The sequence below is a fragment of the Pseudomonas sp. B7(2017) genome (genome assembly GCF_002112745.1).
GTDB lineage: Bacteria > Pseudomonadota > Gammaproteobacteria > Pseudomonadales > Pseudomonadaceae > Aquipseudomonas > Aquipseudomonas ekonensis.
This window is the reverse complement of sequence record NZ_NEIP01000004.1, coordinates 224,219-278,518: the sequence shown is the minus strand read 5'-3', so window position 1 is coordinate 278,518 and position 54,300 is coordinate 224,219. Positions and strand designations below refer to the sequence as shown.

Here is a 54,300-nt window from a genome sequence, read left to right as displayed (position 1 = left end):
GCGAGATGCAGCCGATCCCCAACCCCGACTCCACCGCGCGCTTGATCGCCTCGGTGTGCTCCAGCTCCAGCCGGATGTTCAGCGCGCTGCGGTGATGACGCATGGCCTGATCGAAGGTCAGGCGCGTGCCGGAGCCTTGTTCGCGCAGGATCCACGCTTCCTGGGTCAGTTCGTCCATGGTCACGCTGCCGCGCTGGGCCAGCGGATGCTGCGGGGCGCAGAACACCACCAGCTCATCCTCGACCCAGCTCTGCACTTCGATGTCCGGGTGGCTGCAATCGCCTTCGATTAGACCCAGATCAATTTCGTAGTGGGCGACCTGTTGCACGATGTTGGCGGTGTTCTGCACATGCAGCTTCACTTGGCTTTCCGGGTGGCGCTGCATGAAGCCGCCGATCAGCAGGGTCGCCAGGTAATTGCCGATGGTGAGCGTCGCGCCCACCGACAGCGAGCCGAAACCGGACTTGCCGTTGAGCAGGTCCTCGATTTCCTTGGCCTGGTCGAGCATCGCCACCGCCTGCGGCAGCAGTTGCTTGCCCAGGGCGTTGAGGCTCAGGCGCTTGCCGGCGCGGTCGAACAGCTGGCAGCTGGACTGACGCTCCAGTTCAGTGATCGAGGTGCTCGCCGCCGATTGCGACAGGTTGAGCAGCCCGGCAGCCCGGGAAACGCTTTCCTGCTGGGCCACGGCGACGAAGACTTGCAGTTGACGGAGTGTAAATCGCATATCGATATAACCGATAACCGTTATCTTGATAATCCAGTTAACAGATATTGTCGGCGCTATTAGAATGCGATGCAATTGCGCACCGTCGGCGCTCTTCGAGAGCAGTGCAGAGCAAGGCGCAGATCAATCTCCAGGAGTCCCCCGTACATGAGCAACATGAACCACGAGCGTGTCCTCAGTGTTCACCACTGGAACGACACTCTGTTCAGCTTCAAGTGCACCCGCGATCCGGGCCTGCGCTTCGAGAACGGTCAGTTCGTGATGATCGGCCTGCAACAGCCCAACGGCCGCCCGCTTATGCGCGCCTACTCGATCGCCAGCCCGAACTGGGAAGAGCATCTGGAGTTCTTCAGCATCAAGGTGCCGGATGGCCCGTTGACCTCCCAGCTGCAGCACCTGAAGGAAGGCGACGAGATCATCATCAGCAAGAAGCCGACCGGCACCCTGGTGCTGGACGACCTGAACCCGGGCAAGCACCTGTACCTGCTGAGCACCGGCACCGGCCTCGCCCCGTTCATGAGCGTGATCCAGGATCCGGAAACCTACGAGCGCTTCGAGAAAGTGATCCTGGTTCACGGCGTTCGCTACGTCAACGAAGTCGCCTACCGTGAGTTCATCACCGAGCACCTGCCGCAGAACGAGTTCTTCGGCGAAGCGCTGCGCGACAAGCTGATCTACTACCCGACCGTGACCCGCGAGCCGTTCGAGAACCAGGGCCGCCTGACTGACCTGATGCGCAGCGGCAAACTGTTCAGCGACATCGGCCTGCCGCCGATCAACCCGCAGGACGACCGCGCGATGATCTGCGGCAGCCCGAGCATGCTCGACGAGACCAGCGAAGTGCTCGACAGCTTCGGCCTGAAGATCTCGGCCCGCATGCGCGAGCCTGGCGACTACCTGATCGAGCGCGCGTTCGTCGAGAAGTAAGCCTACCCCCTGCAGGAGCGAGCACGCTCTCGCAGACATGAAAAAGCCCGCGTTGCCTTCACCGGCAGCGCGGGCTTTTTCGTTTCCGGGCTCAGGCGCCGGCGGGAACCACTTCCAGGACGCGGATCCGCTCCGGCGTCGGGTAATGCCAACGCACGTCCAGGTCCCAGAACTGCGCACCGTACTCGCGCTCAGGCTGGGGCGTCTGGTAGGCCGGGCGCGGATCCTGGGCCAGGCATTGCCCGATCAGCTCGACCAGCGGTTCGCCGAGGCGCTGGGCATGCCCGTGGGCCTGTTGCAGCGCCGCCTCTGCCCATTCCACGTCAATCAGCACCGGCGCGGCGCTGGCGATGCCGTTGCAGGCTTCGGGGACGATGTCGGCGTAGGGCACGTAAGGCTTGATGTCGAGTACCGGCGTGCCGTCCAGCAAGTCGATGCCGGAGATGAACAACCTGCCGGCCTCGACCTTGTCCAGTTTCACCACGGACTGGCCGATGCCGTTGGGCCGATGGGTGGCGCGGGTGGCGAACACCCCCATGGACTTGTTGCCGCCCAGGCGAGGCGGGCGCACCTTCAGCCGTGGCGTGTCCTCCAGCGCCTGATGGAACAGGAACAGCAGCCACACGTGGCTGACCTGCTCAAGGCCCTGCACCGCATCGCCCTGGTCGAATGGCGCCACCAGTTCCAGCACGCCGCGGGCGGCCGGGGCCAGTTGCGGCTGACGGGGAATGGCGAACTTCTCCTTGAAGCAGGAGCGCACGAAGCCGATGGGGGAGACGCTGTAGGCCATGGCTCAGCCGCGCACGCGCAGGGTCAGGCCCTTGAGGAAGTTGCGCAGCAACTGGTCGCCGCACGGGCGGTAGTTGTTGTGGCCGACCTTGCGGAACAGGGCGCTCAGCTCAGGCTTGGACACCGGGAAGTCGACGGACTTGAGGATCACGTGCAGGTCGTCTTCCTTCAGCTCGAAGGCCACGCGCAGTTTCTTCAGGATGATGTTGTTGGTCACCGGCAGTTCGACCGGCAGCGGCGGGCGGCTGTCGTCCTTGCCGCGTTTGAGGATCACCAGGCCGTCGAGGAAGTGGGCCATGACGTCGTCCGGGCAGCGCACGAAGCCTTCTTCGTCCTCTTCCTTCTTGTCGAGGTAGGCCACCACGTCTTTCAGCGCCACGTCCATGCCGCCCATCTTGGTGATCTCGACGACCTTCTTGTCGCTGATGTCGAGCATGTAGCGCACGCTGCGCAGTACGTCGTTGTGAATCATGTGTGCAATCCTGAGGGTTCGTTGTGGGCACCGCGCAGGCGATGCCGGATGTCGGGAGGCGGCCGGGCGTCAGAACTTCTCTTTGCCGGACAGGTAGCGCCACTGGCCCGCCGGCACCTTGCCGATGGACACGCCGCCGATGCGGATGCGACGGATGCCCAGCACCTTCAGCCCGACCGCTTCGCACAGCCGAGCGAGGAGCCCGGGCTGCGGGTTCTTCATGGCGAAGCGCAGGCGGTTTTCGCTCTGCCAGCTGGCCTTGACCGGCGGCAGTTCGGTGCCCTTGACGCGCAGGCCGTGCTGCATGCGGTTCAGGCCGTGCTCGGTCATTTCGCCCTCGACCTCGACCACGTACTCCTGCTCGATCTTCGCGGCGTCGGCGGTGAGTTTGCGCAGCACTTTCCAGTCCTGGGTGAACACCATCAGGCCGCTGGCGCCCGGCTGCAGGTCGGCGCCGGCGGTCAGGCGCAGGAAGTGCCCGCGCAGCGGCCGTTTGCCGAACCGGTGCTCTTCGCTGAGGGTGTCGGCGCCGAGCGAGCGCATGGCGGTCTCGGTGTCCATGCCGGCCGGTACGTTGAGCAGCAGGGTCACCGGCTCCGGCGCGGTGGCCTTGGCGTCCTTGTCGAGCTCGACTTTCTGGTCGCCGACCTTGAACTGCGGTTCGTCGACGACTTCGCCGTCCACGGTGACCCAGCCGCCCTCGATGAACAGTTCGGCCTCACGGCGGGAGCAGCCGACCAGTTCGATGAGGCGTTTGGAAAGGCGGATCGGGTCAGTCATGGCAGGGTCGCAATAAAAAAGGGGTCGGCATTGTACCTCCATGGGGGCGCCAAGGCCCGGATCCATTTCGGTTCGCTGCGTTTCCTGTGCGGATTTGACGCGGGAGCGAGCCTGCTCCCGCCTGGGTCTTGCGGTGCAGCCAAACCTGTGGGAGCCAGCCTGCTGGCGATGGCGTCATTGACGGCGCCGCAAAGCCTGAGCAAGGCAGCCGCTCCTCTAGCCAGTGCTCGAACGCTGGCGGTTCTGGCGCAGCCGCATGTGCAGCAACGGGTAGGGCTGGCCCATGCCGTCGACGTCCGAACGGCCGATCACCTCGAAACCTTGCTTGAAATAGAAGCCCAGGGCCTGAGGGTTCTGCTCGTTGACGTCCAGTTCGTCGGCGTTCAGGTGTTCCAGGGCGTAGCGCAGCAATTGCTTGCCCAGGCCTTGCCCGCGATGGTCCGGATCAATGAACAGCATTTCCACCTTGCCCGCCGCCACGCCCGCGAAGCCGGTGATGCGCTGGCGGTGGTCCTTGGTGCAGATCAGCATCACGGCATCCAGGTAGCGGGTCAGCACCAGATCCTTGAGCAACAGGATGTAGCTGTCCGGCAGAAAGTCATGGGTGGCGCGCACCGAGGCTTCCCAGACCCGGGTCAGTTCCGGGTAGTCGCTCAGTTTCGGCGTGTGGATGACCGAAGGATGACGCATGTCCGTTTGCCTCCTCATCAGTGGATTCACCAACGATAGCCGTAAAAAAGCCCCGCATCTCGGCAAAGAGAGCAGGGCTTGGCTTTCAGCGGGCAATTCCCTGCGGGAACAGGGTTTGCCGAATCAGATCTGTTCGGCCCAGAGGTCGTACTCGTCGGCGTCGGTCACCTTGCACCAGACCTTGTCGCCCGGCTTGAGGTTGCTGCCGTTGTCGATGAACACGTTGCCGTCGATTTCCGGGGCATCGAAGAAGCAGCGGCCGACCGCGCCTTGCTCGTCGACTTCGTCCACCAGCACTTCGATCTCGCGGCCGATGCGCAGTTGCAGGCGCGCCGAGCTGATGGCCTGCTGGTGCGCCATGAAGCGCTCCCAGCGGTCTTGCTTGACGTCGTCCGGCACGATGTCCAGGCCCAGGTCGTTGGCCGGGGCGCCTTCGACCGGCGAGTACTGGAAGCAGCCGACGCGGTCGAGCTGGGCTTCGGTCAGCCAGTCCAGCAGGTACTGGAAGTCTTCTTCGGTTTCGCCGGGGAAGCCGACGATGAAGGTCGAGCGGATGATCAGGTCCGGGCAGATCTCGCGCCAGTTCTTGATCCGCGCCAGGGTCTTGTCTTCGAACGCCGGGCGTTTCATCGACTTGAGGACCTTGGGGCTGGCGTGCTGGAACGGGATGTCCAGGTACGGCAGGATCTTGCCGGCGGCCATCAGCGGGATCAGCTCGTCGACGTGCGGGTACGGGTAGACGTAGTGCAGGCGCACCCAGACGCCGAGGGTGCTGAGGGCTTCGCACAGCTCGGTCATGCGGGTCTTCACCGGCGCGCCGTTCCAGAAGCCGGTGCGGTACTTCACGTCGACGCCGTAGGCGCTGGTGTCCTGGGAGATCACCAGCAGTTCCTTGACGCCGGACTTGACCAGGCGCTGGGCCTCGTCGAGCACATCGCCCACCGGACGGCTGACCAGCTTGCCGCGCATCGACGGGATGATGCAGAAGCTGCAGCTGTGGTTGCAGCCTTCGGAAATCTTCAGGTAGGCGTAGTGGCGCGGGGTCAGCTTGACGCCTTGCGGCGGCACCAAGTCGATCAGCGGGTTGTGGTCCTGCTTGGGCGGCACGACTTCGTGCACGGCGCTGACCACTTGCTCGTACTGCTGCGGGCCGGTCACGGCCAGCACGCTCGGGTGCACGTCGCGGATGTTGCCTTCTTCCACGCCCATGCAGCCGGTGACGATCACCTTGCCGTTTTCCTTGATCGCTTCGCCGATGACTTCCAGCGACTCGGCCTTGGCGGAGTCGATGAAGCCGCAGGTGTTGACCACCACGACATCGGCGTCCTGATAGGTGGACACCACGTCATAGCCTTCCATGCGCAGCTGGGTCAGGATGCGCTCGGAGTCGACCAGTGCTTTGGGGCAACCCAGGGATACGAAGCCAACCTTGGGATTGGCCGGCGCAGGAGTGGTGGACATGTCTAACCTCGGTGTCTGTGACGTCGCTTGCCTGATGCATGAGCCGACGGACGGGCGCTTGAACTGCGCCTCTGATCAAAAAGTGCGCAATTCTAGCGACGAGCAGCGCACTTGACCAGCTTTATACGGGGAAATGCGACGAGTGCTGCGCTATGCTTCGCGCCAATGCGCTTTACCGCTTTTTTATAGTCAACCAATCGACTGTAACAACAGGTAATAAGGGCGCAGGCTGCATCAAAAAGCAAAGTGCTTCGTTCAGAGGCCGGTCTGGGAATCAGGAGTGTTGGATGGGTCACGCAAGTAGTCATGCGGCGGGCGCCGAAGGTTCGGCAACCAAGCCGCTGAGCATGCTGGTCGCGGCGGTCGGGGTGGTTTACGGCGACATTGGCACAAGTCCGTTGTACACCCTGAAAGAAGTGTTTTCCGGCGCCTATGGCGTGCCCGTCAATCACGACGGGGTGCTGGGCATCCTGTCGCTGATTTTCTGGTCGCTGATCTGGGTCGTGTCGATCAAGTACATGATGTTCGTGCTGCGCGCCGACAACCAGGGCGAAGGCGGGATCATGGCCCTCACCGCGCTGGCGCGGCGGGCGGCGGGGCAGCGGGCCAGGCTGCGCACGCTGCTGGTGGTCTGCGGGCTGATCGGGGCGGCGCTGTTCTACGGCGACAGCATGATCACCCCGGCGATTTCCGTGCTCTCGGCCATCGAAGGCCTGGGGCTGGCGTTCGAGGGCATCGACCACTGGGTGGTGCCGCTGTCGCTGGTGGTGCTGGTGGGCCTGTTCCTGATCCAGAAGCACGGCACGGCGCGGATCGGCATTCTCTTCGGGCCGATCATGGTCACCTGGTTCCTGGTGCTCGGCGCCCTCGGGATCTACGGCATCAGCCACTACCCGGAAGTGCTGCACGCGCTCAACCCGGTCTGGGCCGTGCGTTTCTTCATGGTGCATGCCGGCATGGGCGTGGCGATCCTCGGCGCGGTGGTGCTGGCGCTGACCGGCGCCGAAGCGCTGTACGCCGACATGGGCCACTTCGGCCGCAAGCCGATCGCCCGCGCCTGGTTCCTGCTGGTGCTGCCGGCCCTGGTGCTCAACTACTTCGGCCAGGGCGCACTGCTGCTGGAGAACCCGGACGCCGCGCGCAACCCGTTCTACCTGCTGGCGCCTAGTTGGGCCCTGATCCCGCTGGTGGGCCTGTCGACCCTGGCCACGGTGATCGCGTCCCAGGCGGTGATTTCCGGCGCGTTCTCCCTGACCCGTCAGGCGATCCAGCTCGGCTACATCCCGCGCATGTACATCCAGCACACCTCCAGCGACGAGCAAGGGCAGATCTACATCGGTGCGGTGAACTGGTCGCTGATGGTCGGCGTGGTGCTGCTGGTGATCGGCTTCGAGTCCTCCGGCGCCCTGGCCTCGGCCTACGGCGTGGCCGTGACCGGCACCATGCTGATGACCACCATCCTGGTGTCGGCGGTGATGCTGCTGCTGTGGAAGTGGCCGCCGGTGCTCGCCGTGCCGGTCCTGCTCGGCTTCCTGCTGGTGGACGGCCTGTACTTCGCCGCCAACGTGCCGAAGATCGTCCAGGGCGGCGCATTCCCGGTGATCGCCGGCCTGGCGCTGTTCATCCTGATGACCACCTGGAAGCGTGGCAAGCAACTGCTGGTCGAGCGTCTGGACGAAGGCGCGTTGCCGCTGCCGATCTTCATCAGCAGCATCCGCGTGCAGCCGCCGCACCGAGTGCAGGGCACCGCCGTGTTCCTGACCGCCCGCTCCGACGCCGTGCCCCACGCCCTGTTGCACAACCTGCTGCACAACCAGGTGCTGCATGAGCAAGTGGTGCTGCTGACGGTGGTCTACGAAGACATCCCGCGCGTGCCGCCGTCCCGGCGCTTCGAGGTCGAGGCCCACGGCGAAGGCTTCTTCCGGGTGATCCTGCACTTCGGCTTCACCGACGAGCCGGATGTGCCCCAGGCGCTGAAACTGTGCCATCTGGACGACCTGGACTTCAGCCCGATGCGCACCACCTACTTCCTCAGCCGCGAAACGGTCATCGCCTCCAAGCTCGAAGGCATGGCCCGTTGGCGCGAGGCGCTGTTCGCCTTCATGCTGAAGAACGCCAACGGCAACCTGCGCTTCTTCAACCTGCCGCTGAACCGGGTGATCGAGCTGGGGACGCAGGTGGAGATGTAATCCCGCCGTAAAGCGAAAGCCCCCGTCGGCCTTGCGGCTGGCGGGGGCTTTTTTGTGGGCGGCGGGAGCGTTCGGTTGCGGGGTGCACGACGGAAGCATCAAGTTGCACTGTGTTTAATACAACGCAATACTCTGTGCATTATCGTGCGCAACAGCAACTGAGCAAGAGGTGAATATGACGGCATTACTAGAGCGTGCTGAACAGGCTATCTCCGTGACTGCCATGATCCGGGGCTTCAGCGCGAGGCTCAAGGAGATTTCCAGTCGTGCCACCGAACGTCTGGTCATCTTCAAGGACAACCAGCCGGCAGCGGTCATCATCAATGTGCAGGCCTATCAGGAAATGCTGGACGAGCTTGAGAACCTGCGCATCGAAGCGGCAGCCCGTGAGCGTCTGGGCAGCTTTGATCAGACCCGCGCAGTCAGTCATGAGGATATGCGGGCAAGGTACGCCCGGAAGGATTAAGGGAGCGCTGGATGGTTTGGGGAGTGGTTTATCATCCGGAAGTCCAGGGCGATCTGGATCAGCTGGGAGCGGCAGCGGCCAACCGGATTCTCGATGTCATTGAAGAGCGGATCATCCATGGCGAGCCGGACAAGATCGGCAAACCGTTGAGGGCCAGCCTTGCCGGCTGCAGGCGGATCCGAACCGGCGACACGCGGATTGTCTATCGGGTCGACGGTAAGGCCATCCAGGTTCTGATCGTCGCCGTCGGCGCGCGACGCGACGAAGAGGTCTACGACGCCGCAGAGCGTCGCCTTTAAACGAAAGCCCCCGGAGCCTTGCGGCTGCGGGGGCTTTTCATTGAGGCCGCTCAGGTTACTCGGCGGCGGTCTGCTCGCTCGCCTGACGCTTCTCGATCAGATCCACCAAGCGCTTGGCCAGCGCCGGGTAGTTCTCGTCGAAGTGGTGGCCGCCGGGCAGCTTCACCGCTTCGCCCACGGCGGTCTTGTCGGTGCAGCCGCTTTCGTCGGTCTCTTCCTCGCCGTAGATGCACACCACCTTGGCGGCCGGCAGCTTGGCCATTTCCGGACCGGTGGCGGCTTCCTTGCCGGCGTTGCCGAGCCAGCCCTCGACTTCGATCTCGAAGCTGCCGGTGCGGGCGAAGGCCAGCAGGATGATGGCGTCGACCCGTTGCTGCTCGGTTTCCGGCAGACGGTTGTAGATCGCCGGCAGCACGTCGGCGCCGAACGAGTAGCCGGTGAGGATGAAGCGCTTGGTGCCCCATTTCTGCCGGTAGTGCTGCATCAGTTCGGTCAGGTCCAGCGCACTCTGCTCGGGGCTCTTGTGCTGCCAGTAGTAGCGCAGGGTGTCGATGCCCACCACCGGGTAGCCGATCTTGGCCATTTCCCCGGCCACGTCGCGGTCCAGGTCACGCCAGCCGCCGTCGCCGGAGAGGAACAGGGTGACGGTGTCCCGGGCCTGGCCGGCCGGGACTTCCACCACCGGAATCTGCAGGCCGCCGTTGGCCTTGTCGCCGCCGACGAGGAGCTTGCGCAGTTCGTTGTTCAGCACCTGCGGCAGGTTGATGTCGTAGTCGCTGATGCTGGTTTCGGCGTTCGGCTGGTCGCGCACGAAGCCGGCGCTGGTGTCGTCCGGGTTGTCGTTCCACGCCACCAGCCAGTGGCCGTGGGCGGCGGATTTCGGCAGCAGGTGAGTGCAGCCGCCCTTTTCCAGGGCCAGGTCGACGGACACGGCCTGGGCCTTGTCGTCCTTCTGCTCGGACAGCCAGCGCCAGGCCAGCACCGCGCCCGGGCCGATGCCGCTGACCAGGGTGGCCGGCCCGTTCAGTTGGCGCAGGCCGGTCTGCAGGGCACGGCTTTGCTGCAGGCAGTCCTTGGGCAGGATCACCTGAACGATCTGCGCCGAAGCGCTGCGGCTCAGGGTGCTCAGTTGCTTGTCGCTGAGCTTCTGGTCGTCGTTGACCGCCACCAGCACCTGGGCCTTGGGCTTGGTGCCGGGAATGACCCGGGTCATGGCCGGGCCGTCGGCGGGCGTCAGTTGTTCGAGGGTCGGTTCCGGTGCCGGGCGTTTGAGGTACCAGAATCCGCCGCCGGCAATCACGGCCAGCACGATCAGCGTGGCCAGGATGTACTTCAGGGAGCGTTGAATCATCAGCGTTTCACCAATCCAGTCAAGCCGCCCGCGATCAGGGCGGCAGTGTCGGCCAGCGCCACCAGGGGATCGAGTCCGGCGGGCACGGCCATGTAACGGGGTTCCCAATCAGGCTGGAACTTGTCTTTGAAACGGCGCAAGCCTTGGAAGTTGTACAGCTGCTCACCACGGCGGAATACCATCGAGCCCAGGCGCTGGGTCAGCGGTGCCCCGCGCCGGGGCTGCAACCCCGACAGCGGCACCATGCCCAGGCTGAAGCGCGCGTATCCGTGACTCTTATAGTGTTGAATCAGGCCGACCATCAGAAACTCCATGGTCAGCTTCGGCGCATCCGGGTGCGAGCGCATCAGGTCGAGGCTGGCCAGGTCATGGCTGTAGGTCTCGAGCAGGTTGGCGAACGCCACCGGACGGCCTTCGAAGCGGATCACCGCAATGCGGAAATGCTTCAGGTAGTCGTCGCTGAAACGGCCCAGGGAGAAGCCTTTCTCGCGCACGTTCTTGCCGGTCAGCCAGGCATCGGAGATGACCTTGAGCTCGTCCATCGGCGCCTGGCCCGGCTCATGGATCTCCAGCGACAGGCCGTCGCGGGTGCCGCGGTTCCAGGTGTAGCGCAGGTCCTTCATCTCCTTGCCCTTGGCATCCAGGTCAAAGCGATGCAGATCGACCCGGGCCTCTTCGCCGAGCTTGATCGCGGTCAGGCCGATGTCCATGTAGTACGGCAGGTTCTCGGCGCGCACCTGGTAGAACACCGGGCGGGCGTGATGGATGTCGCACAGGTCGCGGAACTGCCAGATCATTTCCGCCCGCTGCTGGCCGGGGCCGATCGGGTCGTACAGGGCCACCAGACTGCGGCCGCGGCGGGCGTACATCAGGAACGCTTCATCGTTGGGGTGGAACAGCAGCGCCTTGTCGCCGGTCAGGGCCAGGCCGCCGTCGGGCTGCGACGAGGCCATGAGGATTTTCGCGGCGCGGTCGAGTTCGTCGGCGGTCGGCAGGTGGATCACCGGGCGCGCGGTGCGCAGCAGCCAGGTCAGGGCGATCACCAGCAGCAGGACGGCGGCGCCGAGCAGCGAGCGCAGGCCGCGCGGGGCATCGGCGTCGAGGGTGAACTGCCACCACAACTGATGGCTGTACGGCACGTCCTGGTAGGCGAACAGCAGCAGCCAGGTCGATGCGCCCAGCACGCACAGGCTGGCCACCAGGTACAGCGGCGAGAACGGCAGCTCGGTCAGGCGGCTCGGACGATAGAAGGAACGGCGGAACACCCCCAGCAGCGCGGCGGTGAGGGTCATCAGGGTGGCTTCTTCCCAGTCGAACCCCTTGAGCAAGGAGAGCAGGGCGCCCACCAGCAACAGGATGGTGGTCAGCATCCACGCCGCCGACAGCCGGCGGCGCAGGCCCTGGGCGAGCATCAGGCACAGCACGCCGATCAGGCTGGCGCCGAAGTGCGAGGCATCGACCAGGCGGTGGGGAATCAGGAAACCGATGTGTTCCAGGCGCGTGTCGATCTCCGGGGTCGCGCCGGAAAACAGCAGCACCACGCCGGACAGGAACACCAGCACCGCCAGGATCGGCGCCGCCAGGCCGGAGGCCGCACGCAGGGTCTGGGACTGGAACAGGCGCTGGCCTTCGTTGATCAGCAGCAGCACGCACGCCACCAGCATCGGCAGCACCACGTAGATCAGGCGGTACAGCAGCAGCGCGGCGGCCAGCGGCGCGGCGCCGAGCTTGTCGGCGAAGGCGGCCAGCAGGATGGCTTCGAACACGCCGACGCCGCCGGGCACATGGCTGAGCACGCCGGCGGCCAGGGCCAGCAGGTACACCAGCAGGAAGGCGCCGAACGGCGGGGCTTCCGGTAGCAGCAGGTACAGCACGGTGGCGGCGGCGGCGACGTCGAGGGCGGTGATGACCAGTTGCAGGACGGTCAGGCGCCGGCCCGGCAGGCGCAGGGTGCGGCGGCCGGCCTTGACCAGCAGGTTGTCCGGGTAGGGCTGCTCCGGCAGGCGCCGGCGGTAGATGCCGATGACCAGGATCGAGCCCAGCAGCAGCACGGCGCCGGCGATCGTCCCCAGCAGGCCTTCGGACAGGCCCAGGGCCTGCGAGGCGGCGGGCAGGTCGCTCAGGGTGGCGAGGGCGGCCAGCGGCGGCAGGGCGCAACCCAGCGACAGGCTGGCGAACAGGGTCATATGCGCGACTTCCGTCGCGCCCAGCCCGTGGCGCGCATACAGACGGTAGCGCACCGAGCCGCCGGACAGCAGCGACAGGCCGATGGCGTTGCCGATGGCGAACGCGGTGAAGCCGCCGAGGGCGAGGGTGCGCGGCGCGAGCGTCACGCCGGCGTAGCGGCTGGCGGACCACTCGTAGCCCAGCAGGATGATGAAGCCGGCGACCGTCGCGCCGAAGGCGCCGAGCAGGGCCGGTTTCGGTACGTCCAGGATCGAGTCGTGCAGGGCGTCGAGATCGAGCTCGCTCAACAGGTGGCGGCACGCGATCAGCGCGATGGCGAACAGCAGCAGCGTAACCGCCAGGCCGATCGGCTGGCGGTACTTGCTCAGGCGATCCAGCAAGCGCAGGCGCTCGGTCTTGATCGGTTGGGTCGCTGTGACGGTGTCTTGTGGATCAGACGAGTTGGCGCGCATCAATCACCTCGTGGATTGTGCGCGACAGGATGGGGGTATCCAGCCAAGTTACCAATCCCTGTAGAAAAAAATAATCACAAAATACTACGCCTCCCGCCGGATGGCGGCGAGGGCGGTTTCCGGATCGCAGGCACCGGCCCGCGACTCAAGCATAGTCGCTGTGCGGCGGGTCTGAGGATCCTGAAGGGTTCACTGCACGATGACAGATCATTGTTGCGAAAGGACTTTTTCCACAGATACAAAAAAGGCCACTCTTTCGAGTAGCCTTCTTTGATGTTTGGTTGCGGGAGCCGGATTTGAACCGACGACCTTCGGGTTATGAGCCCGACGAGCTACCAGGCTGCTCCATCCCGCGTCTGTGAGGCGGCATTCTACAGACCGGCGGCGCAGTGTCAACCGCTAATGCGGATAAGGGTCAAATTAGTGTGCATTTCGGCCGGACGGCCTGCGGGGGAGCGCTAAGTGGTTCAGTCGCAAGGGTTTGTGTCGCGCCTGCAATACACGCGCGCACAAAAAAGGCCACTTTTTCAAGTGGCCTTTTCTGATGTTTGGTTGCGGGAGCCGGATTTGAACCGACGACCTTCGGGTTATGAGCCCGACGAGCTACCAGGCTGCTCCATCCCGCGTCTGATGTGGCGGCATTCTACAGAGGATTGCCGGGGTGTCAACCGGCAATGTGGAAAAAATCTGTTGAGCTTCAACCGCTTAGCGGAATTTCACGGTGGCCTGGAAGGCTGCGGGGCAGGCAGGGCAAGGGTTTCAGCTCTATTGCCCGGCTAATCTCGATTGAAGAAATAAATTCGGTTCGGATTTCCTACGGGTGAAAAAGAACCTTCTGAGTACTGGTGCTATATACAGGTGTCAGTGAGATACTGCCGATCCGGCTTGCCATGTTTTCCTTTCTGTCATGACCCAGCGAAAAATCATCCACATCGACTGTGACTGTTTCTACGCCGCCATCGAGATGCGTGACGACCCGAGCCTGGCCGGCAAGCCTCTGGCCGTTGGCGGCTCGCCGGAGCGTCGCGGGGTGATCGCTACATGCAACTACGAGGCGCGTGCGTACGGCGTGCGTTCGGCCATGTCTTCCGGCCATGCACTGAAGCTGTGCCCGGATCTGACCATCGTCAAGCCCCGGATGGACGCCTATCGCGAGGCGTCGAAGGAAATTCACACGATCTTTCGCGACTACACCGACCTGATCGAACCGCTGTCGCTGGACGAGGCTTACCTCGATGTGTCGGACAGCGCTCATTTTGGCGGCAGCGCCACACGGATCGCCCAGGACATCCGCCGACGGGTGTCCAATCAGCTGCACATCACGGTGTCCGCCGGGGTGGCGCCGAACAAGTTTCTGGCCAAGATTGCCAGCGACTGGAAAAAGCCCAATGGTCTGTTCGTGGTCACGCCGGACCAGGTCGAGGACTTCGTCGCCGGCTTGCCGGTCGGCAAGCTGCACGGCGTGGGCAAGGTCACCGCCGACAAGCTGCACAAGCTGGGCATCGACGACTGCCGGCAGTTGCGCGAATGGGACAAGTTGACGCTGGTGCGCGAGTTCGGCAGTTTCGGCGAGCGTCTGTGGAGCTTGGCCCGCGGGATCGATGAGCGGCAGGTGCACAACGACAGCCGCCGGCAGTCGATCAGCGTCGAAAACACCTACGACGTCGATCTCCCGGATCTGCGTAGTTGCCTGGACAAGCTTCCGGAACTGCTGGAGACCCTCAAGACCCGCATGGCGCGGATCGACAGCAGCTACCGGCCGGGCAAGCCGTTCGTCAAGGTGAAGTTCCATGACTTCACCCAGACCACATTGGAGCAGGCCGGGGCAGGGCGGGATCTGGGCAGTTATCAGTTGATGCTGACCCAGGCGTTCAACCGGGGCGGCAAGCCGGTGCGGTTGCTGGGCGTGGGGGTGAGGCTGGAGGATCTGCGGGGCGGGTTCGAGCAGATGGAGCTGTTTGAGCGCTGATCCGGTGGTGGAGCCTGGCTAAGGCGGCCCGTCAGGCAGACCGCCATGGCCCCCATTGCTTTGTTCTCAGTTCGGCCCCGGATCCGCCACCAGGCGCCCGGCATCCCTGGTCAGGGACTTGAGGAATTCGGTCTGCAGTTCCGGATCGTTGCGGGTCAGCTCGATCAGGCTCTGTTCCAGCTCGCTGGCTTCCTCTTCCAGGCCCAGCTCCGACAGGCGCTTGACCCGGTGCACCCACTGGCTCACTTCGTCGTCTTCCAGATCGTCGTAGATCAGCGCGTGGGCCTCCAGCAGCTTGCCGCGCAGGTGGCCGCTGATCGCCAGCGACGAGTCGGTGTGCACGTCGTCCTTGGCGTCTTCCACGCTGATCTGCAGTTTGCCCAGGTGATTGAGGTCATGCTCGGCGAACGGGCTGTCCAGCAGGTTCAGGCGCAGCACGCCGTTGCGGTCGGTGGTCATGTCGAAGGTCTGCTTGCCGGCCTTGACCTGAACCGGGCGCTCGCTCCACGGCAGGCTTGAGTATTCCGTGCGCTTGTCGCGCTGGACTTCGTCGATGCCGGCCAGGTTCTGTTGCGCACGGCCGTGGGACTGTACGTTCATGAACGGGTTGAGCCCGGCGAAGCCGTAGCTCAGCCAGTCCTTGGTCACGCTGTCCGGCAGGTTGCCCAGGGCGAACACGTTGACCACGTTGGCGCCGACGCCGGCCACCACCGCCACCGCACCCAGCGGGATCTCGTAGATTTCCCGCCAGGGTTGGTAAGGCGTGTAGCGGTCGTAGTGACGGGTGACCTCGAACTCGGTGACCTCGAAGGTCTTCTGCTCGTGGATCTTCACGCGCCGCTGCGGCAGCTCAAGCACCTTGGGCTCGCCGACATCGATCTGCAGGCTGTGATCGAGCAGTTTGCGCTCGACCCGTTCCTCGTGCTCGCTGCGTTGCGACATGTGGTTGGCACAGCCGCTGACCAGCAGGGCGCCGCACAGGGCGGCGCCACCGAGGCCTAAGGTGTTTCGCTTGAACATGACGTCTCTATCTGGTGTCAGCGGCGGATGCGGGCCTGCAGGAAGGACAGCGCGTCAGCGACCGGCAGCGCTTGCGCCTCGGCCTCGGAACGGCTCTTGTATTCCAGGTTGCCGTCGGCGAGGCCACGGTCGCTGACCACGATCCGGTGAGGGATGCCGATCAGTTCCATGTCCGCGAACTTGATGCCCGGGCTGGTCTTCTTGTCGCGGTCGTCCAGCAGCACTTCGAAGCCGGCGGCGGTCAGTTCCGCGTACAGCTTGTCGGTGGCTTCGCGCACCAGGTCAGTCTCGTAGCGCAGCGGCACCAGGGCGATCTGGAACGGTGCCAGGGCGTCGCTCCAGATGATGCCGTTCTCGTCGTTGTTCTGCTCGATGGCCGCAGCCACCACGCGGGACACGCCGATGCCGTAGCAACCCATTTCCAGGGTGACCGGCTTGCCGTTCTCGCCCAGCACTTCGCACTTCATCGCCTTGCTGTACTTGTTGCCCAGCTGGAAGATGTGCCCGACTTCGATGCCGCGCTTGATCTCCAGGGTGCCCTTGCCGTCCGGGCTCGGATCGCCGGACACGACGTTGCGCAGGTCGGCCACGGTCGGAACCGGCAGGTCGCGTTCCCAGTTCAGGCCGAAGTAGTGCTTGTCGTCGATGTTGGCGCCGACGCCGAAGTCGCTCATCAGTTCGACCGAGCGGTCGATGATGATCGGCAGCGGCAGGTTCAGCGGGCCGAGGGAGCCGGCGCCGGCGCCGATGGCGTCACGCAGCTCCGCGTCGCTGGCCATGACCAGAGGGCTGGCCACGCCAGGCTGGTTGGCGGCCTTGATTTCGTTGAGTTCGTGGTCGCCGCGGATGATCAGGGCAATCAGCTTGCCTTTCTCTTCGGCGTGCACGATCAGGGTCTTGACGGTCTTTTCGATCGGCAGGCCGAATTTTTCCACCAGGGCCGCGATGGTCTTGGTGTCCGGGGTGTCGACCAGGCGCAGCTCTTCGGTCGGTGCAGGACGCGAGGTTTCGCGCGGCACGGCTTCGGCCTTCTCGATGTTGGCCGCGTAGTCGGAGCCGTTGCTGAAGACGATGTCGTCTTCGCCGGACTCGGCCAGCACGTGGAACTCATGGGAGCCGGCGCCGCCGATGGAACCGTTGTCGGCCTCCACAGGGCGGAACTTCAGGCCCAGGCGGGTGAACACGTTGCAGTACGCCTGGTGCATGCGGTCGTAGGTGACCTGCAGCGAGGCCAGGTCGGCGTGGAACGAGTAGGCGTCCTTCATGATGAATTCGCGGCCGCGCATCAGGCCGAAGCGTGGGCGGATCTCGTCACGGAACTTGGTCTGGATCTGGTACAGGTTGATCGGCAGCTGCTTGTAGCTGCTCAACTCGTTGCGCATCAGGTCGGTGATGACCTCTTCGTGGGTCGGGCCTGCGCAGAAGTCGCGGCCGTGGCGGTCTTTGATGCGCAGCAGTTCAGGGCCGTATTCTTCCCAGCGTCCCGACTCCTGCCACAGTTCGGCCGGCTGGGTGCCCGGCATCAACACTTCCAGAGAGCCGGCGGCGTCCATTTCTTCGCGGACGATGGCTTCCACCTTGCGCATTACCCGCAGGCCCATCGGCAGCCAGGTGTACAGGCCCGAAGCGAGTTTGCGGATCATGCCGGCGCGCAGCATCAGCTGATGGCTGATCACGACCGCGTCGGAAGGCGTTTCTTTCTGTGTGGCGAGCAAAAATTGACTGGTGCGCATGATTGGCCGTTGTCGGTTGCTGAGACTGGAAATAGACGGAGCATTGTACGGGCGAGATTTGCTGACGTACAGGCGTGCGGCCGGCGGCGGGGCAGAACGGCGGGATTCGTCCCGCCTTTGGCGAAATGCCCTACGACTCTTCCGCGACCGGCGCCTGCACGGGCTCGGGCGTCGGCGTCGGGCCTTCGCGGCGGCTTTCCTGGAACCAGTGCAGGGCGATCAGCACCAGGGTCGGCACACCGAGCATCGCGGTGATCAGGAAGAAGTTGTGGTAGCCGAACTTCTCGACCATCACCCCGGAATAGCCGCCGATCAGCCGCGGCAGCAGGAGCATGATCGAGCTGAGCAGGGCGTACTGGGTGGCGGAGAACTTGAGGTTGGTCAGGCTCGACAGGTACGCGACGAACGCCGAGGTGGCCAGGCCGGAGCTGAAGTTGTCCAGGGAGATGGTCAGCACCAGCATCTTCAGGTTCGGGCCCATGTCGGCCAGCATCAGGAACAGCAGGTTGGTGGCCGCCGAGGCCGCGCCGCCGATGAACAGGATCGGCAGGATGCCGAAACGCACGATCAGCAGGCCGCCCATGCCGGCGCCGACGAGGGTCATGATCAGGCCGAAGATCTTGCTGACGCTGGCGATCTGGTCCTTGGTGAAGCCCTGGTCGATGTAGAACACGTTGGCCATCACGCCCATCACCGTGTCGGACATCCGGTAGGTGGCGATCAGCCCAAGCAGCAGCAGGGCCTGCCAGCGGTAGCGCAAAATGAAGTCGTTGACCGGCGTCAGCACCGGCGCCAGGCCCCGGCGGCCCATGGCCGACAGGCACAGGCAGGTGAGGGTGGTGTAGAGGATCGCCCGCAGGAACGCGCGGTCCTCCAGCAGCAGGTCGAGCAGGCTGACGCCTTCGAACAGCACGCTGGCGAAGTCGGTGTTGTAGAGCTGGGTGAACATCGCCGGCACGGACACCAGCAGGATGATCAGCACGAACACCGACATCAGCTGGTGCATGAACGTGTAGCGGCCGGCCTGCAGTTGGGTGCGCAGCGGCACGGGCGGCTCGCGCATCAGCAGGGAGGTCAGCAGCGCCGGCACCATCAGGACGCCGAACAGGACGTAGGTGCCGGTCCAGGCTGAATGCTGGTAGTTGAAGCCGGTGGAGCCGAAGCCTTCGGCGAAGAACAGTGCACCGGCGGTCGCCAGCAGGGCTGCGACCCGGTAGCCGGACATGTAGCTGGCGGCGAGCGCGGCCTGGCGGTTGTCGTCCGCGATCTCCAGGCGATAGGCGTCCACGGCGATGTCCTGGGTGGCGGAGGCGAACGCGACGAGGACGGCGATGGCGATCAGCCAGGACAGGTGCTTCTGCGGATCGCAGAAACCCATGCCGACCAGGCCGAGGATCACCAGCGACTGCGACAGCACCAGCCAGGAGCGGCGACGCCCCAGTTTGCCCAGCAGCGGCAGGCGCCATTGGTCGAGCAGCGGCGACCAGACCCACTTGAACGCATAGGCCAGGCCGATCAGGCTCGCGTAGCCGATGGTTTCGCGGGCCACGCCGGCTTCGCGCAGCCAGACCGACAGCGTTGAAAACACCAGCATGTACGGCAGGCCGGCGGCGAAACCCAGCAACAACAGCACGAGCGTCGAAGGACTGGCATAGGCGGCGAGCGCGGCGCGCCAGGTTTTACGGGGCATGGGCTGAAGTCTGCCTCAAGATTGCGAAAACAAAGCGCGCACTCTAACCGCTGTGCTCTACCGGACGCCAGCCATGGCGCCGAATATCCACACGATTGTTCAGGACGGTGACCCCTTCCATGCGCAACCGCGCCCGTTGTTCGTCCCCCGATGGGCTGCCGGCCGGGAGGCTGATGCGGCCGCCGGCGCCGAGCACGCGGTGCCACGGCAGCCGGGTGTCGCCGGGCAGTTGGCTCAGGGTGCGGCCGACCCAGCGGGCGGCGCGCCCCAACCCGGCCAGTTCGGCCAATTGACCATAGCTGACGACCTTGCCTTCGGGCACTTGGGCCAGGGTCGAGTAGAGCGCCGTGCGTCGGATTTGCGCCTGGCTTTCGTCGGTTGGGTTCGGGTCTGTCACGTCTGCGGTTCCTGCGCGGTTGTGCAAAACAATCGCCTCGATGCCTTTAAGCCTAATCGGTGCAGGGCCAATTGAGAAATGAACTCAACAGAAATAGTCATGTCAGTCGTTGTCAGGGACTTATTCCTACGGATAATGCCGACCTTTTTTCCCGCAAACTCGAGCCCCCGATTCGCTTATGTTGTCCAGAACCCTGCTGTGCCTCGCTGTCTTCAGCGCATCCACCCCCCTGCTTGCCGATACCGTCTGGTTGAACAACGGCGACAAGCTGAGCGGCAAGATCACGCTGTTCGACGGCGGCAAGCTGTTGATCCAGACCCCGTACGCCGGTGCCGTCACGATCGACTGGAAACAGGTCAAGACCCTGGAGAGCGATCAGGAACTGCTGGTCAAGCAGGATGCCTACAGCGGCGAGAAGGCCAAGTCGCTGAGCGCCGCCGGCGACGGCAAGGTCACCCTGGCCAACGGCGAGGCGCCGAAGACCGTCGAACTGGCGAGCATCCAGCAGATCCTCAAGCCCAAGCCTGTGGTCGAGGATCTGGTGTGGAAGGGCAACGTCGACCTGGCCCTGGATTACCAGCGGGCCGAAAAGGACACCGACGACTACGACATCGGCTTCAAGACCTCTGCGCGCCACGGCCGCTGGCGGCACACCGGTGAAGGCGAATACAACCGCGAGGTGCAGGATGACGTCACCACCACCGACAACTGGCGCGCCGAGTACTCCCTCGACCGCTTCCTCACCGATCAGTGGTTCTGGCGAGGCCGCCTGAGCTACAAGCGCGACCACATCGAAGAGCTGGCGCGCCAGCGGGTGGTCGGCACCGGTCCAGGCTACCAGTTCTGGGACGACGAGCTGGGGGCGTTCTCCCTGGGCTCGCTATTCAACCGCACCGACTATGAGTACCGCGACGGCAGCAAGGACAATTTCTACTCGGTGGCGGTGAAGTGGGACTACAACCGCTACCTGATCGGCAAGAAGGTGGAGTTCTTCACCAACGGCGAAGTCGGCAAGCCGTTGTCCGATGTCGCGAACTACGCCCTGGATGCGGAGATGGGCCTGCGCTACAAGGTCACCGACTGGGCCTCGCTGAACGTCAAGGCCGAGCGCGACATCATCAGCGGCACCAACGATGCGGATCTGAACAAGACCCGCTACACCGCCGGGTTCGGTGTGGCCTGGTAACGCCGCCCACAAAAAACGCAGCCGTCGGGCTGCGTTTTTTTTGCCTGCGCCATAAGCAGGCGCCCACAAAAAAGCCCCGCGTTGAGGGCGGGGCTCTTTTTTCGCTAAAGCGACAAGTTAGATAACTTGTACTTCTTCAGCTTGCATGCCTTTCTGACCGCGGGTAGCGATGAAAGAAACCTGCTGGCCTTCTTTCAGGGTTTTGAAACCGTCAGCCTGGATGGCTTTGAAGTGTACGAACAGATCGTCACCGGATTGTGGGGTGATGAAGCCGAAGCCTTTCTCATCGTTGAACCACTTAACGGTACCGGTTTGGCGATTGGACATGGTGAAACTCCTTGGACAAAGATTACTGCGACTCAGGAAGAACCCTGGCCGAGACTGAGTGCAAAGAGCAGGAAAAATTCTTGTAGACGGTTGGATCGAAATTCAACATATCGTGGAGAGATTCTCAGTGACACAAGCAGCACAGTGGCGCCACCTTAACCCTTTTTCATGAACGTGCCAATGCTTCTTGCGAAGGTTTCTCCGTTTTCGGGACCGGCGGTGTGACGGTTCGTCGCCAGGCCCCGTGAAACCTGGCGATGGGGGGATAATCGCGCCCCGGACTTTGAACCCGGCGACGCGCCCGGTAAGATGCCGGACAGATTTTTTCCACCTCGCTATTCAGGACACCCGCCATGAGCATCAAATCGGACAAGTGGATTCGCCGCATGGCGCAGGAACACGGCATGATCGAACCGTTCGTCGAGCGCCAGATGCGCGGCAGCGACGACAGCCGAGTGATTTCCTACGGTGTGTCGAGCTACGGCTACGACGTGCGTTGCACCAATCATTTCAAGGTGTTCACCAACATCAATTCGGCCATCGTCGACCCTAAGAACTTCGACGCCGGCAGCTTCGTCGACATTCACAGCGACGTGTGCATCATTCCGCCGAACTCCTTCGCCCTGGCCAGCACCGTCGAGTACTTCCGCATTCCGCGCAACGTGCTGACCATCTGCCTGGGCAAGAGCACCTATGCCCGCTGCGGCATCATCGTCAACGTCACGCCGCTGGAACCTGAGTGGGAAGGCCATGTGACCCTGGAATTCTCGAACACCACCAACCTGCCGGCGAAGATCTACGCCAACGAAGGCGTGGCGCAGATGCTGTTCCTGGAATCCGACGAGCAATGCGAAGTCTCCTACAAGGATCGCGGCGGCAAGTATCAGGGCCAGCGCGGCGTGACCCTGCCGCGCACCTGATCCGTCCGTCCGGCATTTGCCGGGAATTCTTCGGCGGGTGGACACTCTATGGGGTGTACCGCCCGTTTTGCCTTGCGCAGAGCGGGCCTTCGCCGAGGAGGGCCCCCATGAAGATCGATCCGCGAATCACCGCCGAACTGGCAAGGCTCGAGCCCAATCAGGTCGGGGTATTGGCCTGGTCGTTGCTGGCGCAACCGCCCGTCGGCATGGCCGGGGGCATTCCCGGTCAACCCGACCCCGATACGCCCAACGAACAGCCGACCGAACCCGGTGAGCCCACCTTGCCGGACGAACCGCCGCCGGCGCCTGTCGCTTGAACCGTCGCCCGAACGAACGGCCGGTCAACGGAAGCCGAAAAGGTTTCCGCTGACCGGCCGTTGCGTTTTCAGGGACGGTTCACTTGAGGTTGCCGCTGAGGAACTGCTTCAGCCGCTCGCTCCTGGGGTTGCCCAGCACGTCCTCCGGCGCGCCTTCTTCCTCCACCAACCCTTGGTGCAGGAACAGCACCTGGCTGGACACCTTGCGCGCGAAGCTCATTTCGTGGGTCACCATGATCATGGTGCGGCCCTCGTCGGCCAGGCCCTGGATCACCTTGAGCACCTCGCCGACCAGTTCCGGGTCGAGGGCCGAGGTCGGCTCGTCGAACAGCATCACCTCCGGCTCCATCGCCAGCGCCCGGGCGATGGCCACCCGTTGCTGCTGGCCGCCGGAAAGGAACGCCGGGTACTGGTCGGCCACCCGCGCCGGCAGGCCGACCTTGTCCAGGTAGCGGCGGGCGCGGTCTTCGGCCTCGGCCTTGGCGCAGCCCAGCACCCGGCGCGGGGCCATGGTGATGTTCTCCAGCACGGTCATGTGGCTCCACAGGTTGAAGTGCTGGAACACCATGGCCAGGCGGGTGCGCAGGCGCTGCAGTTCGTCCGGGTCGGCGACGTGCATGCCGTGGCGGTCGGTGGCCATGCGGATCGGCTGGCCGTCGAGGCTCATCGCGCCGCTGTTGGGCTGTTCGAGGAAATTGATGCAGCGCAGGAAGGTGCTCTTGCCCGAGCCGCTGGCGCCGATCAGGCTGATCACGTCGCCGGTCTTGGCCTTGAGCGAAACGCCTTTGAGCACCTGATGGTCGCCGTAGCTCTTGTGCAGGTCTTCAACAGTCAGTTTGTACATGGAACAGGCATCCTCAAGGCGAAAGCAGATAGCCGCTGCGGTAGGCTTCGGCGCCGGCCACATGGGCGACGACCATGCCGGCGGTGGCCATGCGGCGCAGCGAGCGCGCGTACAGCAGGCCGGCGACGGTGCAGTGGACGGGGGTCACGCGGTCGGTGATCGGGTCGATGATGTCGGCGATCTGTTGGCCGGCCTCCAGGTACTGGCCCGGCGTGGCGGTGAACACCAGCAGCCCGCCGACCGGCGTGGCGACCGGCTCGACCCCGGCCAGCGGCGTGGCCGGGAAGGGCAGCGGCGGCAGCGGCGCCGGTTCGCCGGCGATCGCGCCGAAGTGGGTCAGGTAATCGATCAGCGCCTGGCTGTCCTGTTCGGCCAGCGGATGGCTGACGTCGCCCTGGCCGCGCAGTTCGACGGTCACCGAAAAGCTGCCGGGCGGAATGTCGAAGCGTTCGCCGAAGCGCTCCTGCAACTGCCACCAGAGCAGCGTGAAGCATTCGTCGAACGACTGGCCGCCGGAGTCGGTGGCCAGCAGGCTGGCCTGGGAGCCGATGCAGCGCGCCAGCGGTTCGACCTGCGGCCAGGCCTCGGGCGTGGTGTAGAGGTGGGTGACGGACTCGAAGTCGCAGTGCAGGTCCAGCACCATGTCCGCATCGCAGGCCAGCCGCTGCAGGGTCAGGCGCTGGGATTGCAGCTGGGTGGCGGGGGTCTGGCGATCAAGGGCTGCACGCAGGCTGGCGCGGATCAGTTCGAGGTTGCGCCGGGGATCGTCGCCCAGCCGCTCGGCGATGTCGTTGCCGATCTCTTCGCTGAGGTCGACGAACCAGCGGTTGAAGTTCTGCCCGCTCTCCAGCTCGTAGCGGCCCAGCGGCACGTCCATCAGCACCTGTTCGAGGCCGACCGGGTTGGCCACCGGCACCAGCACGATTTCGCTGCGCAGGCGGTCGGCGGCCTCCAGCTCCGTCAGCCGTCGCTTGAGGTGCCAGGCCACCAGCATGCCGGGCAGTTCGTCGGCGTGCAGCGAGGACTGGATGTAGATCTTGCCTTGGCCCTTCTGCGGGCCGAAGTGGAAGCTGTGGATCTGGCGCGCGGTCCCCGGCAGCGGGGCCAGCAGCTCATGTATCTGATGGCGCATTGCAAAGGTGTCCTAGTGGGTCGGCCCGAGGAAGGCCAGCCATCGGCGTTCGGCGAGGCGGAACAGGCCGACCAGCGCAAAGGTGACGGTCAGGTAGATCAGGGCGGCGATGCCGAACGACTGGAAGGTCAGGAAGGTCGCCGAGTTGGCGTCCCGCGCGACTTTCAGGATGTCCGGGATGGTCGCGGTGAAGGCCACGGTGGTCGAGTGCAGCATCAGGATCACTTCGTTGCTGTAGTACGGCAGCGAACGGCGCAGGGCCGACGGCATGATCACGTAGGCGTACAGTTTCCAGCCGGTCAGACCGTAGGCCTTGGCCGCTTCGACTTCGCCGTGGTTCATGCTGCGGATCGCCCCGGCGAAGATCTCCGTGGTGTAGGCGCAGGTGTTCAGGGCGAAGGCCAGGATCGTGCAGTTCATCGCATCGCGGAAGAAACTGTCGAGCACCGGCTGGGCGCGCACGGCGGCCAGGCTGTAGATCCCGGTGTAGCAGATCAGCAGCTGGATGTAGAGCGGCGTGCCGCGGAACAGGTAGGTGTAGAACTGCACCGGCCAGCGGATGTAGAAGTGCGGCGAGACCCGGGCGATGGACAGCGGGATCGAGGTGATGAAGCCGATGAAGATCGAGGCGCTGAGCAGCCAGAGGGTCATGGCCAGCCCGGTGATGTTGTTGCCGTCGGTATAAAGGAAGGCTTTCCAGTAGTCCTGCAGGAGTTCGATCATCGGATGGCCTCCCGGGCCCCGGCGGCGTAGCGGCGTTCAAGCTTGCGCAGGATGAAGTTGGAGGCGCTGGTGATCAGCAGGTAAATCAAGGCGGCCAGCACCAGGAAGTAGAACAGCTGATAGGTGCTCTTGCCGGCGTCCTGGGCGGCCTTGACCAGGTCGGCCAGGCCGATGATGGACACCAGCGCGGTGGCCTTGAGCATCACCATCCAGTTGTTGCCGATGCCCGGCAGGGCGAAACGCATCATTTGCGGGAACACCACGAAGCGGAAACGCTGGCCGCGCTTGAGGCCGTAGGCGGTGGCGGCTTCGACCTGGCCCCGGGGCACCGCGAGGATCGCGCCGCGGAAGGTTTCGGTGAAATACGCGCCGTAGATGAAGCCCAGGGTCAGCACGCCGGCGCTGAACGGGTCGATCTCGATGTATTCCCATTCCATGTAATCGGTGAGGGAGGTCAGCCAGGTCTGCAGGCTGTAGAAGATCAGCAGCATCAGCACCAGGTCCGGCACCCCGCGGATCAGCGTGGTGTAGAGCTGGGCGGGCAGGCGCACCAGCTTGACCTTCGACAGTTTGGCGCTGGCGCCGATCAGGCCGAGCAGCACGGCCACCAGCAGCGACAGCGCCGACAATTTGATGGTCATCCAGGTGCCTTCCCACAGCAACGGGCCGAAGCCCTTGAGGCTGAAGGCGGAAAGCCCCAGATTCTGTAATAGGTTTTCGAACATGAATCAGCAACCTGAACGGATGAGAAAGGCGCCCATCCGGGATGGGCGCCGTGGCATTACTTGCCGCTGTACAGATTCAGATCACCGAAGTGTTTCTTTTGAATCTCTGCGTATTTGCCATCATCGTGTAACGCTTTGATACCTTTATCCAAAAGCGCTTTCAGCTCGGTGTTACCTTTCTTAATACCGACAGCGGTCTTGGACGGCAGCAGTTTGTCGTCCACCGGCTTGCTGACTTCATAGTCGGCGCCCTGCGGCGACTTCAGGAAACCCAGCTCGGCCTGCAGCATGTCCTGGATCGAGGCGTCCAGGCGACCGGAGACCAGGTCGGCGTACACCTGGTCCTGGTTGGCGTAGGCTTGGGTCTTCACGCCGGCCTTGTCCAGCACGGCCTTGGCGTAGGCTTCCTGGATGGTGCCTTGCTCGTAGCCGACGGTCTTGCCCTTGAGCGACGCGGTGTCGGTGGTGATGCCGGCGCCTTTCTTGTACACGAAGGAGGTCGGGCCGGAGAACAGCTCGTTGGAGAAGTCGATGACCTTCTCGCGGGCCTCGGTCACGGTCATCGACGAGATCACGCCGTCGAACTTGTTGGCCTTGAGGCCCGGGATCATGCCGTCGAAGTCGCTTTCGACCCACTTGCACTTGACCTTGAGCTCGGCGCAGATCGCGTTGCCCAGGTCGATGTCGAAGCCCACCAGGCTGCCGTCGGCCGCTTTCGACTCGAACGGCGCGTAGGAAGGGTCAACGCCAAACCGCAGCTCCTTGTACTCCTTGGCCAGCGTGGAACCGGCAGCCATGCACAACGCCAGTGCAGAAAGGGTCAGCAATGCTTTTTTCATTATTCAATCCCTAAGAACCAATAAGAGCGCTTGTGGGCGCAGAAGTATTGTTACTGGAACGCTTACGACTTATAGAAAGTAGCAATTTCCGAACCAGAGTCCCGAACAAGTGTTTTAAAAGGTGTAGGAAGGGATGGCGCGAGGGATCGGTGCACGGAATCGGGCAGGTGCGATGCGCCGCACCGTTTTGTGACAGCCGTGGTGAGTGACGCTCGTGCGGCGAGGGATCAGGTCAGCAGGTTCTGCAAGGTGGCCAGGTCGTCGGCCTCGTCCACGCTCTTGTCCTGGCGCCAGCGCAGCATGCGCGGGAAGCGCACGGCGATGCCGCTTTTGTGCCGGCGCGAGAGGGCGATGCCTTCGAAGCCCAGTTCGAACACCAGGCTGGGCGTGACGCTGCTGACCGGGCCGAACTTCTCCACGGTGGTCTTGCGCACGATGATGTCGACCTGGCGCATTTCCTCGTCGGTCAGCCCCGAGTAGGCCTTGGCGAACGGCACCAGCGAGCGCTGGCCGGCGCCGGACGGGCCGTCCCACACCGCGAAGGTGTAGTCGCTGTAGAGGCTCGCGCGCCGGCCCTGGCCGCGCTGGGCGTAGATCAGCACCGCATCGACGCTGAACGGATCGACCTTCCATTTCCACCACACACCCATGTCCTTGGTGCGGCCTACGCCGTACAGCGCATCACGGGCCTTGAGCATCATGCCTTCCACCCCCAGGCGCCGCGAAGCCTCGCGCTGGCGAGCCAGGCCTGCCCAGTCGTCGGCGGTGAGGATCGGCGAGAGCCGCAGAACCGGATCGGCGCAGCCTGCGATGACCTGCTCCAGCTGTTCGCGCCGTTGGCTTTGCGGCCGATTGCGCCAATCCTCGCCCTGCCACTCCAGCAGGTCATAGGCGATCATCGCCACCGGGGCGTCCTCGAGGATTTTCTTGTCCAGGCGCTTGCGGCCGATCCGTTGCTGGAGCAGGGCGAACGGCTGCACCGACGGCGACCCCGGGGTGTCTTTCCAGACCACGATTTCGCCGTCGATCACAGTGCCGTCGGGCAAGCCGCGGAGCAGGCCGCCCAGTTCCGGGAAGCGTTCGGTCACCAGTTCCTCACCCCGCGACCAGATCCACAGCCGGCCGTCGCGCCGCACCGCCTGGGCGCGGATGCCGTCCCACTTCCATTCCACCTGCCAACCGGCGGGCGGGCCCAGCAGCGCCTCGAACTGCTCCGGCGGCTGCGACAGGGCATGGGCAAGGAAGAACGGATAGGGCTGGCCGCCGCGCCGGGCGTGCTCTTCGCTGGATTCGGGGGCGATCAGTTGCAGGTAGCGCGCCGCGTCAGGCCGGTTGGCGAGGTCGGTGTAGCCCACCAGCCGCTGCGCCACGCGTTTGCTGTCGAGCCCGGCCATGGCGGCCAGGGCACGGGTCACCAGCAGCTTCGAGACGCCGACCCGGAAGCTGCCGGTGATCAGCTTGATGCACAGCATCAGGCCCGGCCGGTCCAGTTGTGCCCACAGCGCCGGCAGTTGCCGGGCCAGGTACTCCGGGGTTTCGCCGCGCAGCGGCAAGAGCTTGCGTTCGATCCACTCGGCCAGGCCCTCCTCGGAGATGTCCGGGTTCTGCGGCAGCACCAGCGAGAGGGTTTCCGCCAGGTCCCCGACCGCCTGATAGCACTCCTCGAACAGCCACGGCGCCAACCCCGACCGCTCCACCGCCAGATCCCGCAGGATCCGCACCGGCACCAGTTGCCGGGGACGTCCGCCGGCGAGGAAATACACGGCCCAAGCCGCATCCTGCGGCGCCGCCCGGGTGAAATACGCTTGCATGGCGGCGAGCTTGGCATTGCTGGAGGTGCTGGTGTCGAGCTCGGCATACAGGCGGGCGAAGTCTTTCATGGCTGCACCTGGGCGATGGCCGGGCTGTCGTCTTCGTCGTCGCCGTATTCCGTGCTGAAGGCTTGGGCGTCCAGCCCTTGTTCGCGCAGGTGCCGCACCAGTGTGCCGACCGCGCCGTGGGTGACCTTCACGCGTTCGGCGCCGGTCTGGCCGATGGCCCAGAGCAGGCCGGGCCAGTCGGCGTGGTCCGACAGCACGAAGCCCCGGTCCACGCCGCGCCGCCGCCGGGGGCCCCGCAGGCGCATCCAGCCGCTGGCGAAGCCGTCGCTGTAGTCGCCGAAACGGCGCATCCAACTGCTGCCGCCCGCCTGGGGCGGGGCAATGATCAGGGCCTGGCGCAGCAACGGGTCGTTCTTCTGCACGTCACCGGCGTAGCGCGTCGGCGGCAGATGAACGCCGGCCTCGCGGTAGACCCGGTTCAGCGGCTCGACCGCGCCGTGGCAGAGGATCGGCCCGAGCGACGGGTCGATGCCGTGCAGAATCCGCTGCGCCTTGCCGAACGCATAGCACAGCAGCACGCTGGCCTTGCCGGCGCAGGTGTTCGCCTGCCACCACCGGTTGATGTCGGCGAACACCTCGGCCTGCGGCTGCCAGCGGTAGATCGGCAGGCCGAAGGTCGATTCGGTGATGAAAGTGTGGCAGCGCACCGGTTCGAACGGGGCGCAGGTGCCGTCGGTCTCGATCTTGTAGTCGCCGGAGGCGACCCAGACTTCGCCGCCGTATTCCAGCCGGATCTGCGCCGATCCCAGCACATGGCCGGCGGGATGGAAGCTCAAGGTGACGCCGTGGTGGGTCAGGCGCTGGCCGTAGGGCAGGGTCTGCAGGTTGATGTCCGGGCCCAGGCGTGCGCGCAGGACTGCGGCGCTGGCGCTGCTGGCCAGGTAATGCCGGTTGCCGGTGCGGGCATGGTCGCCGTGGGCATGGGTGATCACCGAGCGTTCGACCGGCCGCCACGGGTCGATATAGAAATCCCCGGCAGGGCAGTACAAGCCTTCCGGACGCGCGATGACAAGCTCCATGTCGTTACCTCGATAGAGGGGCCTGTCAGCTATGAGGTGAGCGCGGGTCCGAAAGTTCTATCGATTTTGCGGGCGCCGAAAAAGCCGTTTCGGGAGCGTGGTGCGCGCAGGCTGCGGGCGTGACAGCGCGGCCCTGCGGCGTCTTGGCGGACGCCATCGCCAGCAGGCTGGCTCCCACAGTGAAGCGTGGGTGAATGCAGAATCTGTGGTCACGGCAGAACCCTGTGGGAGCAAGCTTGCTTGCGATGACGGCGGCACATCCGGCCTCGATGGACCAGACCGGCCGCCATCGCCAGCAGGCTGGCTCCTACAAGGGAATTTGGGTGGATGCAGAGTTTGTGATCACTGCAAATCCTGTGGGAGCAAGCTTGCTTGCGATGACGGCGGCACAGATGGCCTCGATGGACCAGGCTGTCCGCCATCGCCAGCAGGCTGGCGCCTACAGGGGCCGTGCCCGCCGCCGAGCGGATGCGGCGGCGGGGGGGGCGTTCATTTGCCTGGGGTGAGGGTCAGGCGGGTCTTGCCGTAGACCCGGTCGAAGTTCTGCGGCTGCATCGGCAGGCCGATGTACTGCCCCTTGAGCCACGGATCGATCCCGTTCAGGTAGTTCGGGCTGGCCGGGTTGCCGGACTGACCGGTGCCGTTCTGGGCCGACAGCGGTTCGCTTTGGCCGAAGTCGACGATGAAGCGCATCGACGGCGCGCGGCTGACGGCGGCGTCCTGGCCCCAGGCGAAGGCCGCCAGGTTGAGCGTGGTGTGGTCGCCGCCGGCGGCGAGCGGGCCGCGGATCGTCTGGCCGTTGGCGTTTTTCCACTCGTAGCGGTGCAGCTTGCCCCACTGCCAGGCTCTGCGGTCGCCGCCCAGCTGGCTGTCGCCGGCGCTGATGGCGGCGGCCAGGCTGCGGGCCAGGATCGCCGGTTTGCCTTCTTTCTGCGGGGTGCGGACATCGTCCCAGAACGGGCTGTCCTCGCGGCCCAGCAAGTGGTCGGCCTGGGCGGCGTAGGACAGGTCGCCGTTGGCGACGAAGGCTTTCCACGCCGGGCTGCTCTGCGGTCCGAGTTCGTCGAGGAAGATCTGCTTCATGCTTTCCTGCAGGAACAGCTCGTAGATCGCCGCATCGGCGGAGGTCGGGCTGAGCTTGCCGTCGAACGCCATCAGGCGCGTGTAGGCTTCGCGGGCCTTGGCGCGGTCGGCGTCCGGCAGGGCTTCGATCGCCCGCTTGAGCGGCTGGGCCATGCCCGGCGCTTCGAACATCTTCTTCAGTTTGGCGGCGAACAGGGTGGTCTGGTCGTACTGCATGGCAATCACGCTGCGGCTGTCGTGCTTGCCGCTGCCGGCCAGCTCGGCCAGGCGCTCGCCGCGCTCCGGCGCAGCCCAGGAGTTGGACAGCTGCATGCCGTAGCCATGGGGGATGACCCGCTGGTTGGCGGTGCCGAGCCAGCCCTGGGCCGGGGCCTGATCGTAGGGGTGCAGCATCGGGTCGGCGTAGCCGTCCCAATCGTAGCGGCCCTCCCAGCCCGGCGACGGCAACAGGCCTTCGCCCTCGCGGCGGTTCGGGAAGCGGCCGGTGACCTGCCAGCCGATGTCGCTGGCGTCGGCGAACACCAGGTTCAGCCCGATGGCGCGGATTTCCCGGCTGGCGTCCGAGGCGCGCTCGGCGTTCTGCGCGCGGCTCAGGTCGAACAGCGCATCGAGGGACTTGTCGTCGGTGAAGCTCGGCACTTGCAGCGCAAGCCCGAAACCCGAGCCCTGGGCCGCCGCCTGGGCACTGTTGAGCAGCGCACCGTGGCGGGTTTCGTACACCGCTTCGCGGATCGGCCGCTGGCCTTTGACGAAATAGGTTTCCTGGCGCACCGCCAACGGCTGCCATTTGCCGTTGACCTCGTAGGTCAGGCTGCTGCCCTGACGGCGGATCCTCTCCAGGAACAGGTCCTGGTTGTCGCCCTGCACGCTGCTGATGCTCCAGGCCACTTTGCCGTTGAAGCCGCCGAGCACCATCGGCAGGCCGGCCACGGTCACCCCGGCGGCCTGGTATTTGGGAGCGCGGATCTGCACGAAGCTCCACAGCGACGGAGCGGCGAGCGGGCCGTGGCTGTCGCTGGCCAGCAGGCTCTTGCCGCTGCGGCTGCGTTGCGGGGCGATGGCCCAGTTGCTCGACGACCCGGCGCCGAGCAGGTTCAGCGCCGCCAGTTGCTGAGTGGCGTTGCTCAGTTCGCTCAGGCCCGGCACCTGGCCGTTGAGCTTGATGCCTTGCAGCTTGTCGGCTTCGGCCAGCGGTAGGTTTTCGTCTGGCGCCGACGGGGTCAGCCAGGCCAGCTTGTCGGTGGTGACGGTCTGCGCGAGCACCAGCGAGGCGATCTCTTCCGGCAGGTTGGCCGATTGGCTGAAGTTCAGCAGGCAGAAGATCAGCGCCGAATCCTCAGGCTTCCAGTACTCCGGCTTGTAGCCGTTGGCGGCCAGATCCCCCGGCAGTTTGTCGGCGTAGCGGAACAGGTAAGCGTTGACGCCCCGCGCATAGACTTCGAAGAAGCGCTTGAGCCGCGGCGACGAGGCCTTGTACAGCTCGTCGGCGCTTTTCTTCAGGTTGACCGCGCGCATGTAGCGGTCTGCATCCAGCAGGGCCGGGCCGGACATCTCCGCCAGACGGCCCTGGGCCAGCAGGCGCAGGGTCACCATTTGGTTGATCCGGTCGCCGGCATGGACATAGCCCAACGCGAAGAGCGCATCGTGGAAGCTGTTGCTCTCGATCAGCGGCATGCCCATGGCGTTGCGCCGCACCGAGACGTTCTGCGCCAGGCCCTTGAGCGGTTGCACGCCGGAGACGGGCGGGAGCGAATCCTGAGCGTTCCAGGTCTGGCAACCGGCCAGGCTCAAGACGCCGGCCACTGCTGCGGCAACGCCGAACCGGGGAAGAAATTGTGTGAGGGCTGGCGAGGCCATGGCAAGGCTCCTGCGGGGGGTAGCGTCAGTAAAGGCGCTACGTTAGTGAGCGGGAAGGGGCCGCGCAAGCGGGTGACACAGTTATTTCCGGGGCGGGGCGCTGCGTGCGACGGAACGGGGTGCTTGCTCTGCAGCGAACGGAGATGTTGAAGTGGTCGATCAACTGACCTTTCGAGGGAAACACCGCCATGGAGCTTCAGGCCAACGCTGCCCTGATCATCATCGACCAGCAGAAAGGCATCCTGCATCCGCGCCTGGGGCGACGGAACAATCCGCAGGCCGAGGCGCGGATCCTCGACCTGCTGGGGACGTGGCGCCGCAGCGGCCGGCCGGTGATCCATGTCCAGCACTTGTCCCGTTCACCGGACTCGGTGTTCTGGCCCGGGCAATCGGGGGTGGAGTTTCAGGAACGCTTCGCGCCGCAGGACGGCGAGCGGCTGGTCCAGAAGCAGGTGCCGGATGCGTTCTGCGCGACCGGGCTTGAAGCGATGTTGCGCGGGGCGGGGATCGGGCAACTGGTCATCGTCGGCGTGGCGACCCACAACTCCGTGGAGGCCACGGCGCGCACGGCGGGCAATCTGGGGTTCGAGGCCTGGGTGGCGGAGGATGCGTGCTTCACCTTCGACAAGGCCGATTTCTTCGGTGCCTTGCGTTCGGCCGAGGATGTGCATGCGATGTCGCTGGGGAACCTGCACGGCGAGTATGCGACGGTGGTCGGCAGCCGCGAGATTCTGGCGGCGGTCTGAGGGCAGAGGCGGTGAATGGGCTGACGTCATCGCTGGCAAGCCAGCTCCCACAGGAGAGGTGCGCGACGCGGATTCCATCCGAGAACAACAGTCTTCTGCCAGCCTTGCGGCGCTCGGTCTGACGCCATCGCCAGCAGGCTGGCTCCCACAGAATCTCGGTTGAATGCAGTGTTTGCGGTCACTGCCGAACAAGGTGGGAGCCAGCCTGCTGGCGATGGCGGTCGGTCAGGCGAAGGCGGTCTTCGCCCCAGGCGTCACGCGCCGTGGCACTTCTTGAATTTCTTGCCGTTGCCGCACGGGCAAGGGTCGTTGCGGCCGACGTCCTTCAGGGCGTTGCGCACCGGCTCCTGGTGGGCGTGGCCGCAGTTCGGGCCGTGGACATGGCCATGGTCGTGGTGGTGATGGTCATGATCGTGGTTGCAGTCAGGGCCATGGACATGAGGTTGCTGGGTCATCGGGGTCACTCCGGAATCAATTCGGCGGGGATTATCACGCCATTGCGCTCCAGGTGCACGTAGTGCGCGATGAATAAACCGGTTTCCATCTCGCCCTGCAGCCGGTAGGGGATCTGCTGGTTCGGGTTCTTCAGCAGTTTCACCACCTCTTTCACCTGGGGCCACAGGTTGGTGCGCACCGGCACCTTATAGAAAGCGCTGCGTTTGGGCCCCACCGTGATCCAGTGTTCGTGCTCGCCCTCGGTCAGCAGCAGGCCGGCCAGGTGCACGCGGTATTCGAGGCCGCGCACGGTCAGGTCGCTGTCGTTGGGGTTGTCGATGCGAAAGTGCAGGATGAACTTCTGTTCCAGCAGCTTGGCCCGCACCACTTCCACCTTCACCAGATGCACCGCCGGATCCGGCAAGTCGTCGGCGAACCACGAGGCGCAGCCGCCCAGGGCCAGAAACAGCAGCAGGCTGAGGAATTGCAGGTTGCGCCATCGACCGGGCATGGAGTCACTCCTTTTCGGCCCAGTCTAGACGCCGCTCACCTCACGCGCCGAAATACCCCGCGCAGCACTTCTTGAACTTCTGCCCGCTGGCGCAGGGGCACGCGTCGTTGCGGCCGGTCTTCATCGCCACGGTCGGGTCGATGAAGTACCAGCGGCCGGCGTTCTGCACGAACGACGAGCGTTCGCGGTGGCTGTGTTCGCCCTGGCTGTCGTGCCAGCGGGCGGTGAAGGTGACGAAGGCGTGCTCCGGCTGGCCGCCGAGCACTTCCGAGCTTTCCACCTCAAGGCCGAGCCAGGTGCTCTGGGCGCTCCAGTCGCTGATCGAGTGGCGATCCAGCCCCGCTTGCTGGGCAGGCAGGGTGGTCGCCACCAGGTAGTCGACCAGGCCCAGCACATAGGCGCTGTAGCGAGAGCGCATCAGGGCTTCGGCGCAGGGGGCCGGATGACCGGCGTGATAATGGCCGCAGCAGGCTTCCAGCAGGTTGCCGCTGCCGCAGGGGCAAATGGCTGTACTCATTGCGTCACCACCAATATTTGCCGAAGTTTTCCGGGTTGGCCCAGAACTTCGAGTTGAGCCAGTCGGGGACTTGCTTGTAGTCAAGCAGATCGTAGGTGAACAGGGTCAGCACCTGCTCGTCGCGGGCAAAGCGCTCGCTGGCCTGCAGGGCCAGGGAGTAGAAGTCCGTCTCCTGCCAGCCGCTGGCCGCAAGGTCCGCCAGCACGGCGATGCGGCTGGCGTTGAGGTTGCGGATGCCGCCCAGCAGGTTCAGGCCGTCGCGCTTGGGCAGGTGCTCCAGGCAATCGACCACCAGCGCCAGGTCGAACCGCTGCGCGGCGAGCTCATCGGGCAAGGCGCCGGGAGCGGCGTGGGCGACGCGGGTGTCCGGGTGGGCCTCTTTGAAGGCGGCCAGGGCCGGGAACTCGCTGGCGCCGATCAGCAGCAGGCGGGCCGGCGCGTAGCGGTCGAGCAGGGCGGCCAGCGCCTGCTGCGGCGTACGGGGGGAAAGGGCGACGGTCATGGAAAATCCTCGGTCAGGCCGTCAAGACTAGCGTGCCGGGGCGCAGGAGCCTAGCGCCCTGTTTCGCGGGTTTGCGGCAAGTGCGGCGAAGTCCCGTGAACAGGCGTGCAAACAGCCATCACCTATTGCTGGCGGAGATTAAAACTCCGGTCTTTACTCCCTGAATCGGTTGCAAGCCGATCCCTCAGGAGAAAACTAGATGAGCATAGTTCGGACAGCATTGCCCTTGGTTCTGCTAACCAGTGTGTTGACTGGTTGTGCAGGTTTGCAGAAAACCGACTGGCCGACCTGTGCGGCAGTCGGCGGTGTCGTCGGCGCAGGTCTCGGGGCGACGGAAAGTTCGTCCTGGGCCGGTTACGGCGCGCTGTTGGTCGGCGGCACGGCAGCGGCCTACTGCTGGGTGCACGGTGACGGCGACGAGGACGGCGACGGTGTGCCGGACAGCCGCGACAAGTGCCCCCACACGCCTCGCGGCGTGAAGGTCGACGCCGACGGCTGCCCTCCACCGGCACCTGCGCCAGTGGTGGAAGAAGCGGTCGTGGTCAAGGAAGAAACCATCGTGATCCGCGATGTGCACTTCCAGTTCGACAAGGCCACGCTGACGCCATCCGATAAACAGGTCCTGGACAAGGTCGCCTCGCGCCTGAAACAGGAATCCTCCACCGCGCAGCTGACCGTGACCGGTCACACCGACAGCGTGGGCAGCGATGCCTACAACAAGAAACTGTCGGACCGCCGTGCGCACTCGGTGGTCGAGTACCTGATCCAGCAAGGCGTGCCTCGCGCAAGCTTCGTGTCGGTGACCGGTGCCGGTGAAAGCCAGCCGGTGGCGGACAACAAGACTGCGGACGGCCGCGCGCTGAACCGTCGCACGGAAATCAAAATCGTGCGTTGAGCCCCCTCGCATCCGCGGCTTGTGCAGTCGCGGATGCGGGTCTTTACTCCTGTGTAACCGGTATGGGCCGGTGACACAGGAGCTTTCACGATGAGTGTTCTCACAAGGTCCGTCTTGCCGGTTCTGCTGCTGGGCAGCCTGCTGACCGGTTGCGCCACCCACAGCGATGGCACCGCTCCCCTCAATCAACGCACGTGGCCGATCTGCAGCCTCATCGGCGGGCTGGTCGGCGGCGGTCTCGGCGCGCTCGAAAACGGCGGTTGGGCGGGCGGCGGCGCGGCGTTGGGGATACTCACCGGCGGACTGATCTGTTACGCCCAGGACGGCGATGAAGACGGCGACGGCGTGTTCGACCGCCGCGACCGTTGCCCCGACACACCGGCCAACACACCGGTCGACCACCGCGGCTGCCCGCTGCCGCAGTACCCGGCCACCGAGAAACCGGCCCCGGCCCCACAGACCGAAGTCATCACCCTGAGCGATGCCGGCAACGTGCTGTTCGATTTCGACAAGTCCGACCTGACCCCGGCGGCGAAAAGCCAACTGGATTCGTTGATGGACAAGCTGCGCAACGCCGACGTGGTAAGCATCAAGGTCATCGGCCACACCGACAGCAAAGGCACCGACGCCTACAACCAGGCCCTGTCGGAGCGGCGCGCCAGCAGCGTGGCGGCGTACCTGCTGAGCCAGGGGCTGGAGCCCGGCAAGCTCACCAGCGAAGGACGCGGCGAGCGCGAACCGGTGGCGGACAACAACACCGATGAGGGCCGTGCGCAGAACCGTCGCGTGGAACTGCACATCAATCGTTAGGAATTGTCTGTAGTCCGCAGGCTAGAGCTGTCGGCCGCCGAATCACGGCGTGCCGGCGGCCGTCCGGCGGGTGACGGATTTTTTTCATTTTCCCCTCTGGCTAATCCATCACCGAAGCCGTTACTGTGCGCCCAAAGAATAATTCCGACACGGGGGAGCGTATGAAGCTGTTATGGGGGCTGGGGCGGTTGTTGACCCTGCTGTTCGTTTGCGTGGTGCTGGCCAATCAGTTGGTGCCGTTTGTCCGTCCGCTGCACCTGCTGGTCAACCTGGCCGGCGGTCTCTGGCTGCTGATCCACGTCCTGGAGGCGCTGCTGTGCAACCGCAGCCTCAAGGGGCGCCCGCACCCTTGGCGCGACCGTGGCCGCATCCTGCTGTTCGGCGTTTTCCACCTGCAAACCATCCCGGCCCCGGCCGCCCCGGAGGCTTCCCATGCGTAAACTCTGCCTGCTCGCTGCATTCATCAGTCCACTGGCCTGCGCCCAGGTGGTCAGCGTCGAGACCAACTCCCTGATGCGCCTGCCCAACACCGCCAGCACACTGCAGCTGGAACGGCTGGAGGTCGCCGACTACGGCACCTTGCTGGTGCCGGCCAACGTCACCGAACTGACCGTCAAGGAATTGCGCCTGGGCCACGAAGCGCGGATCGCCATCGTGCCGGGCGAACAGGCGCTGGACATGAAGGTCAGCCGTGCGGACCTGGCCGAAGGCAGCCGGATCACCGCGCGCGGGGCGCCGGGCACTTACGAAAAAGCGGCCCGCGCCGGGCGCAACCTGAACCTGCAGTTCAAGGCGCTGAACGCGCCGCAGCTGTCGGTCGATGCCCGCGGCGGCACCGGTGCGCCCGGGTTCGTCGGGCTGGACGGCGCCAACGGCCAGGATCCGGGCTGCACCTGGGGTCAGGCCGGACGCGGTTTCGACGGCAGCAACGGCAGCGACGGCCAGCCGGGCGCGCCGGGCGGCCTGGTGCGTCTTGAAGTGCCGCGGGACTTCCCGGCGCAGTTGATCAAGGTCGATGTGGCCGGCGGCGCGGGCGGCCCGGCGGGGCCTGGCGGCAAGCCAGGGGCGGGCGGCAAGTCCAAGGGCTGCCTGGTGTACCGCGCCGACGGCGGCAAGAGCGGCCGCCCGGGCGCCGACGGCCAGCCCGGGCCTGTGGGCGCGGCTGGCTCCGTGACCGTGCAGCACCTGTAAGCCATTGCGCTCAGACCAGGGAGCAGGCTTCCTGGCCTGAGCGGTGTCGCGTGCGGCTCAGAACGTCGGCCGCGCCGCCGCCACCGCCACCAGGGCAATCCCGACCAGCAGGTTGATCCCCACCACCCGGCGGATCCGCCCCAGCACCGCCGCGCCCGCCGGCCAGTCCTTCGCCTCCACCGCCGTGCGCAGCTCCGGCAGCATCAAGGCCTGAATCCGGATGAACAGCGCCGTCATGACCACGAACAGCCCCATCATCACCTGCACGTACCGCGGCGCGTTGTCGAAGCCGATCTGCTGAAGGTGCAGCATGCCCACGCCAGTGACCGGCAGCAGGATCACCGCACCCCACACCCAGCGGAAAAAACCTTGAAACACTTCCACCCACAGGGTCAGCCGGCCGGGGCCGTCCAGCGCCTTGACCGCGGCGGGGCGCAGCACCATCCAGGCGAAGAACATGCCGCCGACCCAGACCAGGGCGGCGAGCACATGCACGGGGTAAACGAGGCTAAAAGGTGTCATTGGGGCACTCCGTTCTGCGCGGGACTGATTAGCGGGGTATGATAGCGGCCGATCCGAACCACTGAAAATTTATCCAGCGCTTTTTGCGCCCGACACCCCATGATCAGCACCGAACTCAAAACCACGATCCAGGGCGCCTACTCGCGTTTCCTCGAGGCCAAGAGCCTCAAGCCGCGCTACGGCCAGCGCCTGATGATCGCTGAAGTCGCCAAGGTCCTCGGCGACATCGACACCGACGACGAAGGCAAGCGCAGCGGCGACCCCGCGATCGTCGCGGTGGAGGCCGGCACCGGTACGGGCAAGACGGTGGCCTACAGCCTGGCGGCGATCCCCACTGCCAAGGCCGCCGGCAAGCGGCTGGTGATCGCCACCGCCACCGTGGCCCTGCAGGAGCAGATCGTCTACAAGGACCTGCCCGACCTGATGCGCAACAGCGGGCTGAACTTCAGCTTCGCCCTGGCCAAGGGCCGCGGCCGCTACCTGTGCCTGTCCAAGCTCGACATGCTGCTGCAGGAAGGCCACGCGCAGACCGCCACCGCGCAGCTGTTCGAAGAGGAAGGCTTCAAGATCGAGGTCGACGAGGCCAGCCAGAAGCTGTTCACCAGCATGATCGAGAAGCTCGCCGGCAATAAGTGGGACGGCGACCGCGACAGCTGGCCCAACGCCCTGGAGGACGCCGACTGGGCGCGCCTGACCACCGACCACAGCCAGTGCACCAACCGCCATTGCCCCAACTTCGGCCAGTGCGCCTTCTACAAGGCCCGCGAAGGCATGGGCAAGGTCGATGTGATCGTCACCAACCACGACATGGTGCTGGCCGACCTCGCGCTGGGCGGCGGCGCGGTGCTGCCGGATCCGCGCGACACGATCTACGTGTTCGACGAAGGCCATCACCTGCCCGACAAGGCCATCGGCCATTTCGCCCATTACACGCGCCTGCGCTCCACCGCCGACTGGCTGGAGACCACCGCCAAGAACCTCACCAAACTGCTGGCCCAGCATCCGTTGCCCGGCGACCTCGGCAAGCTGATCGAACAGGTGCCGGAGCTGGCGCGGGAGATCAAGGCCCAGCAGCAGTTCATGTTCAGCGCCTGCGAGCAGATCGCCGACTTCCGTCCAGGCGAAGACACCGAAGGCCGCGAGCGGCCGCGCCACCGCTTCGTCGGCGGGGTGATCCCCGAGCACATGCGCGAAATGGGCATCGAGCTGAAGAAGGGCTTCGCCCGGCTCAACGACCTGTTCACCCGCCTGACCGACCTGCTCAAGGAAGGCATGGACGGCGAGGTCAACATCGGCATCGCCAGCACCCAGGCCGAAGAGTGGTATCCGCTGTTCGGCAGCCTGCTGTCCCGGGCCTCCGGCAACTGGGAGCTGTGGACCGCGTTCACCGCCGAGGATCCGGAAGACAACCCGCCCATGGCGCGCTGGCTGACCCTGGCCGAAAGCGGTTCGCTGTTCGACATCGAGGTCAACGCCAGCCCGATCCTGGCGGCGGAGACCCTGCGCCGCAGCCTGTGGAACGTGGCGCACGGCTGCCTGGTGACCTCGGCGACCCTGACGGCGCTCGGCACGTTCGACCGTTTCCGCATGCGCGCCGGCCTGCCGAAGAAAGCCGTCACCGCCGTGGTGCCGAGCCCGTTCCACCATTCCGACGCCGGCGTGCTGCGGGTGCCGGACCTCAACGCCGATCCGCGGGACGCCGCCGGCCATACCGCCGCGATCATCCGCGACCTGCCGGATCTGGTCGAAGGCTCGCGGGGCAGCCTGGTGCTGTTCTCCTCGCGCAAGCAGATGCAGGACGTGTTCGACGGCCTCGACCGCGACTGGCGCAAGCAGGTGTTCATCCAGGGCAACCTGTCGAAGCAGGAAACCCTGAACAAGCACAAGGCGCGGGTCGACGGCGGCGATTCCAGCGTGCTGTTCGGCCTCGCCAGCTTCGCCGAGGGCGTGGACTTGCCGGGGGCCTACTGCGAGCACGTGGTGATCGCCAAGATCCCGTTCTCGGTGCCGGACGATCCGGTCGAGGCCGCGCTGTCGGAGTGGATCGAGGCCCGGGGCGGCAACCCGTTCATGGAGATCGCCGTGCCGGACGCCTCGCTCAAGCTGGTCCAGGCCTGCGGCCGCTTGCTGCGCACCGAAGAGGACCGCGGCATCATCACCTTGCTGGATCGGCGACTGGTCACCCAGCGCTACGGCAAGGCCATCCTCAATGCGTTGCCGCCGTTCCGGCGTGAAATTTCCTGAGGCACCGGTGGGCAGTTTTGCCCGCCGCGTTGTCTATCTCTCAGCCATCGCCTGTCCATTGGCCTTCACGGGTCGCTAGGGAGAATTCCGTTCTTATGATTCGCCGTTCGTTGCCTGCCGCTTTTGCCCTGATGTTCGCCGCCCCGTTGCTGGCGGCGCCAACCGGCCAGCAGACCCTGTTCAATTTCGTCCGTCCCGCCGACGTGGTGAAGGTGACCACCGAAAACGCCGACCTGCCCCAGGCCAACGCCGAGCAGACGCCCGAAGGCGAAGTGCTGCGCCGGGTGACGTTCAGCCCGGCCGCCCGTCCGACACTCCGTCTGGCCCCGCAGACAGGCGCCTGGGACTGGTCGCAGTCCGGCATGATGAGCCTGCGCCTGCAGAGCGCCATGGACTGGGCCGTCACTGTCTACGTGCAGATCCAGAGCAACGACGGCAAGACCCTGACCAGCCGCGTCGACCTGCCGGCGGGCCCCGCGCAGACCCTACTGGTGCCGTTGACCGCGAGCTCGCCCCTGAGCCAGGGTATGAAGGCCGCGCCGCCGATGCCGATGACCGTCGACGGCCAGCGGATCCTGCTGGCCGGCAGCAGCGGCGAGCTGGATCGCAGCCAGGTGGTGTCGGTCAGCCTGTCGCTGGACCGGCCCAAGGCTGCGCAAAGCCTGTTGCTGGAGCGCTTCGGCGTGCAGGACGGCGACGAGGCGGTCAAGGCCGCCTACGGCAACCTGGTGGATGCCTATGGCCAATCCACCCGGGGCAAGTGGCCGGAGAAGGTCGCCAATGACGAACAGCTCAAGGCCGCCGCCGCCAAGGAACAGCAGCAACTCAAAGGCTGGCTGGCGGAACGCGAGAAGGCGCCGCTGGACAAGTTCGGCGGCTGGACCGGTGGCCCGGCGTTCAAGGCCAGCGGTTTCTTCCACACCGAAAAACGTGACGGTCGCTGGTATCTGGTGACGCCGGAAGGCCATCCGTTCTACTCGCTGGGGGTGAACACTGTGAGCCCGGACGTGAACCCGACCTACGTCGCCGGGCGCGAATGGATGTTCGAATCCCTGCCCAAGCCCGACCAACCGCTGGCCAACCATTACGGCGAAGGCGACAACCGCGGCGGCAACGGCGCCGATCAGGGGCGCGGCTACAACGTCGGGCGCTGGTACGATTTCTATGGCGCCAACCTGCAACGCTTGAACGGCGATCCTTGCGCCACGCAGGTGCAGAGCCAACCCGATGCCGAGGCGGCCGCCGCCGTGCCGTGCAAGGCCACGATCGACGAGAAGCGCTGGACCGCCCACACCCTCGACCGCCTGCTGGCCTGGGGCTTCAACACCGTGGGCAACTGGAGCGCTTCTCCATTGGGCAACGCCCAGCGTATGCCTTACACGTTGCCGCTGTCCATCGTCGGCGACTACACCAGCATCAGCACCGGCAACGATTGGTGGGGCGGCATGCCCGACCCGTTCGACCCGCGTTTTGCCATGGCCACCGAGCGCGCCGTGGCCATCGCCGCCCGCGACCACCGCGACGATCCGTGGCTGATCGGCTACTACGCCGACAACGAACTGGCCTGGGCCGGCCCCGGCGACGACCCGAAGTCGCGCTACGCCCTGGCCTACGGCACCCTGAAAATGACCACCGACGTGCCGGCCAAGCGCGCCTTCCTCAAGCAGTTGCGGGACAAGTACCGCAACCAGGAAGGCCTGTCCAAGGCCTGGGGCATCGACCTGCCGGCCTGGGAACTGATGGAGGATCCGGGCTTCGTGCCGCCGCTGCCGAGCGCCGAGCACCCGGAGATCGAGGCCGACTTCAAGTACTTCCAGAAAGTGTTCGCCGACACCTACTTCAAGACCATTTCCGATTCGCTCAAATGGCATGCGCCGAACCAGATGCTGCTCGGCGGCCGCTTTGCCGTCAGCACCCCGGAAGCCGTGGCCTCCTGCGCGCAGTTCTGCGATGTGCTGAGCTTCAACCTGTACACCCTCAAGCCCCAGGACGGCTACGACTTCGCCGCGTTGCGTGAACTGGACAAACCGGTGCTGATCACCGAGTTCAACTTCGGCTCCACCGACCGCGGCCCGTTCTGGGGCGGTGTGACGCCGCTGGCCAAGGAAGAGGACCGCGGCCCGGCCTATGCCAACTTCCTCAAGCAGGCCCTGAGCGAGCCGGCGATCGTCGGCGTGCACTGGTTCCAGTACCTGGACCAACCGGTGACCGGACGCCTGCTGGACGGCGAGAACGGCCACTTCGGCCTGGTGGGCGTGACCGACCTGCCGTTCCAGGGCTTTGTCGAGGCGGTGCGCAAGAGCAACCTGGCGACCGTCGGGCAGATCGGCAAAGAGGCTGCGCGACCTGTGAGCGACGCCGGGCATGAAGCCGAAGGCGGGCGCAAGGGCGAGGCCGGCAAGGGGCCGGGCGCCGGCCATGCCGGGGGGCACTCGGGCAACGGCCACTGACGCCATCGCCAGCAGGCGGGCTCCCACAGGGATTGCGTTGCAGTCAACGGCTGTGGGAGCCGGCCTGCTGGCGGTGAGGCCGGCCGCAGCCGAAAACCTCCGATCCTCACTTCGGCCGCACAACCGCCCGGCCCGCAGCAGTTCCCAAAACCCTCAAGGGCTGGAACAATGCCGGCCACTTTGTAGAGCGTTTGGGCGGGGGAGTTGCGGGTGCAGATTCAGGGACATTACGAGCTTCAGTTCGAAGCGGTGCGCGACGCCTTCGCGGCACTGTTCGACGATCCCCAGGAGCGCGGCGCGGCGCTGTGCATCCGGGTCGGCGGCGAGACCGTCCTCGACCTCTGGTCCGGCACCGCCGACAAGGACGGCAGCGAAGCCTGGCACAGCGACACCATCGCCAACCTGTTCTCCTGCACCAAGCCGTTCGCCGCCGTCACGGCGCTGCAACTGGTGGCCGAAGGCAAGTTGCAGCTGGACGTTCCCGTCGCCCGCTACTGGCCGGAATTCGCCGCCGCCGGCAAGGAATCCGTCACCCTGCGCCAATTGCTCTGCCACCAGGCCGGCCTGCCGGCCCTGCGCGAGCTGATGGCCCCGCAAGCCCTGTACGAATGGCAGACCATGGTCGACGCCCTCGCGGCAGAGGCGCCGTGGTGGACGCCGGGCACCGGCCACGGCTACGCCGCGATCACCTACGGCTGGCTGGTGGGCGAACTGCTGCGCCGCGCCGACGGACGCGGGGCGGGCGAATCCATCGTGGCGCGGGTCGCCAAGCCGTTGGGGCTGGACTTCCATGTCGGCCTGGCTGACGAAGAATTCCATCGCGTGGCCCATATCGCCCGGGGCAAGGGCAACGTCGGTGACGCCGCCGCCCAGCGCCTGCTGCAGGTGACAATGCGCGAGCCGACCGCCATGACCACCCGCGCCTTCACCAATCCGCCGTCGGTGCTCACAAGCACCAACAAGCCGGAGTGGCGGCGCATGCAGCAGCCGGCGGCCAACGGCCACGGCAATGCGCGCAGCCTGGCCGGGTTCTACGCCGGCCTGCTCGACGGCAGCCTGCTGGAAGGCGAAATGCTCGACGAGCTGACCCGCGAACACAGCCTCGGCGAGGACAAGACCCTGCTGACCCGCACCCGTTTCGGCCTCGGCTGCATGCTCGACCAGCCCGACGTGCCGAACGCCACCTACGGCCTCGGCCCGCGCGCCTTCGGCCATCCGGGAGCGGGCGGTTCCGTCGGTTTTGCTGATCCGGAGCACGATGTCGCGTTCGGTTTTGTGACAAATACCTTGGGGCCGTACGTCTTGATGGATCCGCGCGCGCAGAAGCTGGCGCGGGTGCTAGCCACTTGTCTGTAAAGCGTTGCCGGAGGTTCCAGGGCCGGAACCTCATCCGTTTTTTCGATTCAAAGCGTCTGTTTATCCGGGCCGACCCGTGCCGGTTGTTCATCACTTCATTTTGTGGGTTTCCAATGTCTTCCAAACCAACTCTCGCCCTGGCCCTGTGTTTTGCGATCACCGGTTGCGCCCAGACCCCGAAAAGCGACGCCGACGGCGGCAGCTGGTGGCCGTTCGGCTCCTCCGACAAGGTCGCGGCGAAAGAGCCGGCACCGGCCCCGGCACCGCTGAAGCCCGCCGTCACTGCGCCTGTGGCCAAGTCCGAAAGCGGCAGCCATTGGTACTGGCCGTTCGGTTCCGACGACGCCAAGGCTGACGTCAAGGCCGAGGCCAAGCCTGAAGCGAAACCCGAAGCCAAACCGGTCGCCGTGGCCAAGGCCGACGCCGACAAGGGCGGCAAGTGGTGGTGGCCGTTCGGCGGCAAGGATCAGGACACCAGCGCCAAGGCCGCGCCGATGCCTGACCCGAAAGTCACCCAGGCCTGGCTGGACGACTACGAGCCGCGCCTGCGCGAGGCGATCAAGGAAAGCAACCTGCAACTGGAGCGCCGCGAAAACGTGCTGGTGGTGACGGCGCCGGTGGAAGGCTCGTTCAACCCGGATCGTCCGGCGATGCTGCTGCCGGTCACCCTCGGTCCGTTCACCCGCGTGGCGAAGATCCTCGAAGCGGATCCCAAGACCGCCGTGCTGGTGCTCGGCCACAGCGACACCACCGGTGCCGCCCCGGCCAACATCAAGCTGAGCCAGGAACGTGCCCAGGCCGTGGCGGCGATCTTCCGCCTCAGCGGCCTGCAGCGTGACCGCCTGATGCTGCGCGGCATGGGTTCCGAAGCGCCGCGCGCGGCCAACGACAGCGCCGAAGGCCGTGCCCTGAACCGTCGCGTCGAACTGCTGGTGACCCCGCAGAACACCATGGTCGCGCTGCTGAGCAAATACAACATGCCAGCGCCGAAGCCGGTGACCATGGTCGCCGCGCAAGACGTCAAGCCAGCCGCCAAACCGGTGACGCCGGCCCCGGCCGCCAAGAAAGCCGCCGTGCCGGCCACCAAAAAGGCCCCGGCCAAGAAAGCCGCCGCCAAGGCCCCGGCCAAGAAAACCCCGGTGAAGAAGACCGCACCGGCCAAAGCCGCCACGGCCGACAAGAAAGTCGCCGCGGCCGATACTTCAAAGAAGTGATCCGTTAACGAAAAGGAATGCGCCATGACCCAGGCTCTGGCAGATATGCGTCGTGATTACACCCGTGACGGCCTGACCGAGGCGCAAGCCCCGGCCGAGCCGTTCGCGTTGTTTCACCAATGGTTCGCCGACGCGGTGAAAACCGAACAGGCGCCGGTGGAGGCCAACGCCATGACCCTGGCGACGGTCGATGCGGACGGCCGTCCGCATTGCCGCATTCTGCTGCTCAAGGGCCTGGACGAGCAGGGGTTCACCTTCTTCACCAACTACGACAGCGCCAAGGGCCAGCATCTGGCGGCGAACCCGTTCGCCGCCATGACGTTCTTCTGGCCGACCCTGGAGCGCCAGGTGCGGATCGAAGGCCGGGTGGCCAAGGTCACGCCGGCCGAGTCCGACGCGTATTATCAGGTGCGCCCGCTGGGCAGCCGCCTGGGCGCCTGGGCGTCGCCGCAGAGCCGGGTGATCGACGGGCGGGGGGAACTGGAGGATCTGCTCAAGGCCACCGAGCAGCGCTTCAGCGACACCCAGCCGGACTGCCCTGAACACTGGGGCGGTTACCGTCTGCTTCCCGAGCGCATCGAGTTCTGGCAGGGCCGTCCGAGCCGTCTGCACGATCGCCTCAACTACCGCATGCAGGGCGCCGGCTGGATTCTGGAACGTCTGGCGCCGTAGGCAGTCTACCGCTCGGGATAGTCTGCCGCGGCGGCCTTGAGCCACTGCGGCAGATCCCGACGCTTGATCTTCTGTTTTTGAGCCTGTGCCAAGCGTTCAAGCATGAAGGCGCGTTTGCTTTCGTCCTTGCCGGCCAGCGACAATGCCAGATCGCGATCCATCCAGCGTTTGATTCGCACGTACAGCCACCCATGGAAGTACAGACCGGCAACGGTTGTGGCGACGATGATGAAGTAATCCATGAAAATCCTTGGGGCTGTGGCGCGGTTTTCCGATTTTGGCGCTACTGTTGGGTGAATCGTTTGAGGCGCCTGTACCGGGCCTGAATGAAACCAATTTTATCCGGGCGGCGCCGTGACAGGCGTCAAGCTGCGGAGTTTAATGAATACCTGTCCTTTGGAGTTGATCCTATGCGTAAGTCTGTCCTGCTGGTTGCTTCCTTTTCCACGATGGCGATGCTGCTCACCGGCTGCCAGTCGAGCCTGACCGGCGACACCTACTCCCGTGACGAAGCGCGTCGCGTGCAGACGATTCGCATGGGCACCATCGAATCCTTGCGTCCGGTGAAGATCGAAGGCACCAAGACCCCGATCGGCGGCCTCGCCGGTGCAGCGGTGGGCGGCGTCGGCGGCAGCGCCATCGGCGGCGGCAAAGGCAGCATCGTGGCGGCGGTCATCGGTGCCGTGGCCGGCGGCCTGGTCGGCTCCGCCGCCGAAGAAGGCCTGACCCGCACCCAGGGCGTCGAGATCACCGTTCGCGAAGACGACGGCAGCATGCGCGCCTACGTGCAGGAAGTGCAGCCGAACGAAGTGTTCCGCGTGGGCGAGCGTGTACGCATCTCCACCGTGGGTGGCACCAGCCGCGTTTCCCACTAAGCGGATTGCAGTTGAAGAAAACCCCGACCGGGTGACCGGTCGGGGTTTTTTCTTTGTGTGCTGATTGTTCACGAAGCGGCCGGGCTCAGCCTTACGACTCTGAGGTCAAATACAAATCGAGATTTCTCGGCAGAGTCAGGGCGGTCGCTTTCTCAATGTCACACATTTGCTGCTCTGTCAGTCGATAGTCATGCATGCTCTCCTCCTGATTGATCCAGCCCATGATGATTTTTAGTTCTGCAGCACCAATTGAAATGCTCTTTTCATACTCCGGGAAATCCTCCCCCTTTTTGACGCCCATTATCCGATGTCTCATGGTTCTACCTTTCTGGTTGGATCTGCAGGTTTGGTCTGAGCACCCGTTTCATGGTTGAACTCACCAAGATGCTTCCCCCGCTTTGTATATGTTTCAACCGCTCCATGTTGGAAGTCCCATTCGTAAATGGTGCCGTCTCTATCTTTCCAACGTGGACGTAACCCTCCACCTCCCTTTATCGGGGTTTTTGGGGTCGCCCAGCGCGCATCGGGAAAGGCAGGCAGAAAACTTGGCTTTTGATGGTAGTTGCCGTGCGGAGCGCTCACCACAATGTAAACCGGCCTGACCCCAGAATCCGCCGGAAACACCAGAATGAAATCCCGATATTCCGGCGGATAGACCGGGTTCACCAGAATGCTGTCCGCCGCTTCCGTCGGCGGGTACACCCAGATGTGCGGCGCCTGCGGGGCGGCTTCCAGGGCCGGGATGCCGAGGGTGTCGGCGCCGTCGTTGGCCGGTGTCCAGATCAGTTCAATGCCTTCGCCAAGGTCTGCGGTGTACTGGTTGCCGCGCGGAGCGAACTGCACGACGTCGACCATTTCCCAGTCGCGGTGCTTGCCGGTGTAGAAGCCGTAACCCTTGAGGTTGCCGTCCTCCTGCTGTTCGATTCGCAGGCGCACGCGGGTGCGGGCCTGTTTGAGGGCGCGCAGTTGGTCGTCGGTGTAGAGCGCGCTGTCGCCCAGGCTCAACGGCATCAGCAATGCCACCAGTCCCGTCAGCGTGGCCGCAGCGGTGCCGGCGGCCACGGTCGGCAAGGCTTCGAACAGGGAACCGGCGAGGGCGAACGTGCCCAGGCCTGCGGGGATGGCCGCGCCGCTGATTTTCCTGAGGGGCACGCCGCCGCTGGCATCGGCCTCGCGGGCGCCGAGCAGGATCAGGTCGCCGTAGTCCTTCAGGCTGTCGGTCGGCACCATGCCGGAGGGATTGGCGTAGTCGATGACCGCGTCCGGCAATTTGCAGGACTTGGCGAACACGCAACCGGCGCGAACCGGTTCAGGCTTGTCGGCGGCTGTCTCGCGGCTGCGTTCGAAAGCCGCCTGCCGCGCAAGCATGGCGTCGTAGGCGCTCTGCCGGGCCTCGCGCTCGGCCAGTTCGGTGGCCGTCATGTAGCGGTGGGTGATGAGATGTCCGTCGCCCGACGGCGGGTTGGGAATCTTGGGGATGTCCTTTCTGCCAGCCACTGATCGTCCTTTCGTTCATGCATCGACAGCCCCGACGAAGGGGCTGCACGACGTTAGCGAAGGGAATAAAGCGTGGCTGTAGGACGTATCTGCGATGAAGTGGGGATTGTTCGCCGTGAGCGTGTAACGAGGGAGCAGGCTCCCTTGTTACAGGTGGGCTCAGGTGAGCGCGGTCTTCCTGCTCGCCGCCGCCGTCACGGCGTAGCCGATCAGCGCCGCGAGGATCGAGCCGGTCAGGATGCCCATCCGGTCCATGCCGACGTAGTCGCTGGCGCCCGGCACGAAGGCCAGGGAGCCGACGAACAGGCTCATGGTGAAACCGATGCCGCAGAGGATCGCCACGCCCAGCACCTGGCCCCAGTTGGCGCCCTGGGGCAGGGCGGCGAGGCCGGTCTTGACCGCCAGCCAGGTCAGGCCGAACACGCCGACGGTCTTGCCCAGCAGCAGGCCGACGGCGATGCCCATCGGCACGTGGTGGGTGAAGCTTTCGACGGTGACGCCGCTCAGGGACAGGCCGGCGTTGGCGAAGGCGAACAGCGGCAGGATGCCGTAGGCCACCCAGGGATGCAGGGCGTGTTCAAGGCTCAGCAACGGCGACGGCTCGGCGTTGCGGGTGCGCAGCGGAATGCAGAAGGCCAGGGTCACGCCGGCCAGCGTCGCATGGACGCCGCTCTTCAGCACGCACACCCACAGGATCAGCCCGACGATCATGTACGGCCCCAGCTTGACCACGCCGAGCCGGTTCATCGCCACCAGCGCCGCGATGCACGCGGCCGCCAGGGCCAGCGACAGGGTCGACAGCGCGCCGGAGTAGAAGATCGCGATGATCACGATGGCGCCCAGGTCGTCGATGATCGCCAGGGTCATCAGGAACAGCTTCAGCGACACCGGCACCCGCTTGCCCAGCAGGGCCAGCACGCCGAGGGCGAAGGCGATGTCGGTGGCGGTCGGGATCGCCCAGCCGCCCAGGGCCGCCGGGTTGTCGCGGTTGAGGAACCAGTAGATCAGCGCCGGCACCACCATGCCGCCGATGGCCGCCGCGCCGGGCAGGACGATCTGCGAGGGTTTCGACAGCTGGCCGTCGAGCACTTCGCGCTTCACTTCCAGGCCGATCAGCAGGAAGAACAGCGCCATCAGGCCGTCGTTGATCCACAGGAGCAGGGGCTTGGCGATCTTCAGCGCCCCGACCTGCGCCACCACCGGGGTGTCGAGCAGGCCGGCGTACAGCCACGACAACGGCGAGTTGTTGATCATCAGGGCCAGGACGGCTGCAGCGATCAACAACAGACCGCTGGCAGCTTCCAACTGAAAGAAACGCGTGAAAGTGCTACGCAGAGGCAAGGTCGCTCTCCATCGGATTTGTCAAAAAGGTGGGACACCCTAACCCGTACCGTTAGTTGTTAAAACAAAAGTTATATTCTTTTTTGTTATATGTCGTTACAGAGCGGGATACGGTGCGGGCTGAGCCTAGCAGTTGCCAAAGGTATTGGCGGTCAGCTGTATCTGTTGATCGTGAGGGATTTTTCCTAAGCTTGCGGACTGAGCCTGCGAAGGCGATTCCTGCCCGATTCAACGAGAACGACAGCCATGAGCGACAACCGACAGTGGGCCCGCGAAGCCATCCGGATCATCGAAGCGGACTTCCAGCGCAGCGCCGACACTCACCTGATCCCCTTGCCGCTGCCGGGGTTCCCGGGCATCGAGCTGTACTTCAAGGACGAGTCGAGCCACCCCACCGGCAGCCTCAAACACCGCCTGGCCCGTTCGCTGTTCCTTTACGCGTTGTGTAACGGCTGGCTGAAGCCCGGGGCGCCGGTGATCGAGGCGTCCAGCGGTTCGACGGCGATTTCGGAGGCTTATTTCGCCCGCATGCTGGGCCTGCCGTTCATCGCGGTGATGCCGGCGACCACGTCGAAGGAGAAGATCGCCCAGATCGCCTTCTACGGCGGCCAGAGCCATCTGGTGGACGACCCGACGCAGATCTACGCCGAGTCCGAGCGTCTGGCCCGCGAGCACGACGGCCACTTCATCGATCAGTTCACCTACGCCGAGCGCGCCACCGACTGGCGGGCGAACAACAACATCGCCGAATCGATCTTCCAGCAGATGCGCTACGAGCAGCACCCGACGCCGGCCTGGCTGATCTCCAGCCCCGGCACCGGCGGCACCACCGCGACCCTGGGCCGTTACGTGCGCTACCGTCAGCACTGCACCCGCGTGCTGTGCGCCGATGCCGAGCGTTCGGTGTTCTTCGATTTCTACCGGACCGGCGATGCGAGTCTGCGCCTGAGCCACGGTTCGCGGATCGAGGGCATCGGCCGGCCGCGGGTCGAGGCGTCGTTCCTGCCCAAGGTGATCGATGCGATGGTCAAGGTGCCGGACGCCCTGTCGCTGGCGGCCATGCATTACCTGGCCAAGCGTCTGGGACGGCATGTGGGCGGTTCGAGCGGCACCAACCTGATCGGCGCGCTGATGGCGGCCCAGCAGATGAAGGCGGCGGGGGAGACGGGGTCGATCGTGGCGATCCTGTGCGACGGCGGCGAGCGCTATGCCGACACCTATTACGACCCGGCCTGGCTCAAGGCCCAGGGGTATGCGCTGGACGGGCTGATCGCGGCAGTGGCGGCGAGCGCCGAGCGGGGCGAGGCGCTGCCGGAATCGGTGCTGCGCGCCAACATCTGAGGCAGTCGCACCAAACAAAGTGGGAGCGAGCCTGCTCGCGATGACGGTACATCAGCCAACTCATCCATTGACTGATGCTCCGCCATCGCAAGCAGGTTCGCTCCCACAGGTTTTGCGGTGGCTCCGTCAGGCCTCCAGGCCCAGGATGTCGCGGGCCACCGCTTCGGCGATGCGGATGCCGTCGACGCCCGCCGACAGGATCCCGCCGGCATAGCCTGCGCCTTCGCCGGCCGGGAACAGCCCCTTCACGTTCAGGCTCTGCAACGACTCGTTGCGGGTGATGCGCAGCGGCGACGAGGTGCGGGTCTCGATCCCGGTCAGCACCGCGTCGTGCAGCGAGTAGCCGCGGATCTGCTTCTCGAACGCCGGCAGGGCTTCGCGGATCGCCTCGATGGCGAAGTCCGGCAGCGCCAGGGCCAGGTCGCCCAGCGAAATGCCCGGCTTGTAGGACGGCTCGACCTCGCCCAGTTCGGTGGACGGCTTGCCGGCGATGAAGTCGCCGACCAGTTGCGCCGGTGCCTTGTAGTCGCTGCCGCCGAGGATAAAGGCGTGGGACTCCAGGCGTTCCTGCAGCTCGATCCCCGCCAGCGGGCCGCCCGGATAGTCGACCTCAGGGGTGATGCCGACGACGATGCCGGAGTTGGCGTTGCGCTCGTTGCGCGAGTATTGGCTCATGCCGTTGGTGACCACCCGGTTCGGCTCGGAGGTCGCCGCCACCACAGTGCCGCCCGGGCACATGCAGAAGCTGTAGACCGAGCGGCCGTTCTTGGCGTGGTGCACCAGCTTGTAGTCGGCGGCGCCGAGTTTCGGGTGGCCGGCGTACTTGCCCAGCCGCGCGCGGTCGATCAGCGACTGCGGGTGCTCGATGCGGAAACCCACCGAGAACGGCTTGGCCTCCATGAACACGCCACGGCTGTGGAGCATGCGGAAGGTGTCGCGGGCGCTGTGCCCCAGGGCAAGGACCACGTGTTTCGAATGCAGGGTTTCGCCGCTGGCCAGTTCGACGCCGACCAGTTGGCCGTCTTCGATCAGCACGTCGGTGACGCGTTGCTGGAAGCGCACTTCGCCGCCCAGGGCACGGATCTCTTCACGCATGGTCTCGACCATGCCGGTCAGGCGGAAGGTGCCGATGTGCGGCTTGCTGACGTAGAGGATCTCTTCTGGCGCGCCGGCCTTGACGAACTCGTGCAGCACCTTGCGGCCGAGGAACTTCGGGTCCTTGATCTGGCTGTACAGCTTGCCGTCGGAGAACGTGCCCGCACCGCCTTCGCCGAACTGCACGTTGGACTCGGGGTTGAGCACGCTCTTGCGCCACAGGCCCCAGGTGTCCTTGGTGCGCTGGCGCACTTCGGTGCCGCGCTCCAGGATGATCGGCTTGAAGCCCATCTGCGCCAGCAGCAGGCCGGCGAAGATGCCGCACGGGCCGAAGCCGACCACGATCGGCCGTTCGCTCAGGTCGGCCGGCGCCTGGCCGACGAACTTGTAGCTGACATCCGGGGCTTCGTTGACGTTGCGGTCGTCGGCGAAGCGCGCCAATACCTTGGCCTCGTCGCGCACGTTGAGGTCGATGGTGTAGATGAAGCTCAGTTCGGAGGATTTCTTGCGCGCATCGTAGCTGCGCTTGAACAGGGTGAAGTCGAGCAGGTCATCGCTGGCGACCCCCAGGCGCTGCACGATGGCGGTGCGCAGGTCTTCGTCGGGATGGTCGAGCGGCAGCTTGAGTTCGGTGATTCGTAACATGGCAGGATCCGGTTCGCGGGGCGCACAACTGCGCCAGGGCGTTTGAAGGCGGCGATTATACGCCGCATCGGCCGGATCCCGTGAGGTTAAACGATCAGTCGTCGCGGGAGCCGCCGAAATACGCGCAACCGCGCTCGGCCTTGCCGTCGATGCGCAACTCGGCGCTCATGGGCTGCACGCTGCCGGTGCGGCCGTCGACGCAGCGCTGCGGCGCCACCCACAGCTCGATCCGACGGTTGTCGGCCTCGCTGCTGAGGTTGAAGCGGCCGTCGCCCAGTTGCTCCTCGACGTAAGGCACGGCCAGGGGCGGTTGGCCTTCGCGGTCGATGGCCATGCCCTTGCCGCTGACTTTCACGCTCCACTCCGGGCCATGGCCGGCCGCGCGCAGGATCAGCAGCTTGAAGTTCGGATCGTCGCACGCAGTGCCCGAGCGCTCGACGCGGTACAGTCGGGCCAGGTCGAGCCGGTCGCCGGCGACCTTGCCGCGCACGTCGGCGAACAGCTTGCCCTGCTCGTCGGCGAGGGTGGCGGCCTCCTGCAGGACGCTGGTGCCGCCGACGTCGTTGACCTCATAGCGGCGCCGGTCCTGGCAGGACTCGAACATCAGCTTGCCGTCGGCGGCGATCAGTTGGCCCTGCATCCGAACCTGGCCGACGTGCGAGGCGCTTTGCCGCGCCCCGTCGAACAACTGGCACGCGGCAAACAACGGCAGCAAGGCAACAACGATCAACGAACGGGCGACACGCATCTTTGGCTCTCCAGTCAGGTGCCGCCACGTTACGCAGCCTGACCGTTCATCACAAGGGGTCAGCCCACGTGAAAGGTCTGACCTGTCTGCAAGCCCTCGACGCTTTTGGCGTAGGCCAATGCCACGTCCACCGCAGGAACCGGCTTGTAGCCCCGGAAGTATGGGGCGTAGCTGCCCATGGCTTCCACCAGCACGGTCGGGCTGACCGAGTTCACCCGCAGGCCGCGCGGCAGTTCGATCGCGGC

Annotated in this window: 53 protein-coding genes and 2 tRNA genes (2 of these 55 only partly in view); 20 read left to right on the top strand and 35 right to left on the bottom strand. The window is 65.3% G+C overall.

Annotated elements, in window-relative coordinates; genetic code table 11:
* Positions 1-724, bottom strand: partial view of a LysR family transcriptional regulator gene (locus CAG29_RS10385; RefSeq protein WP_085581540.1) — the 5' portion only. It extends 203 nt beyond the left edge of the window; the window shows 724 of its 927 coding nt (coding positions 1-724); its start codon is at positions 722-724; its stop codon lies beyond the left edge, outside the window.
* A gap of 147 nt (positions 725-871) precedes the next feature.
* Between CAG29_RS10385 and fpr the strand changes: the two genes are divergently transcribed.
* Positions 872-1,651: a ferredoxin-NADP reductase gene (fpr, locus tag CAG29_RS10380; protein ID WP_003222277.1), complete on the top strand. Its 780-nt coding sequence runs from the start codon at positions 872-874 to the stop codon at positions 1,649-1,651.
* A gap of 91 nt (positions 1,652-1,742) precedes the next feature.
* Here fpr and tsaA read toward each other — a convergent pair whose 3' ends face one another.
* The 5 genes from tsaA to rimO form a co-directional block, all read right to left on the bottom strand.
* Entirely contained in the window at positions 1,743-2,441 is a 699-nt protein-coding gene (gene tsaA, locus CAG29_RS10375; RefSeq protein ID WP_085581542.1) for a tRNA (N6-threonylcarbamoyladenosine(37)-N6)-methyltransferase TrmO, read from the bottom strand.
* A 3-nt stretch (positions 2,442-2,444) separates the two neighbouring features.
* Positions 2,445-2,912, bottom strand: a complete 468-nt coding sequence (locus CAG29_RS10370) for a DUF1456 family protein (RefSeq protein WP_085581544.1) — start codon at positions 2,910-2,912, stop codon at positions 2,445-2,447.
* A gap of 69 nt (positions 2,913-2,981) precedes the next feature.
* The gene (locus CAG29_RS10365; protein WP_085581546.1) at positions 2,982-3,692 is read right to left on the bottom strand and encodes an rRNA pseudouridine synthase; all 711 of its coding nucleotides are present in this window, start codon (positions 3,690-3,692) and stop codon (positions 2,982-2,984) included.
* Positions 3,693-3,908: 216 nt separating this feature from the next.
* Entirely contained in the window at positions 3,909-4,382 is a 474-nt protein-coding gene (locus tag CAG29_RS10360; protein WP_085632125.1) for a GNAT family N-acetyltransferase, read from the bottom strand.
* A gap of 123 nt (positions 4,383-4,505) precedes the next feature.
* On the bottom strand, positions 4,506-5,843 hold the full coding sequence (rimO, locus tag CAG29_RS10355) for a 30S ribosomal protein S12 methylthiotransferase RimO (protein ID WP_085632127.1): 1,338 nt from the start codon (positions 5,841-5,843) through the stop codon (positions 4,506-4,508).
* Between the two features lie 347 nt (positions 5,844-6,190).
* On the opposite strand from rimO, the gene CAG29_RS10350 reads away from it, so the two are divergent.
* The 3 genes from CAG29_RS10350 (at position 6,191) to CAG29_RS10340 (ending at position 8,797) form a co-directional block, all read left to right on the top strand.
* Complete coding sequence (locus tag CAG29_RS10350) at positions 6,191-8,032, top strand: potassium transporter Kup (RefSeq protein ID WP_371856103.1); 1,842 nt, start codon at positions 6,191-6,193, stop codon at positions 8,030-8,032.
* A 175-nt stretch (positions 8,033-8,207) separates the two neighbouring features.
* Positions 8,208-8,498 carry a Phd-YefM gene (locus CAG29_RS10345; protein ID WP_085694367.1) on the top strand — a complete coding sequence of 97 codons (291 nt, stop codon included), beginning with the start codon at positions 8,208-8,210 and terminating at the stop codon, positions 8,496-8,498.
* An 11-nt stretch (positions 8,499-8,509) separates the two neighbouring features.
* Positions 8,510-8,797, top strand: a complete 288-nt coding sequence (locus CAG29_RS10340) for a type II toxin-antitoxin system RelE/ParE family toxin (protein ID WP_085581556.1) — start codon at positions 8,510-8,512, stop codon at positions 8,795-8,797.
* A 55-nt stretch (positions 8,798-8,852) separates the two neighbouring features.
* On the opposite strand, the gene CAG29_RS10335 is transcribed toward CAG29_RS10340, so the two are convergent.
* The 4 genes from CAG29_RS10335 to CAG29_RS10320 all read right to left on the bottom strand — a co-directional run bounded on the left by CAG29_RS10335 (position 8,853) and on the right by CAG29_RS10320 (position 13,413).
* Positions 8,853-10,148, bottom strand: a complete 1,296-nt coding sequence (locus CAG29_RS10335; protein WP_085581558.1) for a virulence factor family protein — start codon at positions 10,146-10,148, stop codon at positions 8,853-8,855.
* Positions 10,148-12,787, bottom strand: coding sequence for a bifunctional lysylphosphatidylglycerol flippase/synthetase MprF (mprF, locus tag CAG29_RS10330; protein WP_085581560.1), 2,640 nt, complete (start codon positions 12,785-12,787; stop codon positions 10,148-10,150). The genes CAG29_RS10335 and mprF overlap by 1 nt, the downstream gene beginning before the upstream one ends.
* 278 nt (positions 12,788-13,065) lie before the next feature.
* Positions 13,066-13,142 (bottom strand) — tRNA-Met (locus CAG29_RS10325).
* 194 nt (positions 13,143-13,336) lie between these two features.
* Positions 13,337-13,413: transfer RNA gene (locus CAG29_RS10320), tRNA-Met, on the bottom strand.
* A 281-nt stretch (positions 13,414-13,694) separates the two neighbouring features.
* Between CAG29_RS10320 and dinB the strand changes: the two genes are divergently transcribed.
* Entirely contained in the window at positions 13,695-14,756 is a 1,062-nt protein-coding gene (dinB, locus tag CAG29_RS10315; RefSeq protein ID WP_085581562.1) for a DNA polymerase IV, read from the top strand.
* 66 nt (positions 14,757-14,822) lie between these two features.
* Here the strand turns inward: dinB and CAG29_RS10310 are convergent, their stop codons facing one another.
* The 4 genes from CAG29_RS10310 to CAG29_RS10295 all read right to left on the bottom strand — a co-directional run bounded on the left by CAG29_RS10310 (position 14,823) and on the right by CAG29_RS10295 (position 19,596).
* Positions 14,823-15,776, bottom strand: coding sequence for a hypothetical protein (locus CAG29_RS10310; RefSeq protein WP_085632129.1), 954 nt, complete (start codon positions 15,774-15,776; stop codon positions 14,823-14,825).
* A 17-nt stretch (positions 15,777-15,793) separates the two neighbouring features.
* Positions 15,794-17,509 carry a proline--tRNA ligase gene (locus CAG29_RS10305; protein ID WP_085581566.1) on the bottom strand — a complete coding sequence of 572 codons (1,716 nt, stop codon included), beginning with the start codon at positions 17,507-17,509 and terminating at the stop codon, positions 15,794-15,796.
* 130 nt (positions 17,510-17,639) lie between these two features.
* Positions 17,640-19,199, bottom strand: a complete 1,560-nt coding sequence (locus tag CAG29_RS10300) for an AmpG family muropeptide MFS transporter (protein WP_085581568.1) — start codon at positions 19,197-19,199, stop codon at positions 17,640-17,642.
* Between the two features lie 43 nt (positions 19,200-19,242).
* Positions 19,243-19,596 (bottom strand): MGMT family protein, encoded by a 354-nt coding sequence (locus CAG29_RS10295; RefSeq protein ID WP_085581570.1) that lies wholly within the window; start codon positions 19,594-19,596, stop codon positions 19,243-19,245.
* 178 nt (positions 19,597-19,774) lie between these two features.
* Between CAG29_RS10295 and CAG29_RS10290 the strand changes: the two genes are divergently transcribed.
* Positions 19,775-20,782: a DUF481 domain-containing protein gene (locus tag CAG29_RS10290; RefSeq protein ID WP_085581572.1), complete on the top strand. Its 1,008-nt coding sequence runs from the start codon at positions 19,775-19,777 to the stop codon at positions 20,780-20,782.
* Between the two features lie 117 nt (positions 20,783-20,899).
* On the opposite strand, the gene CAG29_RS10285 is transcribed toward CAG29_RS10290, so the two are convergent.
* The gene (locus CAG29_RS10285) at positions 20,900-21,109 is read right to left on the bottom strand and encodes a cold-shock protein (RefSeq protein ID WP_017902777.1); all 210 of its coding nucleotides are present in this window, start codon (positions 21,107-21,109) and stop codon (positions 20,900-20,902) included.
* 353 nt (positions 21,110-21,462) lie between these two features.
* On the opposite strand from CAG29_RS10285, the gene dcd reads away from it, so the two are divergent.
* Together dcd and CAG29_RS10275 are read left to right on the top strand one after the other, a co-directional pair.
* Positions 21,463-22,029, top strand: a complete 567-nt coding sequence (gene dcd / locus CAG29_RS10280) for a dCTP deaminase (RefSeq protein ID WP_085581574.1) — start codon at positions 21,463-21,465, stop codon at positions 22,027-22,029.
* A gap of 107 nt (positions 22,030-22,136) precedes the next feature.
* Complete coding sequence (locus tag CAG29_RS10275) at positions 22,137-22,346, top strand: hypothetical protein (protein WP_085581576.1); 210 nt, start codon at positions 22,137-22,139, stop codon at positions 22,344-22,346.
* 79 nt (positions 22,347-22,425) lie between these two features.
* Here the strand turns inward: CAG29_RS10275 and CAG29_RS10270 are convergent, their stop codons facing one another.
* The 8 genes from CAG29_RS10270 to CAG29_RS10230 form a co-directional block, all read right to left on the bottom strand.
* Positions 22,426-23,190: an ABC transporter ATP-binding protein gene (locus CAG29_RS10270; RefSeq protein ID WP_085581578.1), complete on the bottom strand. Its 765-nt coding sequence runs from the start codon at positions 23,188-23,190 to the stop codon at positions 22,426-22,428.
* Between the two features lie 13 nt (positions 23,191-23,203).
* Positions 23,204-24,322, bottom strand: coding sequence for a succinylglutamate desuccinylase/aspartoacylase family protein (locus tag CAG29_RS10265; protein ID WP_085694364.1), 1,119 nt, complete (start codon positions 24,320-24,322; stop codon positions 23,204-23,206).
* Between the two features lie 12 nt (positions 24,323-24,334).
* Complete coding sequence (locus tag CAG29_RS10260) at positions 24,335-25,045, bottom strand: ABC transporter permease (protein WP_085581582.1); 711 nt, start codon at positions 25,043-25,045, stop codon at positions 24,335-24,337.
* Positions 25,042-25,770 (bottom strand): ABC transporter permease, encoded by a 729-nt coding sequence (locus tag CAG29_RS10255; protein WP_085581584.1) that lies wholly within the window; start codon positions 25,768-25,770, stop codon positions 25,042-25,044. The genes CAG29_RS10260 and CAG29_RS10255 overlap by 4 nt, the downstream gene beginning before the upstream one ends.
* A gap of 56 nt (positions 25,771-25,826) precedes the next feature.
* The gene (locus CAG29_RS10250; protein ID WP_085581586.1) at positions 25,827-26,609 is read right to left on the bottom strand and encodes a transporter substrate-binding domain-containing protein; all 783 of its coding nucleotides are present in this window, start codon (positions 26,607-26,609) and stop codon (positions 25,827-25,829) included.
* Positions 26,610-26,836: 227 nt separating this feature from the next.
* The gene (locus tag CAG29_RS10245) at positions 26,837-28,489 is read right to left on the bottom strand and encodes an ATP-dependent DNA ligase (protein WP_085581588.1); all 1,653 of its coding nucleotides are present in this window, start codon (positions 28,487-28,489) and stop codon (positions 26,837-26,839) included.
* A complete protein-coding gene (locus CAG29_RS10240) occupies positions 28,486-29,508 on the bottom strand; it encodes a ligase-associated DNA damage response exonuclease (protein ID WP_085694361.1) in 1,023 nt (340 codons plus the stop codon). The genes CAG29_RS10245 and CAG29_RS10240 overlap by 4 nt, the downstream gene beginning before the upstream one ends.
* Positions 29,509-29,997: 489 nt before the next feature.
* Positions 29,998-32,448 carry a penicillin acylase family protein gene (locus CAG29_RS10230; RefSeq protein WP_085694358.1) on the bottom strand — a complete coding sequence of 817 codons (2,451 nt, stop codon included), beginning with the start codon at positions 32,446-32,448 and terminating at the stop codon, positions 29,998-30,000.
* Positions 32,449-32,636: 188 nt separating this feature from the next.
* On the opposite strand from CAG29_RS10230, the gene CAG29_RS10225 reads away from it, so the two are divergent.
* Positions 32,637-33,194, top strand: a complete 558-nt coding sequence (locus tag CAG29_RS10225) for a cysteine hydrolase family protein (protein WP_085637342.1) — start codon at positions 32,637-32,639, stop codon at positions 33,192-33,194.
* A gap of 254 nt (positions 33,195-33,448) precedes the next feature.
* On the opposite strand, the gene CAG29_RS10220 is transcribed toward CAG29_RS10225, so the two are convergent.
* The 4 genes from CAG29_RS10220 to CAG29_RS10205 are packed head-to-tail and all read right to left on the bottom strand — an operon-like array spanning position 33,449 to position 35,159.
* Entirely contained in the window at positions 33,449-33,649 is a 201-nt protein-coding gene (locus CAG29_RS10220) for an SEC-C metal-binding domain-containing protein (RefSeq protein WP_085581598.1), read from the bottom strand.
* Between the two features lie 5 nt (positions 33,650-33,654).
* Complete coding sequence (locus CAG29_RS10215) at positions 33,655-34,140, bottom strand: LEA type 2 family protein (RefSeq protein WP_085581600.1); 486 nt, start codon at positions 34,138-34,140, stop codon at positions 33,655-33,657.
* Between the two features lie 40 nt (positions 34,141-34,180).
* Positions 34,181-34,657: a YchJ family protein gene (locus CAG29_RS10210; protein WP_085581602.1), complete on the bottom strand. Its 477-nt coding sequence runs from the start codon at positions 34,655-34,657 to the stop codon at positions 34,181-34,183.
* Positions 34,658-34,661: 4 nt separating this feature from the next.
* Complete coding sequence (locus CAG29_RS10205) at positions 34,662-35,159, bottom strand: DUF6231 family protein (RefSeq protein ID WP_085581604.1); 498 nt, start codon at positions 35,157-35,159, stop codon at positions 34,662-34,664.
* Between the two features lie 199 nt (positions 35,160-35,358).
* On the opposite strand from CAG29_RS10205, the gene CAG29_RS10200 reads away from it, so the two are divergent.
* From CAG29_RS10200 to CAG29_RS10185, 4 genes are all read left to right on the top strand, one after another.
* On the top strand, positions 35,359-36,054 hold the full coding sequence (locus tag CAG29_RS10200) for an OmpA family protein (RefSeq protein WP_085581606.1): 696 nt from the start codon (positions 35,359-35,361) through the stop codon (positions 36,052-36,054).
* Positions 36,055-36,144: 90 nt separating this feature from the next.
* A complete protein-coding gene (locus CAG29_RS10195; RefSeq protein ID WP_085581608.1) occupies positions 36,145-36,864 on the top strand; it encodes an OmpA family protein in 720 nt (239 codons plus the stop codon).
* Positions 36,865-37,025: 161 nt separating this feature from the next.
* Positions 37,026-37,304 carry a DUF1145 domain-containing protein gene (locus tag CAG29_RS10190; protein WP_085581610.1) on the top strand — a complete coding sequence of 93 codons (279 nt, stop codon included), beginning with the start codon at positions 37,026-37,028 and terminating at the stop codon, positions 37,302-37,304.
* Positions 37,297-38,055 (top strand): collagen pro alpha-chain precursor, encoded by a 759-nt coding sequence (locus CAG29_RS10185; protein WP_085581612.1) that lies wholly within the window; start codon positions 37,297-37,299, stop codon positions 38,053-38,055. Before CAG29_RS10190 ends, CAG29_RS10185 begins: the two co-directional genes overlap by 8 nt.
* A gap of 57 nt (positions 38,056-38,112) precedes the next feature.
* On the opposite strand, the gene CAG29_RS10180 is transcribed toward CAG29_RS10185, so the two are convergent.
* Complete coding sequence (locus tag CAG29_RS10180; RefSeq protein ID WP_085581614.1) at positions 38,113-38,577, bottom strand: CopD family protein; 465 nt, start codon at positions 38,575-38,577, stop codon at positions 38,113-38,115.
* 99 nt (positions 38,578-38,676) lie between these two features.
* Between CAG29_RS10180 and dinG the strand changes: the two genes are divergently transcribed.
* The 5 genes from dinG (at position 38,677) to pdxH (ending at position 46,513) form a co-directional block, all read left to right on the top strand.
* Positions 38,677-40,821, top strand: coding sequence for an ATP-dependent DNA helicase DinG (gene dinG, locus CAG29_RS10175; RefSeq protein ID WP_085581616.1), 2,145 nt, complete (start codon positions 38,677-38,679; stop codon positions 40,819-40,821).
* 95 nt (positions 40,822-40,916) lie between these two features.
* Positions 40,917-43,271: a beta-galactosidase gene (locus CAG29_RS10170; protein WP_085694356.1), complete on the top strand. Its 2,355-nt coding sequence runs from the start codon at positions 40,917-40,919 to the stop codon at positions 43,269-43,271.
* 210 nt (positions 43,272-43,481) lie between these two features.
* Positions 43,482-44,627, top strand: coding sequence for a serine hydrolase domain-containing protein (locus tag CAG29_RS10165; protein ID WP_085694354.1), 1,146 nt, complete (start codon positions 43,482-43,484; stop codon positions 44,625-44,627).
* Positions 44,628-44,740: 113 nt separating this feature from the next.
* Positions 44,741-45,841, top strand: a complete 1,101-nt coding sequence (locus tag CAG29_RS10160) for an OmpA family protein (RefSeq protein WP_085632152.1) — start codon at positions 44,741-44,743, stop codon at positions 45,839-45,841.
* A 24-nt stretch (positions 45,842-45,865) separates the two neighbouring features.
* Positions 45,866-46,513, top strand: a complete 648-nt coding sequence (pdxH, locus tag CAG29_RS10155) for a pyridoxamine 5'-phosphate oxidase (RefSeq protein ID WP_085632154.1) — start codon at positions 45,866-45,868, stop codon at positions 46,511-46,513.
* Between the two features lie 5 nt (positions 46,514-46,518).
* Here the strand turns inward: pdxH and CAG29_RS10150 are convergent, their stop codons facing one another.
* On the bottom strand, positions 46,519-46,755 hold the full coding sequence (locus CAG29_RS10150) for a hypothetical protein (RefSeq protein WP_085581626.1): 237 nt from the start codon (positions 46,753-46,755) through the stop codon (positions 46,519-46,521).
* Between the two features lie 168 nt (positions 46,756-46,923).
* Here CAG29_RS10150 and CAG29_RS10145 point away from each other — a divergent pair, with 168 nt between their 5' ends.
* Positions 46,924-47,388: a glycine zipper 2TM domain-containing protein gene (locus CAG29_RS10145; RefSeq protein WP_085581628.1), complete on the top strand. Its 465-nt coding sequence runs from the start codon at positions 46,924-46,926 to the stop codon at positions 47,386-47,388.
* A 91-nt stretch (positions 47,389-47,479) separates the two neighbouring features.
* On the opposite strand, the gene CAG29_RS10140 is transcribed toward CAG29_RS10145, so the two are convergent.
* From CAG29_RS10140 to nhaA, 3 genes are all read right to left on the bottom strand, one after another.
* Complete coding sequence (locus CAG29_RS10140) at positions 47,480-47,689, bottom strand: hypothetical protein (protein WP_170929959.1); 210 nt, start codon at positions 47,687-47,689, stop codon at positions 47,480-47,482.
* 11 nt (positions 47,690-47,700) lie between these two features.
* Positions 47,701-48,885 carry an S-type pyocin domain-containing protein gene (locus CAG29_RS10135; protein ID WP_085694352.1) on the bottom strand — a complete coding sequence of 395 codons (1,185 nt, stop codon included), beginning with the start codon at positions 48,883-48,885 and terminating at the stop codon, positions 47,701-47,703.
* A gap of 159 nt (positions 48,886-49,044) precedes the next feature.
* Complete coding sequence (gene nhaA, locus CAG29_RS10130) at positions 49,045-50,226, bottom strand: Na+/H+ antiporter NhaA (protein ID WP_085581632.1); 1,182 nt, start codon at positions 50,224-50,226, stop codon at positions 49,045-49,047.
* A 246-nt stretch (positions 50,227-50,472) separates the two neighbouring features.
* Between nhaA and CAG29_RS10125 the strand changes: the two genes are divergently transcribed.
* Positions 50,473-51,567, top strand: a complete 1,095-nt coding sequence (locus CAG29_RS10125; RefSeq protein ID WP_085632160.1) for a PLP-dependent cysteine synthase family protein — start codon at positions 50,473-50,475, stop codon at positions 51,565-51,567.
* Between the two features lie 126 nt (positions 51,568-51,693).
* On the opposite strand, the gene CAG29_RS10120 is transcribed toward CAG29_RS10125, so the two are convergent.
* The 3 genes from CAG29_RS10120 to CAG29_RS10110 form a co-directional block, all read right to left on the bottom strand.
* Positions 51,694-53,307 carry an NAD(P)/FAD-dependent oxidoreductase gene (locus tag CAG29_RS10120; protein WP_085694350.1) on the bottom strand — a complete coding sequence of 538 codons (1,614 nt, stop codon included), beginning with the start codon at positions 53,305-53,307 and terminating at the stop codon, positions 51,694-51,696.
* Positions 53,308-53,401: 94 nt separating this feature from the next.
* Complete coding sequence (locus CAG29_RS10115; RefSeq protein ID WP_085581638.1) at positions 53,402-54,055, bottom strand: COG3650 family protein; 654 nt, start codon at positions 54,053-54,055, stop codon at positions 53,402-53,404.
* Positions 54,056-54,114: 59 nt separating this feature from the next.
* A protein-coding gene (locus CAG29_RS10110) for a short chain dehydrogenase (protein ID WP_085581640.1) crosses the window boundary here: on the bottom strand, positions 54,115-54,300 show its 3' end. 414 nt of this gene lie beyond the right edge of the window; only the last 186 of its 600 coding nucleotides appear in the window; the start codon falls outside the window, past its right edge; its stop codon occupies positions 54,115-54,117.

What these genes read in the sequence shown, in the direction of transcription:
- fpr (WP_003222277.1), top strand. Translation starts at nt 872, where the DNA reads ATGAGCAACATGAACCACGAGCGTGTCCTCAGTGTTCACCACTGGAAC.
- tsaA (WP_085581542.1), bottom strand. Translation starts at nt 2,441, where the DNA reads ATGGCCTACAGCGTCTCCCCCATCGGCTTCGTGCGCTCCTGCTTCAAG.
- CAG29_RS10370 (WP_085581544.1), bottom strand. Translation starts at nt 2,912, where the DNA reads ATGATTCACAACGACGTACTGCGCAGCGTGCGCTACATGCTCGACATC.
- CAG29_RS10365 (WP_085581546.1), bottom strand. Translation starts at nt 3,692, where the DNA reads ATGACTGACCCGATCCGCCTTTCCAAACGCCTCATCGAACTGGTCGGC.
- CAG29_RS10360 (WP_085632125.1), bottom strand. Translation starts at nt 4,382, where the DNA reads ATGCGTCATCCTTCGGTCATCCACACGCCGAAACTGAGCGACTACCCG.
- rimO (WP_085632127.1), bottom strand. Translation starts at nt 5,843, where the DNA reads ATGTCCACCACTCCTGCGCCGGCCAATCCCAAGGTTGGCTTCGTATCC.
- CAG29_RS10350 (WP_371856103.1), top strand. Translation starts at nt 6,191, where the DNA reads ATGCTGGTCGCGGCGGTCGGGGTGGTTTACGGCGACATTGGCACAAGT.
- CAG29_RS10345 (WP_085694367.1), top strand. Translation starts at nt 8,208, where the DNA reads ATGACGGCATTACTAGAGCGTGCTGAACAGGCTATCTCCGTGACTGCC.
- CAG29_RS10340 (WP_085581556.1), top strand. Translation starts at nt 8,510, where the DNA reads ATGGTTTGGGGAGTGGTTTATCATCCGGAAGTCCAGGGCGATCTGGAT.
- CAG29_RS10335 (WP_085581558.1), bottom strand. Translation starts at nt 10,148, where the DNA reads ATGATTCAACGCTCCCTGAAGTACATCCTGGCCACGCTGATCGTGCTG.
- mprF (WP_085581560.1), bottom strand. Translation starts at nt 12,787, where the DNA reads ATGCGCGCCAACTCGTCTGATCCACAAGACACCGTCACAGCGACCCAA.
- dinB (WP_085581562.1), top strand. Translation starts at nt 13,695, where the DNA reads ATGACCCAGCGAAAAATCATCCACATCGACTGTGACTGTTTCTACGCC.
- CAG29_RS10310 (WP_085632129.1), bottom strand. Translation starts at nt 15,776, where the DNA reads ATGTTCAAGCGAAACACCTTAGGCCTCGGTGGCGCCGCCCTGTGCGGC.
- CAG29_RS10305 (WP_085581566.1), bottom strand. Translation starts at nt 17,509, where the DNA reads ATGCGCACCAGTCAATTTTTGCTCGCCACACAGAAAGAAACGCCTTCC.
- CAG29_RS10300 (WP_085581568.1), bottom strand. Translation starts at nt 19,199, where the DNA reads ATGCCCCGTAAAACCTGGCGCGCCGCGCTCGCCGCCTATGCCAGTCCT.
- CAG29_RS10290 (WP_085581572.1), top strand. Translation starts at nt 19,775, where the DNA reads ATGTTGTCCAGAACCCTGCTGTGCCTCGCTGTCTTCAGCGCATCCACC.
- CAG29_RS10285 (WP_017902777.1), bottom strand. Translation starts at nt 21,109, where the DNA reads ATGTCCAATCGCCAAACCGGTACCGTTAAGTGGTTCAACGATGAGAAA.
- dcd (WP_085581574.1), top strand. Translation starts at nt 21,463, where the DNA reads ATGAGCATCAAATCGGACAAGTGGATTCGCCGCATGGCGCAGGAACAC.
- CAG29_RS10275 (WP_085581576.1), top strand. Translation starts at nt 22,137, where the DNA reads ATGAAGATCGATCCGCGAATCACCGCCGAACTGGCAAGGCTCGAGCCC.
- CAG29_RS10270 (WP_085581578.1), bottom strand. Translation starts at nt 23,190, where the DNA reads ATGTACAAACTGACTGTTGAAGACCTGCACAAGAGCTACGGCGACCAT.
- CAG29_RS10265 (WP_085694364.1), bottom strand. Translation starts at nt 24,322, where the DNA reads ATGCGCCATCAGATACATGAGCTGCTGGCCCCGCTGCCGGGGACCGCG.
- CAG29_RS10260 (WP_085581582.1), bottom strand. Translation starts at nt 25,045, where the DNA reads ATGATCGAACTCCTGCAGGACTACTGGAAAGCCTTCCTTTATACCGAC.
- CAG29_RS10255 (WP_085581584.1), bottom strand. Translation starts at nt 25,770, where the DNA reads ATGTTCGAAAACCTATTACAGAATCTGGGGCTTTCCGCCTTCAGCCTC.
- CAG29_RS10250 (WP_085581586.1), bottom strand. Translation starts at nt 26,609, where the DNA reads ATGAAAAAAGCATTGCTGACCCTTTCTGCACTGGCGTTGTGCATGGCT.
- CAG29_RS10245 (WP_085581588.1), bottom strand. Translation starts at nt 28,489, where the DNA reads ATGAAAGACTTCGCCCGCCTGTATGCCGAGCTCGACACCAGCACCTCC.
- CAG29_RS10240 (WP_085694361.1), bottom strand. Translation starts at nt 29,508, where the DNA reads ATGGAGCTTGTCATCGCGCGTCCGGAAGGCTTGTACTGCCCTGCCGGG.
- CAG29_RS10230 (WP_085694358.1), bottom strand. Translation starts at nt 32,448, where the DNA reads ATGGCCTCGCCAGCCCTCACACAATTTCTTCCCCGGTTCGGCGTTGCC.
- CAG29_RS10225 (WP_085637342.1), top strand. Translation starts at nt 32,637, where the DNA reads ATGGAGCTTCAGGCCAACGCTGCCCTGATCATCATCGACCAGCAGAAA.
- CAG29_RS10220 (WP_085581598.1), bottom strand. Translation starts at nt 33,649, where the DNA reads ATGACCCAGCAACCTCATGTCCATGGCCCTGACTGCAACCACGATCAT.
- CAG29_RS10215 (WP_085581600.1), bottom strand. Translation starts at nt 34,140, where the DNA reads ATGCCCGGTCGATGGCGCAACCTGCAATTCCTCAGCCTGCTGCTGTTT.
- CAG29_RS10210 (WP_085581602.1), bottom strand. Translation starts at nt 34,657, where the DNA reads ATGAGTACAGCCATTTGCCCCTGCGGCAGCGGCAACCTGCTGGAAGCC.
- CAG29_RS10205 (WP_085581604.1), bottom strand. Translation starts at nt 35,159, where the DNA reads ATGACCGTCGCCCTTTCCCCCCGTACGCCGCAGCAGGCGCTGGCCGCC.
- CAG29_RS10200 (WP_085581606.1), top strand. Translation starts at nt 35,359, where the DNA reads ATGAGCATAGTTCGGACAGCATTGCCCTTGGTTCTGCTAACCAGTGTG.
- CAG29_RS10195 (WP_085581608.1), top strand. Translation starts at nt 36,145, where the DNA reads ATGAGTGTTCTCACAAGGTCCGTCTTGCCGGTTCTGCTGCTGGGCAGC.
- CAG29_RS10190 (WP_085581610.1), top strand. Translation starts at nt 37,026, where the DNA reads ATGAAGCTGTTATGGGGGCTGGGGCGGTTGTTGACCCTGCTGTTCGTT.
- CAG29_RS10185 (WP_085581612.1), top strand. Translation starts at nt 37,297, where the DNA reads ATGCGTAAACTCTGCCTGCTCGCTGCATTCATCAGTCCACTGGCCTGC.
- CAG29_RS10180 (WP_085581614.1), bottom strand. Translation starts at nt 38,577, where the DNA reads ATGACACCTTTTAGCCTCGTTTACCCCGTGCATGTGCTCGCCGCCCTG.
- dinG (WP_085581616.1), top strand. Translation starts at nt 38,677, where the DNA reads ATGATCAGCACCGAACTCAAAACCACGATCCAGGGCGCCTACTCGCGT.
- CAG29_RS10170 (WP_085694356.1), top strand. Translation starts at nt 40,917, where the DNA reads ATGATTCGCCGTTCGTTGCCTGCCGCTTTTGCCCTGATGTTCGCCGCC.
- CAG29_RS10160 (WP_085632152.1), top strand. Translation starts at nt 44,741, where the DNA reads ATGTCTTCCAAACCAACTCTCGCCCTGGCCCTGTGTTTTGCGATCACC.
- pdxH (WP_085632154.1), top strand. Translation starts at nt 45,866, where the DNA reads ATGACCCAGGCTCTGGCAGATATGCGTCGTGATTACACCCGTGACGGC.
- CAG29_RS10150 (WP_085581626.1), bottom strand. Translation starts at nt 46,755, where the DNA reads ATGGATTACTTCATCATCGTCGCCACAACCGTTGCCGGTCTGTACTTC.
- CAG29_RS10145 (WP_085581628.1), top strand. Translation starts at nt 46,924, where the DNA reads ATGCGTAAGTCTGTCCTGCTGGTTGCTTCCTTTTCCACGATGGCGATG.
- CAG29_RS10140 (WP_170929959.1), bottom strand. Translation starts at nt 47,689, where the DNA reads ATGGGCGTCAAAAAGGGGGAGGATTTCCCGGAGTATGAAAAGAGCATT.
- CAG29_RS10125 (WP_085632160.1), top strand. Translation starts at nt 50,473, where the DNA reads ATGAGCGACAACCGACAGTGGGCCCGCGAAGCCATCCGGATCATCGAA.
- CAG29_RS10120 (WP_085694350.1), bottom strand. Translation starts at nt 53,307, where the DNA reads ATGTTACGAATCACCGAACTCAAGCTGCCGCTCGACCATCCCGACGAA.
- CAG29_RS10115 (WP_085581638.1), bottom strand. Translation starts at nt 54,055, where the DNA reads ATGCGTGTCGCCCGTTCGTTGATCGTTGTTGCCTTGCTGCCGTTGTTT.